Genomic DNA, 57671 nt, shown 5'->3' with positions numbered 1-57671 from the left:
CCGCCCCCGGCACCGTGCAGGTGCCGGGGGCGGTGTGCGTGCGGTGTGCGTACCGCGGGCGGGATCAGCCGCGGCGGGCGGCGGCGACCAGGCCGGCCACATGGCCGACCGCGTCCGCCACCGGCACCTGCACGGTCTCGCCGGAGGCCCGGTCGACGACCTCGACCACGCCCTCCTTCAGACCGCGCGGACCGACGGTGATCCGGTACGGGATGCCGACCAGCTCGCAGTCGGCGAACTTCACGCCCGGGCGCTCGTCCCGGTCGTCGAGGAGGGTGTCCACGCCGGCCTCGCGCAGGTCCCCGTAGAGGCCCTCGACGACCTTGGTGGTGTCCTCGTCCGCCTTGCCGATCGGCACGATCACGACCTCGAACGGGGCGACCGACACCGGCCAGACGATGCCCTTCTCGTCGTGGTGCGCCTCGACCACCGCGGCGATCGCGCGCTCGACGCCGATGCCGTAGCTGCCCATGATCGGCTTGACCCGCTCGCCGTCCGGGCCGAGCACGGTGATGTCCAGCGCGTCGGTGTACTTGTAGCCGAGCTTGAAGATGTGGCCGACCTCGACGGTGCGCACCACCTGCAGCGGCTCGCCGCAGGTCGCGCAGGGCTCGCCGGCCGAGATCTCGCGGAAGTCCGCCCAGCCGGTGGCGGTGATGTCCCGGGCGACGTCGACGCCGCTCAGGTGGACGCCGTCCCGGTTGGCGCCGGTGGTCATCGAGCGGCGGCCGCGCAGCGCCTCGTCCACCCAGACCGCCGGGCCCTCGACGCCGACGGCGCCCAGGCTGCCCGGGGCGGCGCCGAGCGCCTCCTTGATCTCCTCGGGGGTCGCCGGACGCACGGCGCGCGCCGCGGTGGCGTCCAGGAGCTTCTGCTCGACCAGGGCGTGGTCGCCGCGCATCAGCACCAGGGTGAGGGCGCCGTCCAGCACGTAGACCAGGGTCTTGATCTGGCGGTCGGCGGGCACGCCGTGCTTGGAGGCCAGCTCCTCGATGGTGCGGGCCTCCGGGGTGTCGAAGGGCTCGGGGGCGGCGGGGCCCTCCGGGTCCTCGACGGCCGGCAGGGCGGCCGCGGCCTTCTCCATGTTGGCGGCGTAGCGGCAGGCGGTGCAGTGCACGACCAGGTCCTCGCCGGCCTCGGTCGGCGACATGAACTCGACCGAGGCGGAGCCGCCCATGGCACCGCTGGAGGCCTGCACCGGGATCGCGGGCACGCCGAGGCGGGCGAAGATCCGGGTGTACGCCTCGTGGTGCAGGTCGAAGGAGCGGTCCAGCCCGGCCTGGTCGAGGTCGAAGCTGTACGAGTCCTTCATGGTGAACTCGCGCACCCGCAGCAGGCCCGACTTCGGCCGCGGCTCGTCGCGGAACTTGGTCTGGAACTGGTACCACATCTGCGGCAGCTGCCGGTACGAGGCGAGCTCGTCGGCGAGGGTGGTGAAGATCTCCTCGTGCGTCATGCCGAGGGCGATGTCGGCGCCCTTGCGGTCCTTGACGCGGAACATCTCGTCGCCCATGACCTCCCAGCGGCCGGACTTCTGCCAGATCTCCGCCGGGTGCATCGCCGGGAGCAGCCACTCCTGCGAGCCGATGCGGTCCATCTCCTCGCGCACGATCCCGACGACCTTCGACCGCACCCGGACGGCCAGCGGCAGCAGCGAGTAGTGGCCGGCCATCAGCTGGCGGACGAACCCGGCACGGACCAGCAGCCGGTGGCTCGCCGCGTCGGCGTCGGCCGGGTCCTCGCGCAGCGTCGGGGTGTACATCTGGGACCAGCGCATATCTGTCTGTCTTTCCTGTCTGGGTGTCAGAACTGTCCGGTGGAGGGCGCCGTGGCACCCGGGCCGGTCTCCGTCCTCCGCCCCGGCGGTGCGCGGGGCCGGACTCGGACGCCCGCCGGCCGGCTGCCGCGGCACCGGTGCGGCCGAGGTGAACGCTACTGGATCCGGCAGGCGGGGTGGGCGCGGACGGCCGGGAGGCACCCGCCCGGTCAGGCGCCGTGCAGGCCGTCGAGGGCGTGCCGCAGGGTCTCCCGCAGCAGTGCCAGCTCGTTGCCGACCGCGATCAGGTCGAAGCCCTCGGCGGCGTACTGCCGGGCCTGCTCCGGCCCGCCGGCGAAGATCCCGGCGAGCCGGCCGTGCCGGCGGGCCGCGGCGAGGACGGCCGCCCGGGCCCGGTCCATCGCCGGGCCGGTCACCACGCCGGGCTGTCCGAGCGAGCAGGCCAGGTCGCCGGTGCCGACGAAGAGGCCGTCGACGCCCGGCACCGCCGCGATGGCGTCGGCCGCGGCCACCGCCTCGGGCGACTCGACCTGCACCAGGCAGGTGGTGCGCTTCGCCGCGTCCGCCAGGTAGCCGGGCAGGTCGTGGAACCAGCCGGAGGCGCGCGCCGGGTTGACGCCGCGGGTGCCGAACGGCGGGTAGCGGCAGGCGTCGGCCGCGGCCCGCGCCTCCTCGACGGTGTCGACCTTGGGCACCATGACGCCGGCCGCGCCGAGGTCCAGCGCGTGCTCGATGTGGTGCCGGTGCAGGTACGGGACGCGGACGAGCGGGGCGCAGGAGGAGCCGGTCAGCGCCTGCAGCATCGGCAGCAGGTCGCCCTTGGACATCGGCGAGGCCTCCAGGTCGAGCACCGCGAAGTCCAGCGGGAGGGTGCCGCAGAGCTCGGCCACCATGCTGCTGCCGCTGAGCAGGAAGAGGCCGAGCGAGGGCCCGTCCGGGCCGGTGCGGCGGGCGAGCGGCGGCCAGCCGTCGAAGAGCGGATGGCGGCGGGTCTCGGGTGCGGTCACGGCAGGGTCCTTTGGGTCGGCGGGTCGGTCGGTCGGGTCTCCGGGCGCCCCGCCAGGGCGCACAGCTCCGCCCAGAGCGCGGCGGGCACGGTGAGGGCGTCCGGGGTGCCGGCGGGCCCGGCCGGGGCGCGGCCGGGCAGCCGGGCGGCGGGCCGGCCGGGAGCGGTGGGGACGGCCCGCAGGTGCGCCTCCAACCGGGCCGCCTCCCGGCCGACGGCCGCCGCGGAGCGGCCCAGCGCGTCCACCGGGAAGGCCGCGAACAGCCCTCCGTTGCCCGCGCCGCGGGGCCGGGCGGCGTGGCCGGCCCCGGCGACCGCCCCGGCCAGCACCTCGACCAGGGCGGCCAGCGCGTGGCCCTTGTGCTCGGCGGCGCCGCCGAGCGGGCGCAGCGCGGCCAGCGGCGGCTCGGTGTAGAGCAGCGCGGGGTCGGTGACGGGTCGGCCGTCCGGCCCGGTCAGCAGGTCCGGCGGGACGGGCCGGCCGGCCAGCAGGGCCGAGCGGACGGCGCCCTCGGCGGCGGCGCTGGTGCTCATGTCGACCACCAGCGGCGGACCGGGCGGGGCGGGGCAGGCGAGCAGGACGGGGTTGGTCGCCCACACCCCGGCGGTGCCGCCGGCCGGGGCGACCCGGGCGCCGGCGCCGCGGAAGTTGACGAAGCCGAGCAGGACGAGCCCGCGCTCGGCGACCTTCCGGCCGAGCGGGGCGAGCCGGCCGAGGTGCCCGGCGCCGCGCAGCCCGACCACGACCGGGCCGAGGTCGGCGGCGCGGGAGAGCTCGGCCACCAGACGGCGGCGGACCTCGGCGCCGGGGGCGTCGGCGCCGAGCAGCAGCGAGGTGGTCGGGCCGGTGCGGCGGACCCGGGGCCGGGCGGCCGGGGCGAGCCGTCCGGCCGCCGCCTCCGCCAGGTACTCGGGCACCCGCAGCAGGCCGTGCGAGGGCCGCCCGGCGAGTTCGGCGGCGACCAGGTCGTCCGCGGTCGCGGCGGCCGTCCGGGCCGGGAAGCCCGCCCCGGCGAGGGCCGCCCGGCAGACCGCGGCGGCCTCCGCGGCGGTCACCCGGCGGGTGGGTGCGGGGGCCGCGGGCGCGGGGCGGTGCACGGCGGGCACCGATCGAACGGGCACCGCCGGTGCGACCGCCCGGGGGGCCAGGTCGGCGGCCTCCCGAGCGGCGATGGTGTCGACCACGCCGTCGAGCGTCAGGTGGTCGGTGTCGACCAGCCGCACCCCGGGGACGCCCGGCACCTCGGCGTCGAGGTGGCCCCAGGCGAGCCGGCCGTCGGCCTCCTGCATCTTGTGGTCGCCGCGGATGCGGGCGGCGAGCTGCCCGGGGCCGGCCCGCAGGCCGTAGAAGACCCACTCCAGGTCCGGGTCGGCGAGCAGGTCGGCGAAGCGGTCGAGGGTGCGTCCGGGCAGCATGACGCCGCTGACCACGACGACCTCGGCGCCCCACTCCCGGTAGGAGGCGAGCAGGGCGCGCAGGTTGCGGTCGATCAGCGCGTACTGGCGCTCGTCGGCCCGCCAGGGGTAGACGTCGGCGGCGGTGTCGGTGTCGATCAGCGCGGCGGGGCCGCGGTAGCGGCGGACCAGCCGGCGGCCGACCTCGGTCTTGCCGGCGCCGGGGGCTCCGGTGACCACGACGACCCGCAGCGGGGGCGGGCCGCCGGGGCGGGGCGGGGCGGTCACGTCCGCGGCGAGATGTAGGCGACGGAGGTGGTGGGCCGCCCGGTGACGGCGCAGGGCGCGGCCTCCGAGGCCTCGCGGAAGCCGAGCACCTCGCCGAGTCCCCAGCCGGCGACCTCCAGCACGGTCTCCCGGGTGTCGGCGAGCGGGGCGACGGCGACGCCGCGCTCCGCGAGCACCTCGCGGGCGGTGTCGGCCCGGTCGACCGGCCGGCACTGGCGGCGGGCGAAGCCGCGGGCCCGCCGCAGGTAGCCGGCGCCGACCTCGGCGACGGCGGCGGGCAGCAGGGCGGCCAGCGAGCCGAGGTCGTCGGGCAGCAGCACGGCCTCCTCGCGGGTGTCGCAGCGCACCACGACGGCCCGGATCCGGTCGCCGGGGCGCCGCCGCGGCTGCAGGTAGACCCGGAGCGGCACGCCCTGGCGGCGCCAGCGGCGGTGGTGCCGGCCGGCGGCCGTGCGGCCCTCGCCGGCGCGCAGTTCGCAGCGCAGGCCGCGGGCGGTGAGCAGGTCGACCAGCCGGCCGGCCTCGGCCTGCTGCTCGGCGTCGTCGGTGGTGAGGGTGAGCGCCACGTGCACGGGGGCGAGGTCGGGGTGGACGAGCAGGCCGCCCTCGGAGTCCATGCCGAGCATCAGGTGGGTCAGCACCAGGCGGCGGGTGAGCGCGCCGGTGACGTGGTGGGTGTGCCGGCGTTCGGCGCCCTCGCGGAAGCCGACGTCGTACAGCTCGGAGAAGCGGCTGCCCTGGCCGTAGAGGCAGCCGGTCTGCAGGGTGCCGCCGTGCGGCAGCGGCACGTCGCCGCCGATGGTGGTCTCGGAGACGGCGGTGTTGTTCGTCCACGGCGGCCGCCGGGACCACAGCACCGGGACGTGCATCTCGGTGCAGAGCCGGTCCGCCATGGCGACGGCGTCGGCGAGGCCCTCGCGGGCCTGCTCGGCGTCGGCGTAGCAGGCCTGGAACTCGTAGATGTCGGGGGCCTCGATCGCCCGGAAGACGCTGCGTCCGGAGCGGGCCGGGCGGAAGTAGCGGGCCCGGCGGTAGGTGCGCAGCGGCAGGTCGTGGCGGGAGCGGACGATCCGCGCCCAGTGGGTGTAGACGGCGCCCTCGCCGGTCGGGGTGAGCACCATGCGGCGCCGGTCGGCGGCCCAGTCGCCGTCGTCCCCGGCGTACAGCAGGGAGCCCTCCAGCGGCATGATCCGCCGGGTGGGTTCGAGCACCGAGTCGGGGACGAGCATCGGGTAGTCGTACTGCTCGTAGCCATGCCGTTCGTAGGTGCGCATGGCGATCTCGTCGAAGCGGCGGATCAGCCGCATGCCGTGCGGCAGGGTGACGGTGGCGCCGGGCAGTTCGATCGGGTCCTGGTCGAGGACGTCGGCCTCGCGCAGCCAGCGGGCGAACCGGCCGAGGTCGAAGCCGCCGTCCTGGAGCGGGGTGTCGACCAGCGCCTGCACGGCCCTGCCGTCGTGCGGCGGGTGCCAGGGCAGCGCGGGCGCCGGGACGGGCGGTGGTTCGGGCAGCACCTCGCCGTGGTGCGGCAGCAGCGGGGCGGTGTCAGGCCGTGGCGGTCGCACGGGCACCCCCGCCCGTGCTCGCGGCGCCGAGTTCGGAGACGCACAGGCGGAACTTGCCGGTGGAGGACTCCGGCATGCGGGTCAGGCTGTCGAACTCGACGGTGAACGGGTAGCCGGTGTGGTGCCGGATGCGCTCGGTGAGTTCGGTGGCGGTGCCCTTGCGCAGGCCCTCCGGCGTGTAGACCTTGATCTGCAGGCGGTCCGGCTCGCTCTGCACCACCTGGAACCAGTGCACCTCGGGGAAGCGCATGAACAGGTACGAGAACAGGTAGGCGTCGATGTGGTCGCCGGACGGGGTGACGATGAGGTCCTGGAGGCGGCCGGCGACCGGGGTCATGCACGGGTAGGGCAGCGCGGAGGTGTGCGGCAGCGGCGCCGCGAGGTCGCTGGTCTCGTAGCGGATCAGCGGCATGGAGCGGTTGTTGAGGGTGGTGAGGACGAGCCGGCCGGTCTGCCCCTCCTCGCAGGGGTCGCCGTTCTCGTCGAGGAACTCGACGAAGACGTTCTCGGACTGGATCAGCATCGGCCCGCCGCCGGGCTGTTCGTGCGACACGATGTTGGTCTCCCGCATCCCGTACTTGTCGTAGACGTCGCAGTCGAGCACCCGGCCGATGGTCTCCCGCAGGGCGGGCGGCAGCGGTTCGGAGGTGCCCTGGACGGCGCGCAGACCGGGGATCCGGACCTGGCGGCGCTCGGCCTCTTTGGCGATCAGGTGCATGGCGTTGGAGTAGGTGCTGACCAGGGCGGGCCGGAAGCGGACCAGCCGGTCGAGCACGGAGTCGATCAGCTGCGGGGACAGCCGGAAGGTGTTGAACTCCCGCCGGTTGGTGAGCAGGTTCTCGGCCCGGTCGGTGAGCTGCTTGAACGACCAGTAGATCTCCGAGCCCCACAGCAGGACGAACGGGTCGCCCAACTGCCAGCCGCTGCACCACTCGTAGGTGCGCAGCTGGTGGGCGCGCATCCACAGCCGGAAGTCCGCGTCCTGCTGGAACTGGGCGCGGCGGCCGGTGGAGCCGGAGGAGAAGTTGGTCTGCAGGGTGGCCCGGTCGGCCTCCGAGGAGAGCAGGGCGTCCTGCTCGCGGAGCAGCACGTCGCGGCTGAGCACCGGGAGCTTGCGCAGGTCGGCCGGGGACTCCAGGTCCCGCAGTCCGCGCTCGTCCATGATCCGCCGGTAGTACGGGACGGTCCGGTAGGCGTGCCGGACGGTGGCGCGGAGCTTGTCGAACTGCAGCTCGGCGATCTCGGCCGGGGTGCGCTCCTGGTTGGCGCGGAGCCACTCCAGGCGCTCGCGGACGGAGCCGCGGCCGCGCAGGCGCTGCTCCTGCCAGTAGAGCGGGCCGGCTATTCCTCGGGGAAGATGCATGGCTGACGGCCTTTCAGCGGCGGTGGATCCGCCGGTAGCGGGTCAGGGGCAGCGGCGGCGGGCCGCAGGGGGCGGCGCACCCCGGGCGGGCGGCGAGCCAGGCCGCCCGCCGGTCGGCGAGCTCCTCGATCCGCCCGCCGAACCAGGCGGCGAGGATCGCCGAGTGGCTGTACGAGGTGCGCGGGTCCTCGATGTCGTGGTTGTCGTCCCAGTCGTAGAAGACGGCGTCGCGGCCGGCGGCGAGGGCACCGGTGATCTCGGCGACGACGGCGTCGGGCACCAGCCGGTCCAGGACGTGCAGGTAGGCGGGCAGGTAGACCAGGTAGCGGGCGGTCACCAGGTCGGTGGGGCGCCCGGCGAAGCTGACCGTGGAGGCCGCGTAGTCGAAGCCGGGGCCGCGCAGGTGGTCCGGCGGCCGCTTCTCGGCGGGCCGGGCGAGCAGGCTCAGGTCGGTGCGGCCGTCGACGAGTTTGAGCGCCTGCCAGACGTTCTCCAGCGACTGGGAGGTCTGCGCGGTGCCGGGCACCGGGATCCGCCAGCGGCGGTCGCGGTGGAAGGGGTTCATGGTGGCGAACCGGCGCATCGAGGCGGGTGCGGCCTGGCAGGTGTCGATCAGCAGGCCGTCGCCCGCGCCGAGGGCGAGGCCCTCGGCGCGGGAGACCGCCCGGGTCGTCCCGGCACCCGGCCCGGCCGTCGTCCCGGCGGTCATCGCGGTGCGGCGGCGGGTCGGGCGGCGGCCGGCTCGGCGAGCAGGTCGGCGGCGGCCCGCCCCGGGTCGGCGGTGGGGCGCAGCTCGATCCACCGGCCGTGCCGCCGGACCTCGTGGTACCGCTCCGGGGTGCTGCGGCAGCGCAGTTCGGCGGCGTCGAGGGCGACCGCGGAGCCGTCGGCCCGCACCAGCCGGACCCGGTCCTCGCGCACGTAGGCGGCGAGGCCGTCGGACTCCCCGGCCGGCCGCCACTGCGGGCGCGGCCCGGGGTAGGCGTTGCCGCGCTCCCAGTCGACCAGCCGGACCCCGGCGGCGGCCGCCGCCCGGCGCAGCGGCTCGGGCAGTTCGGCGAACGGCACCACCACGACGGCGGCGCCGAGCCCGGCGTAGACGGCGAGCTCGTCGGTGCGCGGCAGGTCGGTGAGGTACACCACCAGCGGCCCAGCGGGCAGTTCGGCGGGCATCGCCGCGGCGAGCGCCTCGGCGAGCCGCCACTCGCCGTCGTCCTCGGCGGCGGCGAGCGGTCCGGCCGCGGTACCGCTGCCGGGGACGACGGCGTACGCGCGGGAGCGCCCGGGGCTGCCGAGGACGGACTCCTGCAGCGGCCGGAGCCAGTCGGCGTGGGTCTCGAAGGACCAGGCGTAGTCGAGGTCCTCCTTCTCCAGCATCAGGGTGCTCATGTTGTGGACGTCCAGCGGGGCCTCCAGCGGGGCCCGCTCGACGGTGAAGCCCGCCTCCTGCAGGAAGGTCTCGCGGCGGCGGTTGTTGCTGAGCAGCCGCACGGAGTCGACGCCGAGGTGGCGCAGGATCGCGGCGACCGGCTCGTAGGAGCGGGCGTCGACGGGGGCGTCGAGGCGGCGGTAGACGGCCTCGGTGTCCAGGCCCTCCTGCTGGCGCATGGCGTAGATGGCGAAGTGCGCGGCGATGCCGAGGCCGCGCGCGTCCTGGTCGATGCCGTAGAGCAGCAGGCCGCGGCCCTGTCGGGCGAAGGTGTGCATGGCCTCGTCCAGCTGGTAGCCGCAGTCGCACTGGGCGGAGCGCAGCACGTGGCCGAAGAGGCAGGCGGACTCGATGCGCAGCGGCACCGGGGTGCCGTCGTGCAGGTCCCCGGTGTGGACGGCGGCCCAGCGCTCCCCGTCGAAGTCGAAGTGCCACAGGACGAAGGGGGTTTCGCCGCCGGCCCAGCGCAGCGGCAGGTGGGCGGGGCCGTCCGGGCGGGGTGCGGTGGCGGTCATCGGGCGGCCGCCTCCTCCAGCGCCCCGCCGGCGAGGAGTTCCTCGTCGCGGACGAGCACCATCCGGGTGTGCGAGTCGATGGGGTGGTGCGGCACGCCGAAGGCGAGGAAGTCCAGCGGGTTGTCGTCGATCGGGCCCTGGACGCCGTGCGGGTACTCGGCGGGGACGTAGATGGAGTCGCCGGTGCGCAGCACGTAGTCCCGGCCGTCGATGTGCAGGGCTCCGCGGCCGTTCAGCACGTACAGCAGGTGGGCGCCCTCGTGGACGTGCAGCGGGAAGGCGGTGCCGGGCTGCATGGTGATCCGGTCGACGCCGATCGGCAGGCCGCCGGGCAGGACCGCGCCGGCGCCGGCCACGCCGGTGATGTCGGCGAGGTGCACCCCGGCGTCGTCGTACATCGTCCGGCGGGCGCCGTCGAGGACGTTGAGGATGTGTTCGTCGGGGCGGAAGACCTGGTTCATGGGGCAACTCCTCGGTGGGACTGGGGTGCGGCCGGGACGGGGATGCGGTCCAGCAGGCCGGACTCCTCGACGTAGCGGGCGCGCCGGTCGTAGAGCGTCCGGAGCATCCCGGCGGAGCCGTCGTAGCCGGACGGCAGCGGCGAGTCCGCGATCGCGGCGAGCATCGGGAGCCCGGTGGCGGCGGTGAGCCGGCGGGCCGTCGGCGCCACCCGGGCGGTGCCGCCGATCTGGTTGAGGACGAACCCGTGCAGCAGGGCGCGGAGTTCGGGGACGAGCAGGCCGGTGAGGCCAGCCAGGGCGGCCAGGTGCCCGGAGCGCCGCGGGTTGGTCACCAGGACCACCGGCAGACCCGCGCGGGCGGGCAGCACCTGGTTGGCGAGGTCGTCGGCGGGCTCCAGCTCGCCCGCGCCCGCGGCGCCCTCGACGAGCAGCCAGCGGCCGCCCGTACGGACCTTGTCGTAGCCCTGCTGCACGGCCTCCTCGCAGTGGCGGCGCAGTGCGGCGGGCAGTGCGGCGGCGTCGAGGCTGTCCTCGCCGGCCACCGGCGCGGTGCCGACCAGCCTGCCGCGCACCCAGAGGTCGCCCTCGGGGGCGCCCGGGTACGGGAGGTCGACCAGCACCGGGTTGTTCCACCACCGCACGGGGAGCCCGGCGGCGGCGCAGTTGTGCAGGACGCCGCGCCGCCAGGGGGCGACCGCGGTGTACGCCGGGTCGTCGGGCGCGACCACGGCGGTGGCCTTGAACGGCTCGCAGGGCACGCCCCTGGTGTGCAGGGTGCGCAGGATGCCGATGCCGATGCCGGTCTTTCCGGTTCCTGCGGCCGCGCCCAGGACGGTCATCCCGTTCGGCGCGGGCGCCTGCTGTACGGGATCCATGCGGTCACCGCTCCTTCGCCGTGGCCGGACCGGCCGGTCCGGGTTCCCGGGAAGTCCGCGCACGGCCCGCGGCGCGGCGCTCCCCCTGTACGCCGAGCACACTCGCAGGTTTGTGACAGTCGAGTCAAGTAGTCAGTCACATTCATGACAGCGCCTCGCCACAGGCATTTGACAGATGAGATGACCGGCGGTGTCATAAATGCGCGACAGCACAGACGGAACAGTTCCAGGCCCGCGGCCCGACCGCGGTCCGACACGGAAGGACGGCCGGCCTTGGCCGAATTCGACTACCGGCGCACCGCACTCCTGGTCATCACGCCCGACGCCGTGCGCCGGCACCTGGCCGGGCAGGTCGTGGCCCGGGTGCGGGCGGCGGGGTTCACCGTCGCCGGCCACCGGCTCTGGCCCGCCGCGCCCCCGGGGCTCGACCCGTTCCACCGGCGCAACGAACCGGTCGCCCGCGACCCGGGGCTGCGCCGCACGGTCGAGGAGCTCTTCGACCTCGGCCCGCTGCTCGCCCTCGCCGTCCAGGAGGGCCCCGGCCGCCCGGCCGACGGCGTCCACCGGCGGCTCGCCGAGCTCAAGGGCCGCGGCGACCCCGCCTGGTCGGCGCCCGGCTCCATCCGCAAGGACCTGGGTTCGATCAACACCGTGCTCAACATCGTCCACTCCTCGGACGACGCCGAGGACACCGCCCGCGAGGCCGCGCTCTTCCTGGAGGCCGGCCCCGGGCTCCCCGAGACCGGCCCGGCGGCCCTGGATTCCGCCGTCCGCGCCGCCGAGCGGGGCCGCCCCCGCGAGGAGCGCGGCCACGACGAGGTGCTCGGCGGCGTGCGCGCCCGGGTGCTGACCGCCGTCCGGCCCGGCCTGCCGCCCCGGCTGCGCGAGCACTCCGACCGGTGGTGCGACCGCCACGGCGGGGCCGGACTCGCCGGCCCCGGCGGCGGCGCCCTGCTCGCCGGGCTGCTGCCGCCCGGCCACGGCATCGACGGCCTCCTCGCGCCGCCCCCGCCGGGCAGCACCCCCGAGCGGCCCGTCCCCGCGGTGGAGACCGCCGCCCTCGCCGCGCTCGGCGTCGCCCTGGACCCGTGGGAGCACCTCGTCCTCGGCACCTCGCGGCACTACCCGCCGCCCGCGGCCGCACCGCCCCGCACCGCCGCCGCACCCGCACCCGCACCCGCACCCGCGCCCGCCCCGACGACCTAGGAGCCGACCCCGTGTCCGACCTCACCCAGCAGCAGCGCGACAGCTACCGCGAACAGGGCTTCCTCGGCCCGCTCACCCTGATGTCCGTGGCGGAGATGGAGGCGCTGCGCCCCGAACTCGCCGCCGTGCTCGACATCCCCGGCCGCGCGCCCGCCCCCGCCGCCGAGCAGGTCGAGGGGCGGCTCGCCAACCTGGTGGCCGGCCGCGGCGGCGCGAGCCCGGTGCCGTACATCGAGAGCCGTCACCTCGACTCCCCGGCCGTGCACCGCCTGATCACCCACCCCGCCCTGCTGGCCGCCGCCCGCGCGCTGTACGGCGAGGACCTGCTGGTGTGGCGGTCGACCTTCATCGCCAAGGCCTCTGGCGGCCCCGAGTTCCAGTGGCACCAGGACTGGGGCGGCGTCTACGCCCCCGGCGAGGAGTACGGGCTGGAGCCGCCGCTGCACTTCACCTTCTGGATCGCCGTCAGCGACGTCACCGAGGACAGCGGCTGCCTGCGCTTCGTCCCCGGCACCCGGGCCGTGCTGCCCGCCCGGCCGTCCGGCCCCGGCCGCCGGGCCACCCTGCTCGTCCCGCCGGAGCACGTGGACGAGAGCCGCGCCGTCTCCCTGCCGCTGCGGCCCGGCCAGTGCGCCGTCTTCACCGACCGGGCGCTGCACGCCTCCGGCGTCAACACCTCGGGCGCCGAACGGCTCGCCCTGGCCGTCCGGATGACCGTGCCCGCGGTCAAGGTCCGCCCGCACTTCCCCGGCCACGCCTGCACCCTCGTCAGCGGCCAGGACCGGGCCGGCCTCAACCGGCTCGCGGAGCCGCCGCGGTGAGCGCACCCGCCGCGCACCCGCCCGGGCCGCTCGACCCGGCCCTGCTCGCCCCGCTCGACCCCGAGCAGGCGCTGCACCTGCTGGACGGGCTCACCTGGCTGCCCGCCGCCGGCCCCGACCGCTGGCGGCGGGTCGCCGACCACCTCGCCGCCCGCCTCCCCGACCGCCCGGCCCCCGCACCGCGGGACTGCCGGGACGCCGCCCGGGCCCTGGCCGCCGCCCTCGGCGGGCCGACCCGCGAGGGCGGGGAGCCGGGCGGCGCCGGGGCGCTGTACCGCGCGAAGTACGACCTCATCGCACTGCTGCACCCCGACCCGTGGTTCACCTTCCTCAACATGGGCCACTGCACCGCCGGCCCCGACGGGCCGGACCCGTGCGCCGACCCGGAGCTGCCCGGCACCGGGCGGCACGGCGGCGCGCTGTACGACCTCACCGCCGCGCCCGCCCCGCTGGAGGGCACGGCGGTGCTGGACGTCGGCTGCGGCCGCGGCGGCGGCACCGCCCGGCTCGCCCGCACCCGCCGCCCCCGCACCGTCACCGGCCTCGACGCCTCGCCCCGGAACGTGGCGCTCTGCCGGCGCGACCACACCGTCCCCGGACTCGACTTCCGGTACGGCGAGGCCGACCGGCTGCCCCACCCCGACGCCTCCTTCGACGCCGTGGTCTCGGTGGAGTCCGTGCACTGCTTCCCCGACGCCGGACGCTTCCTCGCCGAGGCCGCCCGGGTGCTCCGGCCCGGCGGGCACCTGCTGCTCGCCGACGAGTGGCCGGCCGCGGACGCGCGCGGCCCGGCCCGCGCCGCCGCCGCGGCCGGGCTGCGCGTCGAGGCGGTGGAGGACATCACCGCCGGGGTGCTCCGCTCGCTGGACCGCCTGCCCGCGGAGGCCACCCGGCTGCTCGGCACCCTGGACGAGGGACCCCGTGCCGCCTACGCCCGCTTCTTCGCCGACCGGGTCGGCCGCGACTCGGCGGGCCTGTACCGCTCCGGGCGCTGCGTCTACCTGCGGCTGCACGCCCGCCGGGAGGGCTGAGCCGGTGACACCCCACGGCCCGCCCCGGACGGCCGGAATGATCGGAACACACCTTGACAGCACTCCGCGACTGATAGTCTCGCGATCGAGTCAAGAAGGGGTGCGCCGTGGCGGACAACCAAGAGCTCGGCAACCGGATCCGGCAGCTCCGGCGGGCCGCGAAACTCTCCCAGGCCGACCTGGCCGGGGACGACCTGTCGCCCAGCTACGTCTCCCTGCTGGAGGCGGGCAAGCGGGTGCCGACCACCCGCGTGGTCGAGCAGCTCGCCGAGCGGCTCGGCTGCGACCCGAAGGCGCTGCTCGGGCTGATGCCGCGCGCCCGCACCGAGGACATCGAGGTCGAGCTCCGCTACGCGGAGATCATGCTGCGCAACGGCGACAGCGAGGGCGCGCTGCGCGCCTACGAGAAGGTCTCCGCCGAGGCCTCGGACGCCGGCCAGGACGACATCGCCGCCCAGGCCGAACTCGGCACCGCCCAGGCGCTGGAGCTGTGCGGGCGGCTGGAGGAGGCCGTGGTGCGCTACGAACGGCTGCACGCCGGCGGCCGGCCCGCCCGGCAGGGCGCCGGCCGGCTCACCGTGGTGGTCGCGCTCTGCCGCTGCTACCGCGAGCTCGGCGACCTCGCGCACGCCGTCGACCTCGCCGAGACCACCCTCGCCGAGGTGCAGCGGCTCGGCCTGCTGCCCACCGTCACCGGCATGGAACTGCTGTCCACCCTGGTCGGGCTGCACTCCGAACGCGGCGACCTGCACCGCGCCTCCTACCTCGCCTCGCTCGGCCTGGAGCAGGCCCGGCAGGTGGAGGACCCGAAGGCGCTCGGCGCCGTCTACTGGAACGCCAGCCTGGCGGCCCACCGCAGCGGCGACTCGGAGAACGCCCTGATGCTGGTGCAGCGGGCGCTGGCGATCTACGCGGAGGGCGAGAACGAGCGGGCCGTCGCCCGCCTGCGCAACGCCTACGCCACCGTGCTGCTGCAGCGCGACGAACCCGACGTCGAGGCGGCCAGGGACCTGCTGCGCCGCAGCGCCGACACCCTCGTCCGCGAGGGCAGCAGCATCGACCTGGCGTACTGCGAGACCGCGATGGCCCGCGCCGAACTGCTCGCCGCCGACCCGGCGGCCGCGGCCGAGCACGCCCGCAGAGCCCTGGAACTGCTCGGCCCCGGCCACCGCCTGGAGACCGCACGGACGCTGCTCGTCCTCGCCGCGGCCCTCCAGGAGCAGGGCGACGAGGCCGGTGCCCGCGAGTCCTGCGAGCGGGGCGCGCTGATGCTGGAGGCGTCCGGCGCGGACCGGCAGGCCGCCTTCGCCTGGGCCGAGCTCGCCGAGATCCTCGACAGGGCCGGCGAGAGCGAACGGGCCGTGCACGCCTACCAGCAGGGCATGCGCTGCCTGGGGCGGCGGGGCAGCCTGCTGCCCCACCGCCCCGGTCCGGCCCGCCGCCGCTGATCAGCAGCAGGCCGGGAAGTCCCCGGTCGTCGCGTCGGTCGACACCACCGCGCCGTCCGCGGTGACCGCACCGCCGGCGACCGGCGACGCGGCCCACCCGAGGACGGCCAGCAGGGCGAGGACGAGGCCGGCACAGGCCGTTCCAACCGGGATTCGACGCATGACAACTCCTGAGTAACCGAGTGCGGGACGGGGGCCCGGCCGGTACGCCGGACACCCCGGTCGGAGCCTGCCGGGAATCCCCCGGACGGCTCCGGAAAGCACCCGCCGGAATCCTCTCCGGCGGTCTTCCGTGCCGTGGTCGACGGCACACAGGAACGCTATCCCGAGCACATCTACAACCGATGTACAACCCGATAAACGCCGCCCGTCCCGCGTGTGCGCCACCGGAATTCCGACCCCGGTGCGACGCGCGTCCGACCGGGGGCCGACAGAAAGGCGGACCGGAGATGAAGAAGGCGACGGAAATGCGGCGGGTCCTGCGGCGGGCGCTGCTCACCGGCGCGGCGGCGGCCGTGCTGCTGCTCGGCACCGCGGGCACCTCCCCCGCGGGCGCCGCCTCCGCGGACATCCCGATCGAGTCCTGGAACAACACCGGCGCCTCCGCCGGGGACACCTCCGGCGGATCCTCACCGCACACCGCGGACATCCACGTCGGTTCGTGGAACAGCACCGGGGCCGACTACCACCGGCCGCCGACCGTCTCCTGACGCATCGCCCGCCGCCCGGCCCGCTCCGGCCGGGCGGCGCACCCGGGTGCCGGGCACCGGGTACGCCCCCCGACGGGCCCTCAGGCCGTCCGCGCCGCCACCAGGCCGGCCACCAGGTCCGCGTGGTGCGCGTCCACCGGCAGGCCGAGTCCGGTGAACAGCGCCCGGGCCCGCAGCAGGCAGGCCCGGGCCCGGCCCTCCTCGCCGAGCTCCGCCAGCGCGCGGCCCAGCGCCAGCAGCGCGTGCGCCTGGTCGCGTTCGGCGCCCAGGTCCTCGCAGGCGGCGAGGGCGGCCTCGGCGTGTTCCACCGCCTGCCGGAGCCGGCCCGCCGCCCGCAGGCTGTCGGCCAGCCGGTAGCGGGACTGCGCGGCCCGCACCTCCAGACCGAGGCCGGAGGCCAGCGCCATGCTGCGGCCGAACCACTCCACGGCCTCCGGGTGGTCCCCCAGCGTGTGCAGGGCCAGGCCCAGCACGTACATCGCGTAGGCCCGGCCGGGGCCCTCCTCGGCCGGGCCGCCGGGCAGGCCCCGCGCCAGGTCCGCGAGCACCGCGCGGCAGACCGCCGCGCCCTCCTCGGCCCGGCCGCCGTACACCCGGGCCAGCGCGACGTTGACCCGGGTGGCCACCTCGCCGGCCCGGTGCCCCAGTCTGCGGGCCAGCTCGACCGCCTCCCCGTAGAGCGCGTCGGCCTCCTCGTAGTCCGCCAGGTACTGGGCGACCAGGCCGCCGTCGTTGAGCACCTGCCGCAGGATCGCGGTGTCGCCGGCCGCCCGGCTGGCGGCCGCGGCCAGCCGGGTCTGGCGGCGCGCCTCGGAGAGCCGGTGCAGGTCGAGCGCGATGTTGCCGCGCAGGAAGCGCGCCCGGCCCTCGGCACGGGCGTCGCCCCGCCGGACGGCCGCCTCGGCCAGCGCGTCCACCGCCTCGGTCAACGGCCCCCGGTGCGGGCCGAGTTCGAACGGGCTCAGCATGACCAGCAGGTCGACCGCGTCGTTCAGCCGCTCCCGGTGGTCCGGGTCGGCGCCCTCCCCGTCCGGCGGCTCGGTGCCGATCCGGTGCGCCAGCGCGACGGCCGTCCCGGACTCCGCCGACACCCAGGCCTGCGCCGCGACGCGGTCGGCGAAGGACAGCCCCGTGGCCGACGGCCGGGCGAACACCCGGTCGATCTCGTCCCCCGGGCAGCCCTGCCGGAAGGCCTCGTACCCGGTCGCGGTCAGGAACCCGAGCAGCCGCTGCCGGGCGGCCGCGGCCTCGCCGGGGTCGGTGCGCCGCGAGGTCCGCTGCGCGAAGGAGCGCAGCAGGTCGTGGTAGCGGTAGCGGCCGATCCGCAGCGACTCCACCATCCGGACGTCCACCAGGGACTCCAGCAGGTCCTCGGCGTCGTCCCGGCCGACCGCGAGCACCGCCGCCGCGGCGTTCAGCCCGATGTCCGGCCCCGGCACCGCGGCCACCAGCCGGAAGGCCCGGGCCTGGTCCGCCGAGAGCTGCCGGTAGCCGAGGGCGAACGCGGCCTCCACCGCGAGGTCGCCGATCCGCAGCTCGTCGATCCGGCGGACCTCCACCGCCAGCCGGTCGTTCATGCTGGCGACCGTCCACGCCGGGCGGGCCGCCAGCCGGGCCGCCACGATCCGCACCGCCAGCGGCAGGTGGCCGCAGGCCGAGACGAGCCCGAGCGCGGCGGGCCGCTCGGCGGCCAGCCGCTCCGGGCCGATCACCCGGCCGAGCAGGCCGAGCGCCTCCTCCGGGGTGAACAGCTCCAGGTCGGTGTGCAGGGTGGCGAGCGAACTCGCCGCCCCCGTACGGCTGGTGAGCAGGACGGCGGAGCCGGCGGTGCCGGGCAGCAGCGGGCGCACCGAGGCGGCCTCGTCCGCGTTCTCCAGCACCAGGAGCAGCCGGCGGTCCGCGAGCAGCGAGCGGAGCAGTGCGGACCTGTCCTCCGCACCGTCCGGCACCGCCTCCGGCGCGATGCCGAGCGCCGTCAGGAAGTTGGCCAGCACGGCCGCCGGACGGCCGCCGTCCGGGCCCTCCCCGCGCAGGTCCGCGTAGAGCTGGCCGTCCGGGAAGAACCGGCGGACCTGGTGGGCGACGTGGAGCGCCAGGGTGGTCTTGCCGACCCCGCCCATGCCGGCCACCGACACGATCGCGGGCGACCCGTTCACCGGCGAGACCAGCGCCTCGCCCAGCGCCATCACCAGTGTCTCCCGACCCACGAAGTCCGACGTGTCGGGCGGCAGTTGGCCGGGCACCGGCAGCACGGCGGCGGCCGGCCGCCGCGGCACCGGCGCTGGCACCGGCGCTGCCGCGGCCCGCGGCACGGAGGCCCGGACCGCGGGCTGCGACGGCGCGGCGGCCACGCTCCCGCCGGCCAGGATCCGGCGGTGCTCGGACTCCAGCTCGGCACCCGGCCCGATCCCCAACTCGCCCACCAGGGTGCGGCGTACGGCGCGGAAGGCGGCCAGCGCGTCGGCGGTGCGGCCGGCCTGCGCCAGCGCCCGCATCAGCAACAGGTGGACCCGCTCGCGCAACGGGTGCGCCGCGGCGAGCTCGGTCAGCTCGGGGACGCAGCGCCGGTGGTCGCCGAGCGCGAGGTCCAGGGCGATCCGCTCCTCCAGCAGCGCCAGCCGGCGGTCCGCGAGCAGCCGCCGCCACCGGTCGGCGAACGGCCCGGGGATGCCGGCGAGCGGTTCACCCCGCCAGAACGCCAGTGCCGCGTCGAGGAGATCGCGCGCCTGGGCGGTCTCGCCGTCGGTGCTCGCCCGCTCCGCACAGGCCGCCGCCTCCTCCGCGCGGAAGACGTCCACCGCGGAGGTCGGCAGGTCGAGCCGGTAGCCGTCGCCGCCGGTCGCCAGCACCTGCGGGCGCTCGCCGTCCTCCAGGACGCGCCGCCACCGCCAGGCGTACGTCCGGATGATGCCGGTGGCCGTGCCGGGCGGCTCGTCGCCCCAGATGGCCTCCGCCAACTCTCCCGCGCCGACGGCGAGTCCGCGCCGCAGCAGGAGCACCACGAGCATCGCCTGCTGCTGCGGGCCGCCCGTCCTGAGCTGCGCCGCCCCCCGCCGCACCTGCATCGGCCCCAGGACGGAGAGCCTGAGATCGTCCATGGATTCGTGCCCTTTGCCGCTGATCTGCCCCACCCCCGGGGTCAGGCTAGCCCCGGCCCCGGGCGGGCACCCCCGTCGATCGACTGGAATCCCGGGCACCCGGTCGACAGGACGCGGACAACCGGTGCCGCGGTTCGCGCCCCGCTCGTCCGGCCCGCGCCGGGCGCACCGCCGGCCGGACGCCCGGCCGACCCCCGGGACGCGCCCCCTGCCCCGCACCGGCCCTGACGCACCGTCCGGGAACACGCCGGTGAGCTGAGCCGATCGAGTGAAGTCTGCCGCCCCCCGCGCGCCGCGGAGAACCTCGGATACGAAGAATCCCGGAACCCCGCCGAATTCGACCGACTTTTCGATCTTCGGACCGTCCGGCATTGCCGTGCGAATGCAGGCACTATTCCCGCGAAATCGATCACCCGACGTATCCGGTTGCTTGCTCGGCGTCGTGACGCCGCCGTAATGTCCAGGCCGTCGGACACCCGTCCGACCGGGGCGGCCGAGTCGCGGCCGCCCCGAGCACAACCGTACGGAGAAATGGATCCCCATGATCGACATGTCCGTCCTGGAGACCGAGACCGCCGAGCTGCTGCCCAAGCGCGAGGCGCTGAGCCGCTTCAGCTTCAACCTCCACAAGACCACGGTCACCAAGCACGCCGTCGTCTACGCGGAGAACAACTCGGTCTCCTACAACGACCACTCCTGGGACTCCCTGGCGGCCTCGGAGGCGAAGCAGTACATCTCCATCCACCAGTGACGGATGCTCCGCCGCTGACGCCCCGCCGCCCCGCGTGGACGGCCCGGGTGCTGTGAACGGAAGGCGGCCGGCAGGGCAGCCGGCTCGCGGCCGGGCCCCCGACCGGCATTTCTGACCCGTTCACGGAAATCATGCGGAAAGTGTTTCCGGTGGCGCCGGAATCGCCGCCGGAAACACTTTCCGCACTTCCAACGACTGCCAGCCCGGAAGGTGACGTGACCGAGAGCGGACACGGCATCGGCAGCCGGACCCCCATGGCCGCGGAACGCCCGGCGACCGTCGGCGACACCCGACGGCCGGCCGTTCCCGACGCCTGGGCACGGCCCGGCACCGAGCCTCCCACCGACCCACCGACCGACCCCGGCCAGGCCGGCCCCGCACCGCGGACCGCCGACGGCCCGCACCCCGCCGCCGACGCCCCGCACCGCGTGCCGCACGACGTCCCGCACCGCACCGCCGAGGACGTGCCGCGGCCCGCACCCGGGCTCACCCTGCAGGGCGAGTACCGCGACTCCGGCTTCACCACCCCCCGCTACCTCGTCCGGCGGGCCGACGGCCAGATGGTCCAGCTCAGCCGGCTGCTCTACCTGGTGGCCGAGGCCCTGGACGGCACCCGCACCCGGCGCGAGATCGCCGAACTGGTCGGCGCCCGCTCCGGCCTGGAACTCGGCCCCGAGCACATCGCCCACCTCCTCGACCACAAGCTCCGCCCGCTGGGCCTGCTCGCCCCGCCGGCCGGCAGCGCCGCGGCCGCACCCGTCCCGGTCACCGACCTGCTGCTCGCGCTGCGCGCCCACAAGGTGCTGCTGCGGCCGCCGTCGGTCAACACCGTGGCAGCCGCGCTGTCCTGGCTGCACCGGCCGGTCGCGGTGGCGACCGTCCTGCTGCTCACCGCCGCCGCCGACGTCTGGCTGTTCGCGGTGCACGGGGCGATGACCCCCGTGCTGAACACCGTGCAGGAGCCGGCCCTGCTGCTCGCCGTCCTCGCGCTGACCGTGCTGTCCACCGTCTTCCACGAGTTCGGCCACGCCTCCGGCTGCCGCTACGGCGGCGGACGGCCCGGCTGCATCGGCTGCGGCATCTACCTGGTGTGGCCGGCAATGTACACCGACGTCACCGACGTGTACCGGCTGCGCCGGCCCGACCGGCTGCGCACCGACCTCGGCGGCGTCTACTTCAACGCGGTGTTCGTCGGCGTGCTGTTCGCCGCGTACTTCGCGACCGGCCGGGACTTCCTGCTGGCCGCCGTGTACGTGGCCCACTTCGAGATCGTCGAGCAGCTGCTGCCCGTGCTGCGGCTGGACGGCTACTACATCCTCGCCGACCTGGCCGGCGTCCCCGACCTGTTCGGCAAGGTCCGGCCGATCCTGCGCAGCATGCTGCCCCGGCGGCCCGTCCCGCCCGAGATCGCGGGGCTGAAGCGCTCGTCCCGGGTGATCGTGACGGCGTGGGTGCTCGCCATGGTCCCGCTGCTGGTGGCCGAGGTCGCCTACGTGCTCTGGAACGCGCCCCGGCTGCTGCGCACGGCGGTGGACTCCTTCACCGGCCAACTCTCCGACACCGCCGACGCGTTCGCCGCAGGGGCACCCGCGGCCGCGGCGCTCGGCGTGATCGGCCTGGTCATGCTGCTGCTGCCGACCGCCGGACTGGTGTACCTGGTGGTGCGGCTCGCCCGGCGGGCCGGCCGCGCCGCCGCCCGCGCCCGCTTCACCCCGCGGGGCCGGGCGGTGCTGCTGCTGACGGCCGCCGCCTGCACCGGCGCGGCCCTCGCCCTCGCCTGGGGGCACCGGGCCGCACCGGCCCCGCTCGCCCCGCGGCCGCCGCCCGCCCGGGCACCGGCCCCAGGCCCGGCGCTCCGGACCGAACTCCCGGTCACCCCCTCCGCGGCACTCGCCCGCCCGTCCCCCGCCGCCTCCTCGACGACGGACGGCTCCACGGCCGCCGCCCCGAATCGCGGCCGGCCGAGTCCGGCACCCGCCCGGCCTCGGGCCGGCCGGACCACCCCCGCCGCCACCGCGCCGGCCGCCGCACCTCGCAGCACGGCCACCGCGGCGGCCGGCACGGCCCCGGCCCCCTCGCCGACCCCGTCGGCCCCGGCCGGCGGACCGGCATCCGGCGAAGCCTCGGCGACCGCCGACCCGGCCTCCTCGCCCGCCTCGTCGCCCGCTTCCTCCCCCGCCCCCTGAGCCACCCCTCGAACCGCCTGGAGCACCTCGTGAACCGATCGCACCGCAGCACCCCGACCCGCCGGCTCGGCCGCCTCCTCCGCTCGGGCCCGCTCGTGCCCGCGGTGGCCGCCGCCGTCCTGCTGGTCGGACCGGCCGCCGCCACCGCGGACGCCGGCCAGGTCCGCTACGAGCGGACCAACGCCGTCAGCGTGGCGAGCCCGGTGCACACCCGCGACACCGACGTCGCCTTCGAGATCCGCCAGTTCGGCCGGACGGTCGGCGTCGACGTCGACAACCGGGCGATCGCCACCGCCCGGTACTGCAGCGAGGGGCAGCACTGCCGCGCCGTGGCCCTCTCCTTCCAGATCGTCACCACCGGCGGCAGCAACGTGCACGTCGCCGCCGACAACAACAGCAAGGCGACCACCGTGCACTGCGCCGGTTGCCAGGCCGTGGCCGGCGCCTACCAGTTCGTCATCAACACCCCGCAGCCCGTCCGGCTCGGCCAGGACGCGCTGCGCGAACTGGCAGCGGTCGAGAAGGCCGTGCGCTCGGCCGCGCGGACCCAGGACCCGGCGCAGCTGAAGGCCACCGTCGACGCGAAGGTCGCCGAGATCACCGACATCCTGCAGGCCGCCGTCGCCGCGCAGCCCGCCGCCCCGGCCGCCCCGTCGAACCGCAGCCTGGCCGAACGGCCCGGGGTGACGGTGCACCGGATGCTCGACGGCTGGCCGGGCAACGACTAGGAGCCGTCACCCCGGTTCCGCGCCGCTGCCTCGGCCCGCCGTCCGGGCGGCGGGGGCGGCGCGGTCGAGGCCCGGACGACCAGCCGGGTGGGCAGCAGCCGGCGCACCGGCTGCTGCTCGCCGCGGATCGCCGCGAGCAGCGCCCCGGCGGCCGTCCGGCCCTTGGCCTCGGTGTCCTGCCGGACGGTGGTCAGGGCGGGCCTCGTCCGGGCGGCCTCGGCGAGGTCGTCGAAGCCCACCACCGACACCTCGCCGGGCACGTCCACGCCGAGGTCGCGCAGCGCCTCCAGGGCGCCGAAGGCCAGGATGTCGGAGAGCGCCAGGATCGCGGTCGGCGGCTCGGGCCCGGCCATCCACCGCCGGACGGTGCGTTCGCCGTCGGCGCGGCTGATCGGCACCTCGGCCAGCTCGACGTCCGCCATGGTGCGGCCCGCCTCGGCGAGCCCGTCGGCGAGGCCCGCGAGGCGGCGGGCGAGCGGGCCGCGGTAGCCGCGGGCGGCGGCGTCCGGCCCGGGGTCGAGGGAGAGCACGGCGATCCGGCGGTGGCCGAGCCCGACCAGGTGGCGGACGGCCTCCCGGGTGCCGCGCCGGTCGTCGACGTCCACGCCGGGTGCGTCGGACTGCGGGTCGCCGTCGACCAGCACCACCGGGGTCTGGTGGCGGGCGAGTTCGGCGACCTCGCCGCGGTCGGTCTCCAGTCCGCAGACCACGAAGCCGTCCACGGCGGCGTACGGGATCGCTTCGAGCATGGATTCCCGCAGCGGCGGGGTGAGCAGCAGGGTGTACCCCTCGCGGTCGCACACCTCGCCGACGCCGCGCAGGAATTCGGTGTAGTAGGGGTTGCGCAGGATCGCCGCGAGGCCCTGCGGCAGCAGCACGCCGAGGGCGCGGGTCTGCCCGGCGCGCAGCATCCGGGCGAGCGGGCTGGGCCGGTAGCCGAGTTCCTCGGCGACGGCGAGGATGCGCTCGCGGGTCGCCCTGGACAGCTGGTCCGGGCTGTTGAACGCGAAGGAGACCGCGGTGCGGGAGTATCCCGCCGCGGCCGCCACGTCCCCGGCGGTCGGTTTGCCCCGTCCGCCGCCGGTTCTCCCTCCGGGCATGGTGGTGCCCTCTCCCTCTCTCCCCCGTGTCCGCCCGTTCCCCGTGGTCCGGTCCGGTCCTGCGGGTGCCGGCGGGCGGGGAGCCCCGCCCGCCGGCACCCGGCGACCGCTACTTCAGGTACGGGCCGTCGGTGCCGATCTTGCCCGGGGCGGCGTTCTTGCCGCCGAGGTCGAGCACGTAGACCCGCAGGTTGCCCTTGCCGGGCGCGGCGACCGTCAGGGTGCCGTTGGTGACGGTCTTCACGTCACCGGTGACGGCGTCCTTGTAGGTGCCGTTGGGGATCCCGCCGTAGGTGGCGCCGTCGGTGACGGCGACCAGGGCGAAGCTGTCCACGCCGGTGGCGGTGTCGGTGTAGCGGCGCTTGAAGTTCATGCCGCCGCCGCTGATGCCGTCGGTGGAGTACTGGCCCGTCTGCAGGGCGGGGATCGCCCGGCGGATCTGGTTGAGCCGCTGCAGCTGCTTGACCAGCGGCTGCTGCAGGGTGGTGGCGACGGCACCGGTGGCGCCGGAGACCACCGAGTAGTCGCTCGCGGTGACCGTGCCGGCGATCTTGTCGCCGTAGTAGGCGCGGCCGGTGGTGGCGAGCGGGCAGGACGGGCCGCAGTCGATCTGCTTGCCGGCCTGGAACTCGATCTCCGAGCCGTAGTACAGCGTCGGGATGCCGCGGAAGGTCCACATCAGGGCCATGTTCTCGGCCCAGGCGTCGGTGCCGCCCGCGTACCGGGTGCTGGACTTGTTCGGGCCGAAGTCGTGGCTGTCGACGTACACCACGTTGTAGGTGGCGTCGTTGTAGCTGTCGTCGGAGTCCTTGCCGTTGTAGTAGGCGTTGTGGGCGTCCCCGAAGTTCATGTGCATCCGCATGTCGATGACGTTCATGCCGGAGAACTGCGAGTGGTCCGGGGTGTGGTACGCGTTGCCGTTGAGGAAGGCGTTGGTGGAGGTGGGCTGGTTGCCGGTGCCGAGCTGCTCCTCGTAGGTGTACTGGTCGAGGGCGGCCTGCACGTCGTCGGCGGTGTAGTCCTTGCGCTCCTTCCAGGTGAAGAACTGGGCGGAGTGGTTCACCGAGCCGCGGTTCCACTTGTCGTTGACGAACGCGCCGACCTCGCCGAAGACGAAGAAGTTCTGCGCCTTGGCCGGGCCCCAGTCCTGGGTGACCCGCTGCTGGATCGCGGGCAGGAAGCGGCGGTTCCAGGTCATCCGCGGGACGTGTACGGCGGTGTCGACCCGGAAGCCGTCCACGCCCATGTCGATGTACTTGTCGTAGGCGCCGATCAGGTAGTTCTGCACCTCGGGGCTCTCGGTGTTGAAGTCCGCGAGGTCCTCGTGCAGCCAGCAGGAGCGCGAGTCCTCGCCCTCCCAGTTGCCGATCCAGCACTGGTGGTAGTACTTCGACGGGAACATCCCCGAAGTCGGCGAGGGCCACTGGCAGTTGTAGATGGTGTAGCCCTCGGCGCTCTTGTACTGGGTGGGCGTGCCCCAGCCGACGCAGGTGGAGCGGGCGGGCTGCTCGGTCGACCACAGGTCGCCGTTGTACCAGGACTTGCCGGTCTTCGGGTCGATCGTCAGGCCGTCGTACTCGAAGCCGGTCTGCTTCTCGTCGTAGTACCAGGACCACTGGGAGTCCCGGACGCCGTACACGGCCGGCACGAACAGGCCCTTGGCGCCCCACCGGGAGCTGTGGTTGTAGACCACGTCCTGGTAGATCTTGATGCCCTTGGCGTGCGCGGCGTTGATCAGGTCCTGGTACGAGGCGCCGGCGGACTCCAGCCGCGGGTCGACCTTGTAGAAGTCCCAGCCGTGGTAGCCGTGGTAGTCGTAGTCGGAGCGGTTGAGGACGACCGGGGTGATCCAGATCGCCGAGAAGCCGAGGCCCTTGACGTAGTCGAGCTTCTGGACGAGGCCCTTGAAGTCGCCGCGGAACATCGGGTCGTCGTTGGCCGCGTTGCCGGACTTCACGTCCTGGCTGCCGCCGCGGTTGTTGCTGCTGTCGCCGTCGTTGAAGCGCGCGGTGAGGACGAAGTAGATCGGGTCCTTGCGCGGGTCGGTGCCGATCATCTCGCCGTTGGCGGGCTGCGGCGGGGCGGTGCCGGTGGTGGCCACGGCCGCAGCGGAGGCCGCGGAGACGTTCCCGGCCGCGTCCTGCGCCTTGACGGTGTAGGTGTAGACGGTGTTGGCGTCCAGGCCGGTGTCCGAGTACACCGTGGAGCCGGTGTTCACCACGACGGTGCCCTGGGTGCCGCCGGTGCGGGTGACCTGGTAGCCCGTCACCGCCTTGTTGTCGGTGGACGGGTCCCAGGTGAGGACGATCGAGGTGTTGGTGGCGGTGGCCGCGACGTTGGACGGCACGGTCGGCGCGGTGGTGTCCGGCACCACGGCGGCGCACGGGTCGGCGGCGTTCGCCGTCACCTTGCCGTTCTGCACCGTCACCGTGCCGGACGGGACGACGTAGTTGGCGCCGTTGTTGTTGTCCCAGGTGCCGTTGCCGTTGTTGAAGGTCGCGGCCATCGTCGAGGCGGAGCCCAGCGGGACGGTCTTCTTGAACCAGCCGGTGCAGGCGGCGTCCATGCCGATGCCGGGCACGGTCGTCCAGGCGCCGCCGGCCGGTGCGTAGTGCAGGTTGACGGTGCTCCAGCCGACCACCGCGGTGGAGTAGTAGACCGTCGAGGTGGTGCCGGTGGGGGACGGACTGGGCGAGGGGTCGGTGCCGCCGCCCGCGCACGGGTCGCTGTGGGCGATCACGCCGTCCCTGACGGTGATCGAGCCGGTGCCCAGGGCGTAGTTGCGGCCGCCGTTGTTGTCCCACGTGCCGGAGCCGTTGTTGAAGGTGGCCTGCAGGCCGGTGGCCGAGCCCAGGTCGACGGTCTTCTTGACCCAGTCGGTGCAGGCCGCCTCCATGGCGACGCCCGGCACGGTCGTCCAGCTGCCGCCGTCCGGGGCCCAGTGCAGGTTGTACGTCGACCAGTTGCGGGTCTTGGTGTAGTAGAAGACGGTCGCCGTGTTGGAGGCCGTGGCCCCGGTGGTGGCCGCGTTCGCCGCGCCGCCCAGTGGCGCCGTGGACAGCAGTGTGGCCGCGAGACCGGCCGCCGCGGTCAGGGCGACGGCCGTGGGCCGCCGCCGGTGACGTGATCGCGATGTCACAGTGAACCCCTCGGGTAGTGCCGCAGGCAGGGGGGAACCCGGCTCCACCGCACCCGGGGACACGGGAGCAGCGTGGGGGACGGAGACACGGGGCTGCCGGAGCGGCAGGAACAGGTGGGTGGGTGGTGCGGGGTCGTGCGGGACGGTGCGGCGGCGCGGGCAGGGGGGCCGGCGGCCGGGCGTCTGCGTGCGGCTCCCCGAGCCGGCGGATGCGCCGGCCCCCCGGGCGGGAGGCCGCGGTGGGCGGCCGCTCCACCGTGGCCACCGCTCCTTGCGCAATTCACTGCAAGAAGCATCAGGAGATTACCGAGCGGCAACCCCTCTGTAAACCCTCACCGCAGCGGTCCGGACGCACGGCGCAACCGTTCTGACCTGCTGTCGGATTTCTGAATCGAGCCAGAACGGTCTCTGAGCCGATTCAGGAAGAAATGTCTTGCAGAAACTTTCAGATTTCCCCGGCGAACACCTTGACCCGCCCTTTGCCGCCACGGCATTGTCCTCAGCGACCGGCACCACCCCTGCCGGCCGCCCGCCCGCCGGTCTCCCCCACGCCCGGCGGGCCGCGGGCCCCCACCACCCGCACCCGTCACCCGTCACACCCGCACCCCGACCGGGAGGCGCCCGTTCCCCCACCACGCACCATCGGGCGGCCGGCCCGTGCCGTCAGCGGCCGCGGGGCTTTCCGCGCCGCGCACCGCCCGATCCGCCGGAGGCCCCGGCGCCGCCCCGCGCCCGGCCGCCCGCCGACGCGGGCCGCTTCGGCTTCTGCTGCTGCGTCTTCTGCTGCCCTGGCTTCTGCTTCGCACCGGCCTTCTGCTGCGCGGCGGGCTTCTCCTGGGGCTGGGCGCCGCGGCCGCGCGAGCTGTTCACCGTCCGCCCGCGGACGATGCCGATGAACTCCTCGACCAGGTCGGTGGTCCGGTCCTCGCGCCAGGAGAGCACCACCTGCGACTGCGGCACGTCCGCGAGCGTCCGGTAGGTGAGGTCACGGCGGTGGTGGAGCCGCGCCAGCGACTGCGGCACCGCCAGCACGCCGATGCCGGCCGCCACCAGCTCGATCGCGTCGGCGGTGGTCGCCGGCCGCTCGAAGGCGGGCAGGCCCGGCAGGCTCTCCCAGCCGATGGTGTCGTCCAGCGGGTGCAGCACGACCTCCTCGGCCAGGTCCGCCACCGCGACCTCCTCGGCCGCGGCCAGCCAGTGGTCCTTGGGGATCACCACGACCGTGGTCTCGGTGTAGAGCGGGATCGCGCTCAGCACCGTCCGGTCCACCGGCAGCCGCACCAGGCCCGCGTCCGCCCCGCCGGACACCAGCGCCTCGGTGCCGTCCTCCGCGGGAACGGCCACCAGCGCGAGCGGAACGTCGGGCAGCCTCTCCCCCCAGACACGGACCCACTTGGTGGGGGTCACGCCCGGAACGTACGCCAGCCGGAAGGAGGAGGGGGTCGCCTGCATCTCAGTCACGCAGCCCAGGCTACCCACCGTGATCGGGGCGGGCCTCCGCTCGCTTACCCTTGTCCCTATGACATCGCGCAAGCCCCGGACGATCCAGACGATGAAGCCCGCCACGGCGGCCAAGAAGCTGGGCGTCTACCTCGAGGCCACCCCCGACGAGTTCCGGGAGGGCGTGGTCTCCCGTGACGAGCTGAACGCGCTGCAGACCGAGCCCCCCGCGTGGCTGGAGGAGCTGCGCCGCAACGGCCCGCACCCCCGCCAGGTGGTCGCGGCCCGGCTCGGCGTCTCCGTCTCCGGCCTGGCCCGCGGCGGCGTCAGCGAGGCGCTCACCACCGAGCAGATCGAGGCCCTCCGGGACGAGAACCCGGAGTGGCTGCAGAAGGAGCGCACGATCCAGGCCGAGGTCCGCCGCGAGACCGTGCGGATCAAGGAGAAGCAGGCCAAGGAGGCGAAGCAGGCCCAGCAGGCCGCCGCCCGCAAGGACCGCTGAGACCGCACGCCCCGGCACCGCACCGCATTCCACGGGCCCGTCCGGCACCTGCCGGACGGGCCCCGCGCATGCCGGCGGCGGCCGGCACGCCCGCCGCGGGGCCGCCGCCGTCCAGGGGAAGGAGAACGGCGGCGGCCCGGCGGCGACGCACTGCGTCAGCAGGTGCCGCTGTCGCGCCACACGGCCCAGGAGCCGGGGTCGTTCGGCACCGCACCGGTCGAGTAGTAGACGGCGCTGTACTTGTGGCCCGCGTAGCCGACGGCGTCACCGGGCACGTACGACCTCGCCGCGCTCCAGGCGGCCGGGCAGGCCGTGCCGCCGCCCCCGCCGCCGGTGGCGGTGGCGGTGGTGGTCGCGGTGACGGCGGCGGACTGGGCGCCCGCCTTCCCCGCGGAGTCGACGGCGGCGACCGTGTACCGGTAGCCGGTACCGGCACCGAGGCCCGTGTCACTGTACGAGGCGCCGGAGGCCGTGCCGACCTTCGTCCCGCCGCGGTAGACGGCGTACGAGGACACTCCCTGGACGGCCGTCCAGGCGAGCGAGACGCTGCTCGCGGTGGTGGCGGTGGCGTGCAGCCCCGTGGGGGCGGGCAGGGTGGTCGTCCCACCGCCGGTGCCGCCCGTACCACCGGTGCCGCCCGTGCCGCCGCCGGAGCCGACGAACTTCCAGGTGATCCCGGAGACCACGCCGACGTTCAGGTCGGCGAGCTTCTGGAAGGCGGTCTTGCTGAGGTCGATGTGCTCGGCGCTGCAGGACGGGCACTTGTCCCTGACCGGGACGGTGATCGTCCTGCCCTGGTAGCTGACCTGCACGGAGATGCCCTTGCAGAGGTCGTCGTTGTTCGGGTTCGCCGAGGTCCACCACGAGGTGGAGACGGCGACCAGGTCCTCGGCGGCCGCGTTGATCGCCGTCCCGCAGGCGCCGAACCCGGCGTCGTCGTACCAGGTCATCTTGCCGGTCCTGGACTCGCCGACCGGTATCGAGGCCAGCGCCGAGCCGATGCCGAACACCGTGAGCATCAAGGCGCCGACCAGACCGGCGATCCACCGCCGGCGGATCCGTTTCGGAGCGGAGTGCACGCGTCCTCCTGAGGGATGGGGGTGGAGTCTCGTCGTGCCCGGCGGATCCGCACACAGCCCCGACTGACTGGCCACCATCAATAACCAACCCCGGCCCTCCCGGTCAACGCCCGCCTGCCGCAACCAACTTGGGCAACGGGGTCCGACCGCCCCACCCTCGACCCCATCACCGCAGGTCACGGCCACCGCAGCCCGCCCACCGCACCCGGACGGCCTCCCCCGCGGTCGGAACGGCCTTATGCGCCCGTTAAGTTCGCCACAAGGTCGGCGCGGCGCACACATCCCGCCGGGCGCAGGGAGGGACGTGCACACGACGACGCCCGTTCACCCCTCCTGGCTCCCGTGGTGCTCAGCACGGAGCGAACGGCCGGGCAGTCGGCGAAAATTCCGGGGAACCGCTGCGGCGGTGCGGACACCAAGACTGCGTGGAGTCTCTCTTGCCCCGCCAGCAGGACACGGCCGGCGACCGCCGGGCCTTCGCCGCGCTCTTCGACGAGCACGCCCGCACGGTCTACGCGCACGCGGCCAGATCCACCGGTGACCGGCATGTCGCCGACGACGTGGTGTCCCTGACGTTCCTGGAGGCCTGGCGGCTGCGGGACAAGCTGCGCGGTGAGGTCCTCAACCCGCGGGCCTGGCTGCTCGGGATCTCCACCAACGTGCTGCGCAACACCACCCGGGCGGCCCGCCGGCACCGCGCGGCGATGGCCAGGATGCCGACCCGCGAGCCGGTCCCGGACTTCGCCGACGAGGTGGTCGGCAGGATCGCCGATGCCGAGACGGCCGCTGCCGCCCTCCGCGCACTGAGGCAACTGCGGCGCAGCGAGCGCGAGGTGTTCACGCTCGTGGTGTGGTCGGGCCTGGGCTACGCGGAGGCCGCGCAGGCGCTCGGGGTCCCGGTGGGCACGGTGCGCTCCCGGCTGTCCCGGGCGCGGGAGAAGCTCCGCCGGAGCATCGCGGTGCAGGAGACGCCGGATCGAAGAACCGTGGAACCGCGGCGCGGCCGCGGACACCACCTCGATGACAGCCGTCTGCCGGCCGGGAGGAAGCCGTGAACACCGCACGTGGACACCGCGACGAGCGGGAGGAGCACAGCGAGCGCCAGGAGTTGGCGCGCCTGCTGCCGGCCCCGCCACACCCGGAGATGGCGCCGGAGCCGTTGAAGGAGTTCCTGTTGAACGAGATCGGCCTGCAGAACCGGGCCCCCGCTCCCGCGTCCGCCCGCCTCGTGCGGCGTTGGCCGCGCCTGCTCGTGGTGACCGCGGTCGCCACCGCCGCGGCTGTCGCCGTCGTGGTGAGCACCCAGGGCGGCGGCACACCGGCCGACAAGGCCCCACCGGCCACCGCGGCCTCGGTCCACCTGCTGGACCGCGTCGCACAGGCCGCCTACACCCAGCCCCAGTCCCGGGCCCGCGACAGCCAGTACTCCTACGTCAAGACGGTCGGCCACAGCACCTCGCTCAGCGAGGCTCCCGGTGGCGGCATGCAGCGGGCCACCGCCACCGAGAACCTCGAACAGTGGGTCGCCGTCGACGGCACCCGGCCCGGACTCCAGCGCGGCACCGGTGGCGAGAAGCAGATCCCCGCCCCCGGCGGCAGCTCACTCGACTCACCCACCTACAAGCTCCTCGCCGCCCTGCCCACCGACCCCGAGGCCCTGCTCAAGCAGATCTACGCCGACACCGACCTCAACCACGGCACCGGATCCGGATCCACCACCGGACCCGACCAAGAGGCCTTCACCACCATCGGCGACCTGCTGCGCCGCTCGGTCGCACCGCCCGAGGTCAGCGCCGCCCTCTACCGCGCCGCCGGACACATCCCCGGAGTGGTCACCGTCGACGACGCCGTCGACGCCGCCGGCCGGCACGGCGTCGCCGTCGCCCGCACCCACAACGACGAGCGTTCCGAATGGATCTTCGACAAGCAGACGCTGCGCCTGCTCGGGGAGCGCACCGTCCTGCTCAAGGACGGCCCCTGGGGCAAGGCCGGCGACGAGGTGACCTCCGTCGCCGTCGTCGCCCGTGGCCTCGCCGACGCTCCCGGCCTCACCCCGAACGGGAGTTGACGCCGGACACCGAGCGCGGACGCCGGAAGGGCCGGAGGCTGCTGCCTCCGGCCCTTCCGTCCGTACGCGGTGCGCCGGGACCCTGCGGATCAGACCGCCGGGGCCGGGTAGGTCGGGTACTCGACGCCGGAGACGTGCTGGACGACCCGGATGACCTGGCACGAGTAGCCGAACTCGTTGTCGTACCACAGGTAGAGGATCGCGTTGTCGCCCTCGACCTTGGTGGCGCCGGCGTCGACGATCGAGGCGTGGCGCGAGCCGATGAAGTCGTTCGAGACCGCGTCGGGGGCGGTGGTGAAGTCGATCTGGCGCTTCAGCGGCGACGTCAGCGACACCTCGCGGAGGTACTCGAGGACGTCCTCACGGGTGGTCTCGCGGGCGAGCTGCAGGTTGAGGATCGCGATCGAGACGTCCGGCACGGGGACGCGGATCGAGCTGCCGGTGATCTTCGCCTTGAGGTCCGGCAGTGCCTTGGCGACGGCGGAGGCGGCGCCGGTCTCGGTGATGACCATGTTGAGCGGCGCGGAGCGGCCGCGACGGTCGGCCTTGTGGTAGTTGTCCAGCAGGTTCTGGTCGTTGGTGAACGAGTGGACGGTCTCCACGTGGCCGCGGAGCACGCCGTACTCGTCCTCCATCGCCTTCAGCGGCGGGACGATCGCGTTGGTGGTGCAGGAGGCGCAGGACAGGACCCGCTCCTCCGGCTTGATCGTGTCGTGGTTGACGCCGTGCACGATGTTCGGGACGTCGCCCTTGCCCGGGGCGGTCAGCACGACCTTGTCGATGCCGGGACGGAGGTGCTTCGACAGGCCCTCGCGGTCACGCCACTTGCCGGTGTTGTCGATCAGGATGGCGTCGTTGATGCCGTACGCCGTGTAGTCGATCTCCGACGGGTCGTTGGCGTAGATCACCTTGATCTCGTTGCCGTTGGCGACGATGGTGCTGTTCGCCTCGTCAACGGTGATGGTGCCCTGGAACTGGCCGTGGATGGAGTCGCGGCGCAGCAGCGAGGCGCGCTTCACGATGTCCTGGTCGCCGCCCTGGCGCACGACGATGGCGCGCAGCCGCAGGCCGTTGCCGGAGCCGGCCTTCTCGATCAGCAGGCGGGCGACGAGGCGGCCGATGCGGCCGAAGCCGTAGAGGACCACGTCGCGCGAACCGGAGCGCTCGATCTTGTTGCCACCGGTGGCGCCGGCGACCGCCTCGGCGGTGAACTCCGCGATCGACAGGCCGCGGTCGTCGGCCCGGTAGGTGGCCGCGAGCATGCCGATGTCGATCTGCGAGGGACCGAGGTCGAGCGTGGTGAGGGCCTGGAGGAACGGCATCGTCTCGGTGACCGAGAGCTCCTCGCCGGCGATCTGGCGGGCGAACCGGTGGGTCTTGAGGATGCTGACCACCGACTTGTTCACCAGGGAGCGGCTGTGCAGCAGGACGGTGACGTCCCTCTCCCGGTGCAGTCGGCCGATGATCGGGATCATCGACTCCGCGATCTCCTCGCGGTTCATCCAGTCCGTGAACACGTCGTCGTTGACAGTCACAAGTCCATCTTTCGAGCTAGGAGGGTGCCTCCATGCTAGCTTTCGAAAGTTGTTGATCATTTGGGCGGTCCTGTCCACGTTCACCCCTCGACCGTCTCCAGGGGCAGGTCACACGGCCGTTCCGCCGCACCCCCGGCACCGCCCGGTCGGAAGAGCCCAGCCCATCGTCGACCGGGTCCGAGCCGAGCTCACCCGGGGCCGTGCACCGCTTCGACTGTCGACACCAATTGAACAATAAATCGGGCATCGGGTACGCGATTCCTTCAACGCATGATGCGAAGAACGCCCCGCTCCGGCCCCCTTCGGGCTCGACCGACAGGGCCCACCCACCACCCGCGTTCACTTCACGGACGCACCACCGCCGGGCGCGCAGTGATCACCGATCGCTCGCCCCACCTGCTGCGCATGCGGCCGACGCCCTCGCGGCAGACTCGGCCCACCCGGAGCGGACGCGCGTAGATACCGGCGGCCGTCCCGTGGCCGGTCGTCGCCCGGCCGGTCGCCACCGTGGCAAACCTCACAGGCGACCGGCGATGCTCAGCCTGCCGTCACCAGGGCCGCCGCCCGCACCTGCTTCTCGACCGCGGCCTTCGCCTCGGCCATCGCGGCCGCGTTGGCCGCGATCACCTGCTGCTGGTAGCCGGCATCGACGGCGTACCAGACGCCGACCACGTTGTGCGCGTGCCGGCAGCCGGCGTCCGCGGTGGCCACCTTCAGCTCCTGCGGCGTCGGCGTCGGCGACTTCCGCCACTGCGGGTCGCCCAGGGCCGCCAGCGGGTCGGTGTAGTCGAAGCCCGCGTCCTTCATGCACTGCGACCACTGACGGAACACCGCCTGCGTCCGCGGGTCCTTCCGGGACTGGTCCAGCGTCGTGAACTTGGCGTCGTCCGCGAACCGGGTGTCGCCGATCCCGCCCTCCGCGGACCCGGTCAGTTCCTTGACCGCCTCGCCGAGGCAACCGCGCGCGGGCACCGTCCGCCCGTTGACGGTCCGCCCGCCCGACCCGGCCCGTGCCGCCACGTCCGCCGTCCCCCGCAGGACGAGCTCCGTCTCGGGAGAGAACGACGGGCCGGTCGGCATCGCACCCGCCCCCGCCCGCAGTCCGCCCTCGGGGTGGTAGCCCCACTTCGCCATCAGCGCCGCGTTCTGGTGGCCGTAGCGCGAGTCCACCCGGGTGGTGGGGGCGTCGCTGTCGCGCCGGCCCCCGTTGCCGGACGGCGGGGTGTACGTGAGACCGAAGGAGGCCATGCAGCGGACGATGAGCTTCTGCTGCGCCTTCTCGACGGCCAACTGCTGTTCCGGGTTGAGCAGATAGGGGTCGAGCGGCAGCGGCCGGTCGTTCGCCGAGTCCAGCTGCGGGGTCGCGGCGAGCGTCGGCGGGGCCGCGGCGGTCTGCACGCTCGGCCTCGGGCTCGGCGGTACGGCGTCCGTGTCGGCGGAGCCCGCCGCGCTCGCACAGCCCGCCAGGAGCAGCGGCAGCAGGGTGAGCATCACGGCGGAGCGGGCGGGGCGGCTGGACACAGGCGGGTCTCTTTCGGAACGGCGCGGCCGGCGGGGACGGGTGGGTAGCCGTGCACGGTCCCCGGCCGCAGCGGGCGGCCGGGGACCGGTGCGTGTGCTCGGTACTGACGGGTGCCGTCAGATCACGGGCCGACGAACTCGCCCGAGGCATTGTTGTTCTTCAGCTGGGAGTTGAGGTCCCGGCGGGTGTCCATCGGGATCGCCTGGCAGGCGACGCTGCAGTCGAGGCCGCTGTTGTAGTAGACGTTGAACGTGCCGTACCAGTGGTTGTCCACGGCGGCCGCGTTGTTCTTCACCGCGACACCGGCGCCGGAGCTGCCGTTCTTGCCCGCCTTGAACGTCAGGCCCGCGTAGTTGTCCACGGTGGTGTTCTGGACGTACACGGCGCCGTAGCCGTGGGCGCTGGAGTTGTAGTAGAGGCAGACCTGGCCGCCGTGGCAGTCGGCGGTGAAGGCGGAGGCGCTCCCGGCGGACGCGAGTCCGGCCGTCACGACGGTGCCGGCCACGAGCGCGGCCGAGATGAACTTCCTGATCGCCATGGTGATCCTGTGGTCCTTCCGTACGGGGCTCCGGGACGTCCGGCGCCCTCGGCGGGTGACCGTCCGGTCCCCGCCTCGTGATGCCGGCCGCCGTGGTGATCACGGCGGCCGGTGACGCATTCATGCTGGCGAGGGGCGGTAGCGCGGCCGTAGCCGCCCGGTGGCGCGGCCCGATACCGGCGCGCTATCGGCACCTCCTAGCGTCTCGAACGGATCGCGGCCCCGGCACCGGCCCGGCGACGCAACCCCCGTCCACCCGAAGCCCGTTCACTCGCACCGGTCACCAGAACCCGCACCCGTCACCGGCTCGGCCGGCAGCGGCGGGTGTGCCTGCGCCGGGCGCCGCCCTTCTCCGCAGCAACGACGTCAGCGACGGCCGCTGCGACCGGCGGTGCTGCTGAGCGCTGCCCCGGTCGGGAGCCGTCCCGTCAGAGCCCTCACCCCGCCCGGTACCCGACACCGGGGCGGGGCCAGGACAGATCCTCCGCCGAACCGAAAGGAACCACCGCATGGCATCCGCCATCAAGACCCGGACCACCGCCACCCGGCTGCTCGCGGCCGTCGCCGTCCTGAGCGGCCTGGTGATGAGCGTCTCGCAGGCCCACGCGGCAACCCCGCCGTCCCACACCGAGGCATCGGCCGCCACCGCCGCCACGCTGCCCGTGGTGGACATGGAAGCCACCGTCAAGGCCGCCCAGATCGACCCCCGACGGGCCGACAGCACGCTGACCCCGGGAGCCAAGGACTCGGTCCTGGCCGTCGAGCGGGCCCTGCAGGCCCGTGGTCTTCTCGACGCCCGCTGGGTGGACGGGTACTTCGGCACCACCACCATCACCGCCTACTCCGCGTTCCAGCGCTCCCTCGGCTACACCGGCCTGGACGCCAACGGACTGCCCGGCGCCACCTCCCTCGCCACGCTCGGGCAGGGCCGGTTCACCGTCAGCCACAAGATCGGCCCCGGCGCGAAGCTGCAGCGCAACGGATACACCGTCAACACCCGCACCCAGGAGATGCTCACCGAAGCCGAGCGCCTCCTGGGCTTCAAGCTCACCCTGTCCCAGGGCTCCTACAACCCCGGCGGCGACCCCACCTCCGCCGGCACCCACGACGGCGGCGGCGTCGTGGACATCAGCGTCGACGGCATGTCCAGCAGCACCCGCACCTCCGTCGCCAAGGCACTGCGCCAGGTCGGATTCGCCGCCTGGGTCCGCAACCCCAACCAGGGCGACTGGCCGTGGCACATCCACGCCGCGGCGATCAGCGACACCGATCTGTCCACCCAGGCCCAGCACCAGACCGGTGACTACTACCTCGGCCTCAACGGGCTGGCCAACCAGGCCGCCGACGACGGCCCCCGCATCCCCATCCAGACCTGGGAGGAGTACCAGCGCACCCACTGACCGCGCCGGCACCACCCGAGCACGACCTGACGACCCGCCAGAACCCGTAGATCGCACGTCATGAAAGAGCAGGCCTTGAAGAAGAACATACGCACCACGCTGACCATCGCCGGCACCGCCCTGGCCATGGCCGTCCCCCTGATCGGAGCCACCTCCGCCCCCGCCTTCGCCGCCTCCCGCGACGGATCCTGCGACTCCGGAGAGTTCTGCCTCTACTACAACAGCGACCAGGCCGGCTCGGTCTCCGACTTCACCGGCTCCATCAGCGACTACGGGGCCACCCAGCCGTCCTGCTACGAGTTCAAGGGCGCCGGCAACGGCCAGGGCGTCTGCGTCAAGAACAACGCCGCCTCGGTGTGGAACCGCTCCGACAAGACCGTCCGCGTCTACTTCAACAGCGGCTACGGCGGCGCCAGCCAGGACTTCGCCCCCGGCGCCAAGGGCAACCTCAACTCCACGCTGAAGAACAACGAGGCCTCCCACCAGTTCCTCGGCAGCAGCGGCGGCGGCAGCAACGAGAGCCCCACCAACGACTTCGACCACGGCACCCGCGGCTTCGCCGCCAACAACTGCACCGCCTTCGCGGCGTACCGCATCGCCAGCCGTCTCGGCGTCCCGAACTTCAGCAACTCCTACGGCGGCACCACCTGGGGCAACGCCAACACCTGGGACGACGCCGCCCGCCGCATCGGCGTCACCGTCAACACCACCCCCACCGTCGGTGCCATCGCCGTCAACGACACCCACGGGGACTACGGCCACGTCGCCTACGTCAACGCGGTCCACGCCGACGGCTCCTTCGACGTCGAGGAGTACAACTGGAACAACCGCCTCGCCTACGGCACCCGCAAGAACCTCCGGGTCAGCAGCGCGGAGAACTCCTTCCAGCACATGCTCCACTTCTGAGCAACCCCGGCAGGACACCGGCACGCCCGCGCCGAGGACGGCCCCGTAGCCGGGGTGTTCTAGCGAGCGTGCAGGTCACAGCGGTATGACGATGTGCGCCTGAACCGCAGCGGTACACGCGTCGAAGGCCCCGTCGGGCAGATGACCTCTCCAAGTCGCCTTGCCCGACGGGGCTTCGACGTGCCGTCAGTCCGACCGTCCGAGCCGCTGCGGATCACGGGTGTCGACCCGATCCGCGTGCGATCGGCGGGCTACGGGCGCGCTACACCGGATCGATAGAAGGGACGGGCCCGGACAATCCGCGCGCACCGATCCCAGGGAGCTCCCATGCGTACGACACTCTCCGCACTGGCCGCCGCAGGCCTCGTCCTCGTCGGCGGCATCGCCGCCGCACCGCAGGCGAGCGCCGCGAGCACGTACGGGTGCAGCGGCAGCCTGGTCGACACCTACGACCTCAAGACCGACAACGGCACCGGCACCAAGTACGGCGAGCTGTACCTCTACTACAGCAGCGCCAACGGCGGCACGAACTGCGCGGCCGCCGTCGACACCCACTTCGCCTCGGGCGTCACCAAGTACCAGGCCGTGTACATCTGGCGCTGCGTGGCCGGCACCAAGGCCGGCGAGTTCTGCGACTACGACCAGTCCGACCACAACTCCGGCACCTTCGCCTGGTACGCCGGCCCGGCGAGGATCACCGGCACCGCCAACCGCTGCATCATGGTCTACGGCCGGGTCGACGACCCCAACAACAGCAAGGTCGCCGAGAAGTCCACCCTGGCCTCCCACTGCGGCTGACGGCCGGCGGGCGCCGCACTGCCAGAGCTCAACACCTGGCCGTAGGCCGTGTCTTCAAAGGCACACAGATGCCCCGTAGGGGCGCGTGGGGGCACCTCCCGGCCGAAGGCTGGGGGAGAACTGCGCGATTCGGAGGCGGCCACCGTGCAGACCAGGTGAGCCGGATTCGTCAGCGGCACCACCCCGGACTGCGCAGTCCTCCCCCAGCCTTCGGCCGGGAGACGCCCACACGTGCGCCCCTGAATCGACCTCCCGAACGTCTTCGAGGGCAGTTCCCAGGCCCCCACCGGGGCCGGCCGACGATCCCCACCCGGCCGCGACACCGCACGTCCGGCCGGGCCCACGGGCTCCTCGGCGGTGCCATGTCGGTGCTGTCCTACGTGCTGGTGCTGTGGGCCAGGCGCGGGCCGCGCTCGCACCGGTCGCCGTGCTGCGCGAAACCAGCATCATCGTGGGTGCGGCGATCGGCACCGTGTTCTTTCGGGAACGCTTCGGCAGGGCGCGGATCACCGCCGCCGGCGTGATGCTCGCCGACATCGCCCTGATCCTCTGGCAGTAGGAGGCCGCCGATGGCTGTGGAGATCGAGAAGAAGTACCTGCTGTCCGGCGAGGAATGGCGGGCGGAGGTGGTCCGCACCGAGACGCTCACCCAGGGCTACCTCTCCATGGACCGCGACCGTGAGGTCCGGGTGCGCCTCTCCGGCGACACCGCGGCCTTCCTCACCGTCAAGGCCCGCCGGAGCGGCCCCGCCCGCCTCGAATACGACTACCCCGTACCGGTGGCCGACGCCCGCGAACTCCTCGCCCTCTGCCTCGGCACCCCGCTCCAGAAGCACCGCCACCACCTCTCCCGCACCCCCGGCCGCTGGACCGTCGACGAGTACGCCGGCGCCAACACCGGCCTCCTCGTCGCCGAGGTCGAATGGGACGAACACCAACCCGAACCCCCCACCCCCACCTGGGCCGGCCCCGACGTCAGCACCGACCGCCGCTACTCCAACGCCGTCCTCGCCCTCACCCCGTACACCTCCTGGTGAACCGAAGGGGCAGCTCACCAAGGCCGCCTCCGGCGGCCGGGGTGCGTGGGCACGCGGCCGTCGCTCAACAGCGCCCCGCCACCGCGGCCGTCCGGCTCACCGTCATCCGACCCGCAGCTTCAGTTGCCGGTTGTGCTCGGAATGATCGGAGACGACGCCTTCGACGGTTTCGCCCACCGCGGGCCACAACTCCGGGGGCACGGGATCGCGGTCGGGGTAGTAGGAGATGGCATCCACCACTGCCGCGACCCCGGCATGCCCGGGGATTCCGACGAACATCCCGAACGGCCTTACGGCCGCGACTTCTCCGCACAGCACGGCACCGACCGGGTGGTCGAGCTTCGCGGCTTCCCATTCCTCGGAAGTTGTCATCGGTGTCGGGTCCTCGGGTGTGTATTGAGTTCGCGTCATCGGGGATCGGAACCCACGAGGAGACCAGGTTGCCCAATCGTCCAACCCCGTTGGCAACAACTGAGAGTCCGTCCGCCGCACCACCCGTCCCGCGTACAGTGCAGGACTAATCCATCCCGCGTTGACAGGAGTCCTCGTTGCCTGCACGAGTCGATCGCGGCCGGCCTGGCGATCCTCGTCGGATCGGCCCGTACCGGATCATCGGCCGTCTCGGTTCAGGTGGCATGGGCACGGTGTACGCGGCCCTGGATCCCGACAGACGCCGGGTCGCGATCAAACTCGTTCACCCTGCCCAGGCCCACGACGACGAGTTCCGTGCCCGGTTCCGGCGCGAGGTCGAGCTGTCCCGGCGGGTCACAGGCCCCTGTCTGGTCCCGCTGCTCGCAGCGGACACCGATGCCGCCACCCCGTGGCTGGTGACCGAATACGTACCCGGCCCGACTCTCGACCGGCACGTCAGCACCGACGGCCCACTCACCGGGGCCCGGTTGTACGCCCTGGCAGCCGGCACCGCAGCTGCGCTTGCAGCCGTCCACGAGGCGGGGGTGGTCCATCGTGACGTCAAACCCGCAAACGTCATTCTCGCTCCACGCGGCCCTCGTGTTCTCGACTTCGGCATCGCCCATGCCTTTGACGGCACCGCTGTGACCCGCACGGGCACCATGACCGGCACCGCGGGCTGGATCAGCCCCGAGTACTACCGAACCGGCGTCGCCGGCCCGGCCGGAGACGTCTTCGCATGGGGTGCCCTCATCGGCTACGCCGCGACCGGACGCCTTCCGTTCGGCGTCGGTGCTCCCGATGTGGTCGCCTTCCGGGTGATGTCCGGCGAGCCCGACCTCGCGGGTGTGCCCGACGATCTTCTCGCGCTGGTGACGTCCGCCCTGGCCAAGGAACCCGGCGACCGCCCCTCGGCCCCCGCACTCGCCTCGGCGTGCACCAGGCTGCTCGCCTCGCAAACCACCCAGGTGCTCTCCCCTCACGCGGTCGCGCCCACCGTTGTCGGTGACCTGATCGCCGCCCGGTGGGACCCACCCGCCCGGAACGAGGCCATCTGGACAGTTGCCGAGCACGACGCAACCCGCCGTCGCCGCAGGCTCTCCGCCGTCGCCGGGATCACCACGCTCGCCCTGGTCACCGGCGGCGCCTCGGTCCTCCTCGGCCACCCCTGGCGCGACAAGCATCCCGACGCATCACCGCCCGTGTCCGTCTCGTCCGGCGCCGCGCCCAACAGCCCCGGCAACTCAGCGTCTCCACAGACTTCCTCGCCCCAGGGCACTCCGTCTCCCACGGCGACTTACCTCGCCGCCGCGGACAGCTCGTCGGGGTCTCCCACCTCCACCTGTCTGCCTGTCACCTACAAGTCGCCCGAGGGCACCGCAGACTGCCAACCGAAGGCCGCGATATGCGCGGTTGGCGCTCCTTGGTACGTCGCCGACATCGACACCGTCTGTGGCGGGCGCCCTCCCACCTGGGTCGTCCACGTCATCTCCGAGCCGGCCACCGGCGGCGACCCGGGCATGCATTACTGCATCGCATGGACCGGCAGCAGCGACAGTTCGGGGCGTGACGGCGTACTCCTCATGAACGCCCCGGGATATCAGTGCGGTGCGTCCTTGCTGGGCGCCGTCGATGCGCAAGCCGTGCACATGAACGGTGAATCGAGCGTGTTCTACGAAGCCCCGCAGGACTGCACTCCGCTCTATCCGGGCACCCGCCTGACCTACCCGGCCGTACTCGACTACAGCAGCCTCGGGGACTCCCGGCCGCCGGCGTACATCTGTCTCACCGAGCACACCGGCGCCTGACAGTTCCGGGAGCACGGCCCGGGGTCACTCCGGTGCGCCGGCACCGCCGTACCGGACCTACGCGAGCCAGAGGTGCTCTCGACCGGATCTCGCCGAGGTCGCCCTCCCCGCAAATCCCTTGCGTTTTCCTTGATCTGGTAACGAACCAGCGCTCCCGGCCAGTAACAAGTCGGGTACTGACAGCATGTGGCGCAGCAATCCTCCAGTTCGAAGGACCACTGTGCGACCCGCAACCCTCCTCGTGGCAGCCGCCCTCCTCACGGCGACCGCCTGCACGTCCTCATCCTCCGCGACGCCCGCAGGACCCGCCACGACAGCAACGGGCAGCCCCGCTGCTGCCGTGAAGAACGTGCCTGCCAAGGCCGCGCCGCCGAAGGACGCCACGGCCGCGCTGGCCGCGCTCACTGCAGCGGTCGGCTCGGCCAAGCAGGGTCAGGTCGTCACCGAAGTCAATGACCCCAACCACCTGATGGGCAGGCCCGGCCAGTACACGTCCAAGGTGACCTTCACCGACTCCCGGATCCAGACCTCCGACGTCGACGGCCTCGACCCGACGGACGTCGAACGCGGCGGTGCGGTCGAAGTGTTCGCCACCCCCGAGGACGCGAAGAAGCGTGCCGACTACATCCAGGCGATCGTGAAGAGCCTGCCGGCCATGCTCGAGTACGACTACGTCCACGGAAGTGCAGTGGTGCGGGTGTCGAAATTCCTGACCCCGTCGCAGGCCGGGGAGTACGACAAGGCCGCCGCCGTCCTGGGCTGAGCAACAGCTGTGCCCGGATGTGTTGCTCACGCCAGGACAGGGATTACACCAACTTGGTTGGTACCCATGCACCTTATGCTCAAAGCAGGTACCAGAACGAGGAGAGACGTGGGGATCCGAGACCTGACGGATGTAGATGCGGTCCTGAGCGCGCTCAGGGAGTTCGACGACGTGGGACAGAAGAGCTTCCTCGAGACCCACGGCTTCAGGTCCTCCACCCGCTACTACCTCCAACACGCCGACTGCCTCTACGACCCCAAGGCGATCGCGGGGGTGGCCCACGGCTACCAACACGGGGAGTCCCTGGCCTACGACGACTTCCACGGTGGGGAGGCGAGCACCAACGCCGTCCTCCGGCGTCTCGGCTTCACCGTCCTGTCCGGCATACCCTCCACCATCGAGGAGGAACGGGCCTGGCGCTTCACCATCTGGAAGAACCTCTGCGCCCGGCAGAACGCCGACGGGCGACTCTCCCCCGGCGACCTGCGCGCAGTGAACGCCTACGGCGGCCAACAGGGCATCTGGGTCGACAAGGCCCGCACCGAGAAGCTGAGCCCCGTTGGTTTGGCCGTGGGGCTCAAGCACACGGGCGTCGACTACCCCGACGAGGTGGACGACGAAGGGGCGCTCTACCACTACCCCGAGACCAAGCGGGCCGGCCAGGACATCGCCGAGATCGACGCCACCAAGGAGACGGCCGTCCACCAATTGCCCGTCTTCCTCATCTCGGAGCACGGTCCGCTGCGCTCGGTACGGCTCGGTTGGGTCACGGGCTGGGAGGACGAGAGCAAGCTCTTCTTCATCACGTTCGGCGACCGGGCACCGGAGCAGATCCTCGACAAGGACCACTCGGAGGACCACGCCTTCCAGTTGGAGGGCAGCCGGCGCCGCCAACGCACGGGAACCGTCGTGAGCCGACCCGACCAGGCTCGCTTCAAGATCGAGGTCTTCCAGCGGTACGGTCCCCGGTGCCCGCTGTCCGGTGTGGCGGTCCCCCAAATGATCGAAGCCGCGCACCTGAGGCCCGACGCCGAGAACGGCAGCTCCGATCCCCGCAACGGCCTCCCCATGAACGCAGCCCTCCACCGCGCGTTCGACGCCCACCTCTTCGCCGTCCACCCGACCACCCTCCACGTGATGGTCCGCCCTCAGGGCCCGACGCTGAAGGAGCTCGGAATCACCACACCCCAGCTGGCACTGCCCAAGCTCCCGCACGAGAGCGCGTTGGAATGGCGATACACGAAGTGGCTCGAGAAGAACAAGATCGATCCGGCGGACGCCGTACCGCCCGGCGGCCACTGACTCCCGCCTCCACGCCCTGAGGACACCGCTCACGTTCGCCGACGCGCCCAGCCGTGCACCCCTCGATCCCCCTGCGCGCCCTTGTGATACCGAACCGGTCGTCTGATCTTCGAAGCGACAGGTCTTGGCACTGAAGGCGCGGGGGGACCGATGGCGGCAGAGGCTCGGGTGACGCCGTGGGCTGAGGAGGCGTTCGGGGCGCTCGCCCCTCGGCTCGTGGACTTGGTGCCGGAGTGCCTGGCCCGCGCTCACGAGCGAGCACGAGACGCCCACGAGGGGGCTCAAACACAAACCCTCGAAGCGTACGGGCACGGGCTCTACGCAGCACAGTTCGAGCAGCTGGCCATGGGACTTGCCGACCTACCCGGTGCGGATGCCGTCCGACTCCAGGCCCGCACCGTCATGGTGGTAGCCGGGCACGTCCTCTACCCGATCCGGTACGCGAAGAGGGACACACCGGTGAGCACCGCGAAGCTCCGGCGGACATCCGGTCTTCGTGCCGACCTGATCCGCCGCCATGGGCCCGACCCACGACAAGGCGAACTCGACCTCGGACCAGCCTTCGAAGCGCCTGAGGACGAAGTCCACGGCGATCTCGCCAAGCTGTCCCCGGACACGAAGCTCGTCCTGGTCGCCTACGCGTGTGCGCACCACAGCGGCATCGTTCGACTGGAGTGGGGCTCGGCAGAACTGCAACAACAAAACCGATCCTTGGTCTGGCATCACCACGAGCCGCTTCCCATACCCAGAGGCCCTGAACAACTGGCAGGCTGAGTTCACCGCCGCTTGGCACTTCGCCCTTTGAACCCCAGGTCGCATTGCATGGTATTCCTGCAGTTCAGGCCGGTTCCGTATCGCACGGCCCGTTCGACGGATGCAAGCTGAAAGCCAGAGCGGACACCTCTTAAGCCGTACCAGCGGGCACCTGGCACCGCACCCCGGCCAGCGCACAGCCGAAGGGGCCGCCCGGCCCACAGCCGGACAGCCCCTCGACCGGGCCCAGTCCTCCGTCCTGATTGACTCACGCTCTCCTGACGGCTGGTCCCGCGGTCAGGGATTCCCCGGCGCCAGGTCGACGACGAGCCGGTCGAGTACCGACTCCTCGTGCAGGGCACGTCCAGTACCGTCATGGCGGCGGCGAGGTCGGCGTCCCCGCTCGCCTCCACCGGGGCGCCGACGAGCGGGAGGCCGGGACTGCCCTGGTCTCGGGCGTGAACGACGAGCCGTTCGTGTCCACGGCTGCCATCCGCCAAGGCTGGGCCGAGTACCGTCGGATGATGCGGTTGGCGAGCGCGATGCCCGGCCAGTCGAAGTCGTCGCGGTACCGCAGCAGCAGGCCGGCGGCCGCAAGGGTGTCGAGGAGTGGAGGACGCGGGTGGAGGCGCTGCCCGAGGTGCAGACCAGGCCCCCGCGCGCCATCACCCACACCGCCCTCTACACCGGCAACGGCCACATCATCGAAGCCGCCCGCACCGACATCCCCGTCCGCGAAGCCCCCTTACCGACGCCCGGCCTCAAGCTCACCGGCGCCACCCGGCCAACCGTGCGCCGGGTGAAAGAAACCGACTTGCTCACTCCTCGTCGAGCAGGAAGTCGTAGTAGTCGGCGGGGCCAACGAGGACGGCCTGGAAGTACAGCGGCTCACCGTCGACGTCTAGCGGCACTTCGTGACCGGCCGTGCGGGTCAGGCCGAGGGAGAGTCGGGGAACGATCCAGTGGTTCGGCTCATTGTTCAGAACGGTCAGGCCCGTGTTCTCCAGGTGCTCGACGAGGTGCAGGGCCGGGGTACGGAAGACGTCGATGTCGCGGAATGAGACGGTGACGTCCTGCGGACCGGGTCTGGGGATCCACACTTCCGCGGCTCGGAGTGTCTTCGCGTTCTCCATGTGGAAGACGATCTCGAACTGCGGATGCAGCGCCGTCACCCTCATGGGACGGAACCTGGCGGTTGACCCGTCGTTGACGACCTTCACTCGACCGAGCGCCGCGGCGGCCGTCTTGACGTCTTCCGCTGCCATGCCGAGGGGGAAGCCGGTGATGCCGTTCGGCGGGTCCAGTTCGAGATTCATGACGGTCATTTTAGGAGGCAGTAGCGGATCTTCCAGCCATTGTCCGCAAGGTGCTTCTGGAACGGTTTGTTGGTCTTCATGTGTGTCACCATCTCTGCGATGGCCTTGTCGTACTTCGTGCCGTGGATCTTGCGGATCATGCCGATGTCCATCTTCATCGCCACATCGAACTTGCCCTGCCGGATGAGGCTGCGCTGCTTCGCACGCCAGGCTATGGACTCGGCCGAGGAGCCGGTACTGATGAAGTCGCGGTGATCGTCGTAGTCCATCCGGATCGCCGGGCCCGCACCGTAGCCGAGTTTTCCACTACCGACGCCCAGGTACGAGTCACGGGCCGGGATGTGGTTCCGCTCATAGGAGTTCGTGTCACTGCCGTCGGTCCAGTTGCTCGGCCGGAGGCTGTAGTGGGAGCCTCCCCAGCCCTGTGGCTGCCGTTTCGCTGCTGCGAGCCCCAGCGGATCGATCCAGAACAGCGGATTGGGAACGTAAGCATGGGGATTGGGGCCGGCGTCCAGGCCGAACGGGTCGACGCTGAGGTAGCGGCCGGTGGCGGGGTCGTAATACCGGAAGTAGTTGTACTCGAGTCCGGATTCGTCATCGTGGTACTGACCCGGTCGCCCGAGGGGGCAGAAGGGGGCCCCGTCAGCAGGCTTGCGCAGGCGGCGCCCCCAGATGTTGGTGTCCGCGGCCCAGGCGATGTGGCCCTCCTCAGTGACCAGTTCGCTCGGGGCGTCGACAAGGTCCGTGACGACGGCGAAGAAGCGCTGGTCGAGCACGGCACCGTCCGCCCGGATCGAGCGCTCGGTCTGGGCAAGTGGACGCCAGGAGCCGGGTTCCCAGTCCCAGGAAACGGTGCGCTGGCTGCCGTCGGCGAGCGCGGTGCGCTGCTCGGCAAGCTGGACGCCGTCCCACGTGAAGACCGTCTCCTCGGGACCGAGGGCGGCGGTGCCCTCGTCGAGGCGCAGCTTCGAAGTGCGACGCCCGAGGGGGTCGTACGTGTAGGCCCAGGAACCGTTGGGACTGTCCACCCGCACGAGCTGGTCGTCCGTGTTCCACGAGTACCGCCACTCGCGGCGCTGTCCGGACAGGGTGCGCACCACACGGCACAGGAGGCGGCCGTGGTCGTCGTACTCGTACGAGGTCCGGCCGGCGGTGTGCAGGAGCGAGCCGCTGTGGGTGCGTTCGCCTCCACTGGCGTCACTGGGGCGACGGGTGTCGTGGGTGCGGGTGATGTTGCCGAGCGCGTCGTAGGCGTACGACTCGCTCCAGGTCTCGGCGCTGACGCGGGTGACCCGGCCGGCCGGAGTCAGGGTGAACTCCCGGCTCCCGCGCAGCCGATCGGCTACCGCCTGAGGCATGCCGTCGGGACGGTAACTGTAGGCCCGCTCCTGAATGCTGGTGAAGGTGCCCTGCTCACCGCCGCGCGCCCAGATGGACTGGGCGCTGAGCCTGCTGCAGGCGTCCCACGTCTGTGTCACGGCAGCGCCACTGCCGAAGTGGCGGGTCGTCTCGCGCCCGTTGGGGTCGTAACCGAATGACAGCGTGGTGATGAGGCCGGTCAGGGAGGCCGGTTGGCTGTTCGCATCCCACGTCCACGTGGAGACGATCCCGGTGGGGGTGGTGCGGCTGGTGCGTCGTCCCAGCAGGTCGTAGGTGTACGTGGTCACCCGTCCGTCGACACTTTCGCTCAGGACTCGGCCGACCGTGTCGTGCGTGTACTCCACCGTGCTGCCGCGGCTGCTTGTGATCCGGGTCAGGTGTCCGTGCTCGTTGAAGTCGAGCCCGGTCACCGAGCCGTCGTGGTTGCGGCGTTCGACCATCTGTCCGGCACCGTCGTAGGTGAAGGCCGTGACACGTCCGCCAGGATCGACGATCTCCAGGAGCTGGTCGGCCCCGTCGAGGCGGTAGGTCATGCTGCGGCCGTTGAAGTCGCTCTCCTCGACGAGGTGGCCGGCCTCGTCATAGCGGTACCGCCAGGTGGCACCGTTCGAGGTGACCGAGAGCAACTGCAGTTCGGTGTCGTACTCGAACCGCTCCTCCTCCCCGTCGGGAAGGGCACGGTGCGTCGGCCGCCCGAACGGCCCGATCCCCAACCGGGTGACCGCGCCCGCCTGATCGGTCATCTCGACGACGTTGCCCTCGGGATCGTAGCTCCACGTCTCGCGGCTGCCGTCGGGATGGATGCGTTCGAGGACCTCGCCCTCGATGCGCCGAACGACGCTCGTGGTGGCGCCGAGCGGATCGGTGGATGCGACGATGCGGCCGAAGGCGTCGTAGGTCGCGCGGGCGGTGTGTCCGAGGGTGTCGGTCACGGCGGTGATCAGGCCTGCCGGGTTGGTTTCGATCCGCCTGAGCTGGCCGAGGGGGTCGGTGATCGACACCAGCCTGCCCTGGGCGTCGTACTGCTTGACGGTCCGCGCACCGGCCGCATCGGTCGCCGTGGTCAGGTTGCCGGCCGTGTCGTAGGTGAAGGCGGCGATGGTTGCGCCGCCTCGCTCGACCGATGCCAGCTGACGCAGTGGGCTGTACGACAGGGTGACGATGCTGCCGTCCGGTTCGGTGATCCGGATCGGGTCACCGTGCTCGTCGAGGTCGAACCGGGTGGTCCGCCCTATCTCGTCGGTGCGGGCCGTGACACGGCCGGCTTCGTCGTACTCGGTCAGCGTCGTGTAGCCGAGAGGGTCGACGGTCTTGATGACGCGGTGCTGTTCGTCCCAGTGGTACTCGGTGGCATGGCCAAGGCTGTCCGTGGCGGTGGTGACCCGGTGGATCGAGTCGTAATGGAATGAGGCGGACAGGAAGCCGCCCGGGCTCCGCCCCGCGGCCGCGCGGCCCTCGGCGTCGTACTCGTACTCGTAGCTCTGGCCGTTGCGGTCGATCCAGGCGGTCATCCGGCCCTGGTCGTCGTACTCGTAGACGTACGGCATGCCGGAGGAGTTGACGACGCCCGCCAGACGACCGTCGGGGTAGTACTGGTAGCCGATGACAACGGTGCCGCGACCCTCCGATGTGCCGTCCAACAGCCTCAGCCCCTCCGCCCGCGGGCCGTCCTGGGTCTGCGTGGTGTCCACGGCTATTCGGAATCCGGCGCTGTGGCTCATCTCGGTGGGCAGGCCCGAGGCATCGCGGAGGAACGTGATCTGGTAGCCGTTCCGGTCGGCGAGGGAAGTGATCGGACGGATCTCCCCGATCCGGTAGACGCCTGCGCCCGTATTCGAGTCCACTCGGGCGAACCGATACGTCAGGCCCCGGTCGGGGTCCTCGATGCGGAAGACGTCGCTCTGCTGGTCCCAGGTCAGCGGCCACCGCGCTCCACCCGACGGTGTCACCGGGCGGCCCGCCCGCTCGGGGTGCGGGTAATGCAGGATCTGGGCGTCGTCCCCCGCGAAGTGGATGCCGTCCGCATCGATCTCAATACGCTGATCGACCGTGGAGGACCAGCCCTGGCCGAACAGGCGGCCACCGATGTAGCCGGAGGCGTAGGAGCGACGGAATTCCAGTGGCAGCAAGCCCGCGAGTATCAGATCCGTCTCTGCCGTGATCACCTGACCTGACACCACGTCCACCGGGTCGCCCGCGGTCTGACACCCTCGGTTGCCACTGACAGCCTGTCCGCGCCTGCCCCCGCTTCCGAGCGGACGCTCCCCGCTCCCGCGGCCTCCACCGGAACGGGGCGAGTGCGGCATGCCCTTGCCGCCGCCGTCGAGTATCTTGCGCAGGTCGGCGGTGTGCTTCGCGTCGATCTCGCGGACGTTCTTGGCGACCGTGGTCAGGTTGTCGCCGGCCTGCTTGTACAGCTTGTGCACGGCCTTGCCGGCATCGTCCGCGAGCGTCTTGCCGAGCTTCTGCGCGCCGTGTTCGAGCGCCTTGACGATCCGGTTGCTCATTCGAAGCTCACCCCCGCGAGCTTGGACTGGAAGGCCTGCGCATGGCCGGCCACGGTCTCGGCGTGCTGGTGCATGGTGCGGGCGTGCGCCTCCAGCGCGTCCGGGTTGATCCGGAAGCCGGTGCCGCCCCCGCCTCCACCGCCGCCGGAGACACCGAGCGTCGACTCGGCGGTCTGGAACACCAGGCCCGACACCGCGCCCGCGACAACCCCCACCAGCGGGTCGATCGCGGCCTCGATCACCTGGCCGATGATGTAGTCCTCCAACTGCTGCTCGAGGAACTGCACCAGCTTGCGCCCCGCCAGCACCGTCGCCGCCGCAGCCGCCTCCGCCGCACCCAACGTGGCCACCGCCGCCGCCTGCTCCGCGATCAATGTCGCTGCCAGCACGACGAGTTCGGCGATCGCCTCCACCTTCATCGCCACGATCACGTCCGCCGCCACGTCCAGCGCCGTCGCCACCACCCGGCAGGCCTGCACCAACTCGTTCATGTGCGAGTCCGACAGCGACGCCCACTTCGCCAGCAGCGCCTCGTACGATGCACCCTCGTACGCCTCGGACAGCGCATGGATCGTCGCCGTCGACTCCCGGTGCGCCTCGTCCACCTTGTCGGTGAACTCCCGGACGTGGTCGGCGAACTCACGGACCTTGTCCTCGTTCACCGACGGCCAGCGGATCCCGATGAACGCCAGGAACGACTCCACCTCACCGGGCAACTCGATCGCCATGCTGTTCCTCCCCCGTCACGGCATGTGCGCCCACGACCCTAACGCAAGGAAGCAACAACACGAACATGAGTTCCAGTCAGGGCGGCGGGTAGCAAAGCACGCCATATGAGCAGCGGTTAACCAGCGCTGCCCCGACGCCTGGCTTCTGGCTCGATGCCAGCCAGTCATTTCCCGCACCCTGTCGTGGCGATTGCGCGAGCAGAACCATCCGGTCGGAACAGGCTTGACTCCAGGCCCGCGATCAAGCATCCATGGACTCGGCCCGCAGTACGCGGTGCGCACCGCGCGGGCCCGGCGGCATCCGTCGCCCTGGCCGGGGACCCCACTCCGCTCCGGAGTCAAGGAGGCCCCACCCATGACCACCACGACGAACAGCAGTCCGGCACGTGTCACCGCGCTCACCGGCCCGGTCGCCGCCGTCTTCACCGAACTCCACAGCACGGACGGCGGTGTCACCGTCGCGGCCCTCGCCCACGCGGCCGAGATCAGCCGTTCCACCGCCGGGAAGGCCCTCACCGCCCTCGAGAGCGCCGGTCCGGACATTCGCACCCGCGGCGGCAACGACCGGCTGCGGCGTCTCCCCCTACATCTGGCGTCCCAGCAGGACCAGCACCACAGCCGCGGCCGTCACCGACGGCACCGACTCCAGCGAGGCTTCGGCAAGCGGCAGCGCCGGCCGGGGCCACTGGGCGGCCGCCGTCAGGGAGCTCGCCGTCACCGGCTGGCACGAGTGCGGCGTCCCGGCACTGCGCCCGCTCGACTCGGTAGCCGAGCCGGCCGACACAGAAGGCCGCCTGGTGACCTTCTGGCACGAGCTGCCGGCCCCGGCAGGGACATCCGCGGAGCTCGCCCCACTGCTCCGACGGCTGCACCAGCTGCCGCTCCCAGCGTTCAGGCTCGGGACTCTGGATCCTTTTGTCCGTCACGAGACGCTCCCAGATCCCGCCCCCCGAGAACACGAAAAGGCCGCATCCGCCAAAACGGATACGGCCTCTCACCTACGACTCTGGACATCAGTCCGAAGTCGGGACGACAGGATTTGAACCTGCGACCCCTTGACCCCCAGATCGCGAGTTAAGGTATTTACGCAGGTCAGAAGCCTATGGGTGCACGCAGCCACGTCCGCTCGCGCCCATGTCGTACGGTCCCGCGCGGAGCGTGTGGTCCCGCACTGGTCCCGCAGATCCATGGGCGAGCGCCCGCCTCACCACCAAACGGCCCGCACCCATGCACCCGGCGATCCCCCGATGCGCCCTTGATCCGCCCGTACCAGTCAGCGGACCGTCGGATCCTGTGGTCGTTCACAGAACTACCGATTGGGGATTCGCATGCCCGGCGCAAGCTCCGCCAGCCCTTGGGCACAAACCGTCTTCGGCCCCATCGCGGCAGAGGTCGCAGCGATCGTGCCTGCCTGCATCGTCCGAGCGCATGAGCGCGCCCAAGGCGGGCATGAAGGCGTTCGCACCCAGACGCTGGAGGCGTACGGACACGGGCTCTATGCCGCACAGTACGAGGAACTGTCGGCCGGCCTGTCGCGACTGCCCGACACGGACTTGGTCCGCCTCCAGGCAAGAACGCTCGCCGTGATCGCCGGCTACGTCATCTACCCCTACCGCTACGCGAAGAAGGACGTGCCCGTCAGCACAGCCAGGCTCCGCAGCAGGTCGGGGCTGCGGGCCGACCTCATTCGCCAGCACGGCCCCGACCCACGTCAGCCGGGGCTGGACCTCGGCATCGAGCTTCCGGCCGAGGACGAGCCACATGCGGACCTCGCGCGCCTGGCCCCTGACACCAAGGTCGTACTGGTTGCTTACGCGTGCTCGTTGGCGGACGGCATCGTCCACCTGGAGTGGGGGTCCGCGGAGCTCCGCGACGAGGACCGGTCACTCATCTGGCACCACCACGAACCACTGCCAGTACCCCGGCAGCGTTGACACGACCTGCCCACCTCGCGGCGCATGGGCTCCGGGCTGTGAACTCGCCGCCCCTTCGTCCCGAATGAGGTCCGGGTCGGTAGTCGACCTGCGGCTCCAGGAGGAGTCACAGGTCAAACCGTTGGTCTTCGTCGGAGGGACGGGGCTAGAACGAAGGGTGATCGCAAGATCTTCTCCCAGAGTTCTCCCAAGAGGCAGGCACGGCCGGAGCCGTCGGTGCTTGCCCCTATGGTCGACGCATGACGACCGCCTCGAACGACATGAAGCCGGCAAGATCCACACCCGCATTGAGATCAAGCCGATCTTGGGCAGCTCCTTGGCTACAGCCGGTATGTGAAGACAGATGAACACCCGAGATGCCGCGGCGAGTAGTGCTCCTGCCTTCTCTGCCAGACGAAGACATGCAGGATTTGCTGGCTGAGCACGGCATCGGCGTCGCATATCAGGACGGCGAAACCTTCTTGGTGTTCCGCTGTCCATCAGCTAGCGGTAGTCACAACAGCTTTCGAGAGCAACCGCGGTGCTGGGCCGAGGGCAGCCTGGGCATCGGACTGGCGCGAAAGCCAGCATGCTCCAGGCGAGCTTCGCGCCTGCACCACGGTCAGACGTGCTGGTGAAGCCCAGGTAACAGCCCCAGCGTGGCTTGGCGTGAGCCAGCCTGTCGGCACAGGTCAAACACCTCACTGAACCGGCCCGGTCTCGGCAGCTGTGTCCTATGGTCCGACGCGGCTCTGTCTCCGGCGATCCCTCTAGGATGCCGTCATGACTTCGGAGGGAACACAGGCAGCACCCGATGTGGTGGAAGACGTCTTCGAGGGCCAGGCCACTGATGTGGAGGTCGAGCAGGTCAGCTCTGCCGAGGCAACCATCGAGCGGCCATGGAACCCGGAACAGATCCGAGTGTCGACCAGCGCCTTCTCACTGCGGAACATCCTGGACCAGATCGATGAAGGCTCACTCGAATTGGCTCCAGACTTCCAACGAGGCAAGGTCTGGCGGGCCACTCAGAAATCGCTACTGATCGAGTCCCTCCTGCTGCAGATCCCACTACCCGCCTTCTACTTTGCTGAGGACAGCGACGGAGCGTTCCATGTCGTTGATGGACTGCAGCGGCTGTCTACCCTTTATTCCTTCGTGCGCGGCAACAGCTTCCCCCTCAAGGGACTGGAATATCTCTGGGATGCAGAAGGCTCTCACTTCACAGACCTGGCAGTCCAATGGCAGCGACGAATCAACAACACTCAGCTGATCATCAATGTGATTGACCCCACTACGCCCGCTGACGTGATGTACGACATCTTCAAGCGGATCAACACTGGTGGCACTCCTCTGAATGCCCAGGAGATCCGCCATTGCATGAGTAAAACCCGCAGTCGCGAAATCCTCAAGCGCATGACACACACTAATTCGTTCTCCATTGCAACCAACGGATTGACCGATCATATTCGAATGAATGATCGGGAGATGGCACTTCGATTCGCCGCCTTCTATCTACTGGGAATCGATGCATATATGGAGCACCCAATTATGGAGGGCTTCTTGATGCGCGCCACCTACCTTCTTGACGATTCGGATGCGCTGCCAGATGCCGCCGTGGAAAAGCTTGAGATGTCCTTCAAAAGGGCCATGAATAATGCATATCTAATTTTCGGCGATAACGCCTTCAGGAAGTGGCCGACGTACGCTCTCGGTCGCTCGCCGATCAACCGAGCTTTGTTTGAAACATGGTCGATTGCGGTCGAGCCGTTTAGCTCTGAGGATCTCAAGCGGCGTAAGGGTGACATTGTGGCGGCTGCACGCGAACGGATGACCACAGACATCGATTATCTCAACGCCATCACGTCATCCACCTCCGACCGGGGCCGCGTGTCCTACCGATTCAAGGCCGCAGCCGAAGATGTGAGGGCCGGTCAATGATCCACGAGCTGGAGATCAAGCACTTCAAGTGCTTCGACCACGTCAACCTGGCCATGAGGCCACTCACAATCCTCACCGGCCTTAACGGCGGTGGCAAGAGCACCGTCCTGCAGGCACTGCTGTTGGCCAGGATCGCCGCCACATCGCCCCAGCACACTGTCCGGTTGAACGGACCATATGGCCTAGCCTTGGGGACCGCCACCGAGGTGCTAAACCGGGCCGCAGCCGAGCCTGCCATTAGTATCCGCGTTGCTACACACGGGCAGGCGCGCGAATGGGTTTACGAGTTCGCAGTTCCTGACGAGCCGGAGGCCCTGCACCTTACATCGACAGGAATCCCTGACACGTTGGCGCCCGGCATCGGGAACTCCCCTGCAGGCTTCACTTACCTATGTGCCGAACGGCTCGGCCCTAGGGATGCGCTCTCGCTGTCTGCCGAAGAGCCCGATGAAATTGGCGTAGGAACACAGGGCGAGTTCACGGCACAGGTGTTGGCCCTCCGCGACACCCGCATGGTCAGTGTTCGACGAGGTGTGCGGGCCGAACTGCTCCACCCCGAACTCGACAGCCCGCTCCCACGGCTACAGGCCGAGGCATGGACATCCGAGATTGTTAGGCCTGCCGGCATTCTCGCTCAGCATGCACCAGGGATTTTGGCTAGTACGATCCGGTTCCGAGAGAAGGACTCATACGGGGAGACAATTCGCCCTGCCAATACGGGCTTTGGCGTCTCCTATGCGCTCCCGATCATTGTGGCGGGTTTGCTCACTTTGCCGGGAGATCTGCTGCTGGTGGAGAACCCCGAAGCGCACCTTCACCCCGCGGGTCAGTCGCGGCTTGGCAGCTTCCTTGCTCGAGTTGCCAGTAGTGGTGTCCAGGTTGTTCTGGAAACCCATAGCGATCACGTTCTAAACGGCGCTCGTCTTGCCATCGCTCAGGACCGATTCCTTGGCAGCGAGGACATGATCGTTCACTACTTCGACGACGATGGGGCCCAGTCAATCGCAGTCAACGAGTACGGCGAACTCGACTACTGGCCCGGCGGGTTCTTCGATCAGATCGAGACCGACCTGGGGAGGTTGGCCCGTGCACGACGGCGCCGATAGCGACTACCGCTTCGTTGTCGATGAAGATAGCCTCGACTGGCGGGGTCGCACGGACGTCGAGGTGCACGACCTAGTCGATACCCTGGCTGAGCTCTTGGAGCCGCTAGCCGACGGGCGCCAGGTGGTCCTGATGACGCATGCGTACATCATGGAATGCTGGGAGGGTGTAGCCGTAGCGGACATCGCCTACACGGCAGATCGCCGAGTATCCCGCGACAGTCGTGTCCGACTGGCCAAGCTTCTCGACAAGTGCCGGGCGATTGAACCGCAAGATGGCGATATCCCTCAGCAGGTCCGGTTCCACGATGTTTGCAAGGAGCCGTCGTGGGGCGTCTCCCATGCTCTGGCCCAGGCCGCAGCGGGGCGGGCGATGGCGGTCCTTGGTGTCCCCATTGTTGACGGGCCGTCCGGTTGGACCGCTTTTGAGCGCGTTGCGGATCAGCTGCAGGTGGAGCTCCACCTTCTGACGGATCCCTCTCAAGTTCAGGAGTTCTGGCGAGGCGTCTTTAGTCGAGAGCCCGTCTCCCCGGAGGAGTTTTTCGTTCTCGCTAAGAGAGCCTTTACTCGACTGCTCTTCGCTGAAGATCTTAACTTCGCTCGCTTCAGGGGAAATTATGCCGAGGTACTGCCGTGGGTAGTCCAACTCCTTAGCGCGCTTGACGATCGTTTCGGCGCTGCACTTGCCGAGCATCGGGGCGACCACAACAGGGTCATGGCCGAGTTCTCCGCCTTGGGCATCGATATCTCGCCCGAGAGTCCGCAGACTCACAAGAATGAGTCCGCCTGGAATAGGCGCCTTGTCCCCTACGGCGATACTCGATATCGCTGCGACTGGCACGGTAAGCGCCTTTGGAATCTTGATAGGGTCCACTTCTCTCGACCTCTAAGCGAATACCAGGGTCGCGTGTTGATTGGAATCTTTACTGATCACCTGCCCACTTGAGGTGATGAGGAATTCCGATACAGACTGTCCTTCCTGAATTCTGGACAGCATGGCAGGCGCTTGAGGAACATCGATTCATGCCTTAAATTGGGTAGTTGTCCACCACGTCGAGAATCACCGCCTCTGCTGCATCGCGATCAAAGTACTCACGTCCCCGTATCGGCTTAACCCCAGCCAGGGCGAGCGTCGCTATTACGTCACGTTCCATGTGAAGGGCAACGTTCTCCGGGAGACTGGTCAGCAAACGCACCACGACCTCGAAGCCGTCGCGAACGTGGTCACTGAGACGGGGGCGTGGATCTCCCGAGGTGATACCGAACTTGATGCGGTCGCCTACGTCATCGATAACGACATAGAATACGTCCCACGCCCTCCCTGAGCAGGTTCGACAGATCCCCTCCCCTCTCGTTACGCCATTAGGGCGGGGCGCACTCTGGTGTCCCTCTTTACAGCGAATTCGGTGCGGCGTAGATGAGCCAATCCAGGTCGGCTCCATAACCTCACCGCCCAATTCGGCCACACGGGCTCGGAACGCCACCTCAGCTGCGCGAGGATCCCGCCCTGCGCAAGTACGGCAGATTCCCTGCCCCTGGGCTATTGCGTTTGGGTGCGGCGCATTCTGGTGCCCCTCCTTGCAGCGGACACGGTGCGGGCGGTTTCCGCCAAGCCAGGTCGATTCTAGGACCTCTCCGCCCAATTCGGTCACACGGGCTCGGAACGCCGCCTCAGCTACACGCGGATCATTTCCCGCACAGGCGCGGCAAATTCCCTGCCCTTGCGATATATCATTGGGGCGCGGCGCGCACTCGTGCCCCTCCTTGCAGCGGACGCGGTGGGGAGTTTTAGTGCCGAGCCAGGTCGGCTCCAGGACCTCTCCGCCCAATTCGGCCACACGGGCCCGGAACGCCGCCTCAGCTACACGCGGATCATTTCCCGCACACGCCTGGCAAATCCCCTGCCCTCCCAATACGCCGCTGGGGTTTGGGGCACACTCGTGCCCCTCCTTGCAGCGGACGCGGTGGGGAGTTTTAGTGCCGAGCCAGGTCGGCTCCAGGACCTCTCCGCCCAATTCGGCCACACGGGCCC

47 protein-coding genes and 1 pseudogene are annotated in these 57671 nt (G+C 71.7%); 24 read left to right on the top strand and 24 right to left on the bottom strand.

The features are described from left to right. Positions 1-64: 64 nt before the first annotated feature. From AB0O09_RS22350 to AB0O09_RS22310, 9 genes are all read right to left on the bottom strand, one after another. The gene (locus AB0O09_RS22350; RefSeq protein ID WP_363543732.1) at positions 65-1777 is read right to left on the bottom strand and encodes a proline--tRNA ligase; all 1713 of its coding nucleotides are present in this window, start codon (positions 1775-1777) and stop codon (positions 65-67) included. Positions 1778-1986: 209 nt separating this feature from the next. After that, on the bottom strand, positions 1987-2784 hold the full coding sequence (locus tag AB0O09_RS22345; RefSeq protein ID WP_363543730.1) for an aldolase/citrate lyase family protein: 798 nt from the start codon (positions 2782-2784) through the stop codon (positions 1987-1989). Then, positions 2781-4466 (bottom strand): Ldh family oxidoreductase, encoded by a 1686-nt coding sequence (locus AB0O09_RS22340; protein WP_363543728.1) that lies wholly within the window; start codon positions 4464-4466, stop codon positions 2781-2783. Before AB0O09_RS22340 ends, AB0O09_RS22345 begins: the two co-directional genes overlap by 4 nt. Continuing rightward, positions 4463-6031, bottom strand: a complete 1569-nt coding sequence (locus tag AB0O09_RS22335; protein ID WP_363543727.1) for a hypothetical protein — start codon at positions 6029-6031, stop codon at positions 4463-4465. The genes AB0O09_RS22340 and AB0O09_RS22335 overlap by 4 nt, the downstream gene beginning before the upstream one ends. Then, a complete protein-coding gene (locus tag AB0O09_RS22330; RefSeq protein ID WP_363543725.1) occupies positions 6012-7394 on the bottom strand; it encodes an AMP-binding protein in 1383 nt (460 codons plus the stop codon). Before AB0O09_RS22330 ends, AB0O09_RS22335 begins: the two co-directional genes overlap by 20 nt. A 13-nt stretch (positions 7395-7407) precedes the next feature. Continuing rightward, the gene (locus AB0O09_RS22325; protein WP_363543723.1) at positions 7408-8103 is read right to left on the bottom strand and encodes a hypothetical protein; all 696 of its coding nucleotides are present in this window, start codon (positions 8101-8103) and stop codon (positions 7408-7410) included. Beyond that, positions 8100-9338, bottom strand: a complete 1239-nt coding sequence (locus AB0O09_RS22320; RefSeq protein WP_363543721.1) for a hypothetical protein — start codon at positions 9336-9338, stop codon at positions 8100-8102. The genes AB0O09_RS22325 and AB0O09_RS22320 overlap by 4 nt, the downstream gene beginning before the upstream one ends. Continuing rightward, positions 9335-9799: a cupin domain-containing protein gene (locus AB0O09_RS22315; protein ID WP_344627596.1), complete on the bottom strand. Its 465-nt coding sequence runs from the start codon at positions 9797-9799 to the stop codon at positions 9335-9337. Before AB0O09_RS22315 ends, AB0O09_RS22320 begins: the two co-directional genes overlap by 4 nt. Further along, positions 9796-10674 (bottom strand): hypothetical protein, encoded by an 879-nt coding sequence (locus tag AB0O09_RS22310; protein WP_363543719.1) that lies wholly within the window; start codon positions 10672-10674, stop codon positions 9796-9798. Before AB0O09_RS22310 ends, AB0O09_RS22315 begins: the two co-directional genes overlap by 4 nt. A gap of 273 nt (positions 10675-10947) precedes the next feature. On the opposite strand from AB0O09_RS22310, the gene AB0O09_RS22305 reads away from it, so the two are divergent. From AB0O09_RS22305 to AB0O09_RS22290, 4 genes are all read left to right on the top strand, one after another. After that, complete coding sequence (locus AB0O09_RS22305) at positions 10948-11880, top strand: nucleoside-diphosphate kinase (RefSeq protein ID WP_363543717.1); 933 nt, start codon at positions 10948-10950, stop codon at positions 11878-11880. Positions 11881-11891: 11 nt separating this feature from the next. Then, entirely contained in the window at positions 11892-12701 is an 810-nt protein-coding gene (locus AB0O09_RS22300) for a phytanoyl-CoA dioxygenase family protein (protein ID WP_363543715.1), read from the top strand. Then, positions 12698-13732, top strand: coding sequence for a class I SAM-dependent methyltransferase (locus AB0O09_RS22295; protein ID WP_363543714.1), 1035 nt, complete (start codon positions 12698-12700; stop codon positions 13730-13732). The genes AB0O09_RS22300 and AB0O09_RS22295 overlap by 4 nt, the downstream gene beginning before the upstream one ends. Before the next feature lie 107 nt (positions 13733-13839). Next, positions 13840-15180, top strand: a complete 1341-nt coding sequence (locus AB0O09_RS22290; protein ID WP_363543712.1) for a helix-turn-helix transcriptional regulator — start codon at positions 13840-13842, stop codon at positions 15178-15180. On the opposite strand, the gene AB0O09_RS22285 is transcribed toward AB0O09_RS22290, so the two are convergent. Further along, entirely contained in the window at positions 15181-15342 is a 162-nt protein-coding gene (locus AB0O09_RS22285) for a hypothetical protein (protein ID WP_344627602.1), read from the bottom strand. Between the two features lie 287 nt (positions 15343-15629). Here AB0O09_RS22285 and AB0O09_RS22280 point away from each other — a divergent pair, with 287 nt between their 5' ends. Further along, complete coding sequence (locus tag AB0O09_RS22280; RefSeq protein WP_363543711.1) at positions 15630-15890, top strand: hypothetical protein; 261 nt, start codon at positions 15630-15632, stop codon at positions 15888-15890. 80 nt (positions 15891-15970) lie between these two features. Here the strand turns inward: AB0O09_RS22280 and AB0O09_RS22275 are convergent, their stop codons facing one another. Further along, positions 15971-18988 carry a BTAD domain-containing putative transcriptional regulator gene (locus AB0O09_RS22275; protein WP_363543709.1) on the bottom strand — a complete coding sequence of 1006 codons (3018 nt, stop codon included), beginning with the start codon at positions 18986-18988 and terminating at the stop codon, positions 15971-15973. Positions 18989-19529: 541 nt separating this feature from the next. Between AB0O09_RS22275 and AB0O09_RS22270 the strand changes: the two genes are divergently transcribed. From AB0O09_RS22270 to AB0O09_RS22260, 3 genes are all read left to right on the top strand, one after another. Next, positions 19530-19739, top strand: a complete 210-nt coding sequence (locus AB0O09_RS22270) for a hypothetical protein (RefSeq protein ID WP_263103044.1) — start codon at positions 19530-19532, stop codon at positions 19737-19739. A gap of 215 nt (positions 19740-19954) precedes the next feature. Next, positions 19955-21925, top strand: coding sequence for a hypothetical protein (locus AB0O09_RS22265; RefSeq protein ID WP_363543707.1), 1971 nt, complete (start codon positions 19955-19957; stop codon positions 21923-21925). Between the two features lie 29 nt (positions 21926-21954). Further along, a complete protein-coding gene (locus tag AB0O09_RS22260; RefSeq protein WP_363543705.1) occupies positions 21955-22653 on the top strand; it encodes a hypothetical protein in 699 nt (232 codons plus the stop codon). Here the strand turns inward: AB0O09_RS22260 and AB0O09_RS22255 are convergent. The 3 genes from AB0O09_RS22255 to AB0O09_RS22245 all read right to left on the bottom strand — a co-directional run bounded on the left by AB0O09_RS22255 (position 22650) and on the right by AB0O09_RS22245 (position 28344). After that, positions 22650-23753, bottom strand: coding sequence for a LacI family DNA-binding transcriptional regulator (locus tag AB0O09_RS22255; RefSeq protein WP_363543703.1), 1104 nt, complete (start codon positions 23751-23753; stop codon positions 22650-22652). The genes AB0O09_RS22260 and AB0O09_RS22255 overlap by 4 nt on opposite strands. Before the next feature lie 109 nt (positions 23754-23862). Further along, entirely contained in the window at positions 23863-26892 is a 3030-nt protein-coding gene (locus AB0O09_RS22250) for a carbohydrate binding domain-containing protein (protein WP_363543702.1), read from the bottom strand. A 663-nt stretch (positions 26893-27555) separates the two neighbouring features. After that, positions 27556-28344: a LysR substrate-binding domain-containing protein gene (locus AB0O09_RS22245; RefSeq protein ID WP_363543791.1), complete on the bottom strand. Its 789-nt coding sequence runs from the start codon at positions 28342-28344 to the stop codon at positions 27556-27558. A gap of 67 nt (positions 28345-28411) precedes the next feature. Between AB0O09_RS22245 and AB0O09_RS22240 the strand changes: the two genes are divergently transcribed. Beyond that, positions 28412-28834: a DUF5997 family protein gene (locus AB0O09_RS22240; RefSeq protein ID WP_344623896.1), complete on the top strand. Its 423-nt coding sequence runs from the start codon at positions 28412-28414 to the stop codon at positions 28832-28834. 155 nt (positions 28835-28989) lie between these two features. Here the strand turns inward: AB0O09_RS22240 and AB0O09_RS22235 are convergent, their stop codons facing one another. Further along, positions 28990-29913: a cysteine/serine endopeptidase inhibitor gene (locus AB0O09_RS22235; protein ID WP_363543700.1), complete on the bottom strand. Its 924-nt coding sequence runs from the start codon at positions 29911-29913 to the stop codon at positions 28990-28992. 425 nt (positions 29914-30338) lie between these two features. On the opposite strand from AB0O09_RS22235, the gene AB0O09_RS22230 reads away from it, so the two are divergent. Together AB0O09_RS22230 and AB0O09_RS22225 are read left to right on the top strand one after the other, a co-directional pair. Further along, complete coding sequence (locus AB0O09_RS22230; RefSeq protein WP_363543699.1) at positions 30339-30968, top strand: RNA polymerase sigma factor; 630 nt, start codon at positions 30339-30341, stop codon at positions 30966-30968. Beyond that, the gene (locus tag AB0O09_RS22225) at positions 30965-31981 is read left to right on the top strand and encodes a CU044_5270 family protein (RefSeq protein WP_363543698.1); all 1017 of its coding nucleotides are present in this window, start codon (positions 30965-30967) and stop codon (positions 31979-31981) included. Before AB0O09_RS22230 ends, AB0O09_RS22225 begins: the two co-directional genes overlap by 4 nt. Before the next feature lie 89 nt (positions 31982-32070). On the opposite strand, the gene AB0O09_RS22220 is transcribed toward AB0O09_RS22225, so the two are convergent. The 3 genes from AB0O09_RS22220 to AB0O09_RS22210 form a co-directional block, all read right to left on the bottom strand. Next, a complete protein-coding gene (locus AB0O09_RS22220; protein ID WP_344623891.1) occupies positions 32071-33516 on the bottom strand; it encodes a glyceraldehyde-3-phosphate dehydrogenase in 1446 nt (481 codons plus the stop codon). Between the two features lie 537 nt (positions 33517-34053). Then, the gene (locus AB0O09_RS22215) at positions 34054-35037 is read right to left on the bottom strand and encodes a hypothetical protein (RefSeq protein WP_363543696.1); all 984 of its coding nucleotides are present in this window, start codon (positions 35035-35037) and stop codon (positions 34054-34056) included. Positions 35038-35159: 122 nt separating this feature from the next. Further along, the gene (locus AB0O09_RS22210; protein ID WP_363543694.1) at positions 35160-35576 is read right to left on the bottom strand and encodes a hypothetical protein; all 417 of its coding nucleotides are present in this window, start codon (positions 35574-35576) and stop codon (positions 35160-35162) included. 509 nt (positions 35577-36085) lie between these two features. On the opposite strand from AB0O09_RS22210, the gene AB0O09_RS22205 reads away from it, so the two are divergent. The 5 genes and pseudogenes from AB0O09_RS22205 to AB0O09_RS22185 all read left to right on the top strand — a co-directional run bounded on the left by AB0O09_RS22205 (position 36086) and on the right by AB0O09_RS22185 (position 39717). Next, positions 36086-36976 carry a peptidoglycan-binding protein gene (locus AB0O09_RS22205; RefSeq protein WP_363543692.1) on the top strand — a complete coding sequence of 297 codons (891 nt, stop codon included), beginning with the start codon at positions 36086-36088 and terminating at the stop codon, positions 36974-36976. A gap of 60 nt (positions 36977-37036) precedes the next feature. Further along, entirely contained in the window at positions 37037-37882 is an 846-nt protein-coding gene (locus AB0O09_RS22200; protein ID WP_363543691.1) for a CHAP domain-containing protein, read from the top strand. Positions 37883-38209: 327 nt separating this feature from the next. Then, entirely contained in the window at positions 38210-38680 is a 471-nt protein-coding gene (locus tag AB0O09_RS22195; protein ID WP_344623885.1) for a hypothetical protein, read from the top strand. A 338-nt stretch (positions 38681-39018) separates the two neighbouring features. Beyond that, positions 39019-39239 (top strand): annotated as a pseudogene (locus AB0O09_RS22190) (EamA family transporter); the annotation flags it as partial. A gap of 10 nt (positions 39240-39249) precedes the next feature. After that, positions 39250-39717, top strand: coding sequence for a CYTH domain-containing protein (locus AB0O09_RS22185; RefSeq protein ID WP_363543689.1), 468 nt, complete (start codon positions 39250-39252; stop codon positions 39715-39717). A 102-nt stretch (positions 39718-39819) separates the two neighbouring features. On the opposite strand, the gene AB0O09_RS22180 is transcribed toward AB0O09_RS22185, so the two are convergent. After that, positions 39820-40089: a hypothetical protein gene (locus tag AB0O09_RS22180; RefSeq protein ID WP_363543687.1), complete on the bottom strand. Its 270-nt coding sequence runs from the start codon at positions 40087-40089 to the stop codon at positions 39820-39822. 176 nt (positions 40090-40265) lie between these two features. On the opposite strand from AB0O09_RS22180, the gene AB0O09_RS22175 reads away from it, so the two are divergent. The 4 genes from AB0O09_RS22175 to AB0O09_RS22160 all read left to right on the top strand — a co-directional run bounded on the left by AB0O09_RS22175 (position 40266) and on the right by AB0O09_RS22160 (position 44775). Next, positions 40266-41936: a protein kinase gene (locus AB0O09_RS22175; protein ID WP_363543685.1), complete on the top strand. Its 1671-nt coding sequence runs from the start codon at positions 40266-40268 to the stop codon at positions 41934-41936. 340 nt (positions 41937-42276) lie between these two features. Further along, the gene (locus tag AB0O09_RS22170) at positions 42277-42699 is read left to right on the top strand and encodes a hypothetical protein (RefSeq protein WP_363543683.1); all 423 of its coding nucleotides are present in this window, start codon (positions 42277-42279) and stop codon (positions 42697-42699) included. Between the two features lie 108 nt (positions 42700-42807). Next, a complete protein-coding gene (locus AB0O09_RS22165; RefSeq protein WP_363543681.1) occupies positions 42808-44001 on the top strand; it encodes an HNH endonuclease signature motif containing protein in 1194 nt (397 codons plus the stop codon). A 150-nt stretch (positions 44002-44151) separates the two neighbouring features. Continuing rightward, positions 44152-44775, top strand: coding sequence for a hypothetical protein (locus AB0O09_RS22160; RefSeq protein WP_363543680.1), 624 nt, complete (start codon positions 44152-44154; stop codon positions 44773-44775). 352 nt (positions 44776-45127) lie between these two features. Here AB0O09_RS22160 and AB0O09_RS22155 read toward each other — a convergent pair whose 3' ends face one another. The 5 genes from AB0O09_RS22155 to AB0O09_RS22135 all read right to left on the bottom strand — a co-directional run bounded on the left by AB0O09_RS22155 (position 45128) and on the right by AB0O09_RS22135 (position 51403). After that, on the bottom strand, positions 45128-45427 hold the full coding sequence (locus AB0O09_RS22155) for a DUF2399 domain-containing protein (RefSeq protein ID WP_363543678.1): 300 nt from the start codon (positions 45425-45427) through the stop codon (positions 45128-45130). Positions 45428-45572: 145 nt separating this feature from the next. Continuing rightward, complete coding sequence (locus tag AB0O09_RS22150; RefSeq protein WP_363543676.1) at positions 45573-46070, bottom strand: hypothetical protein; 498 nt, start codon at positions 46068-46070, stop codon at positions 45573-45575. A gap of 5 nt (positions 46071-46075) precedes the next feature. After that, complete coding sequence (locus tag AB0O09_RS22145; RefSeq protein ID WP_363543674.1) at positions 46076-49957, bottom strand: DUF6531 domain-containing protein; 3882 nt, start codon at positions 49955-49957, stop codon at positions 46076-46078. Next, entirely contained in the window at positions 49954-50685 is a 732-nt protein-coding gene (locus AB0O09_RS22140; protein WP_363543673.1) for a hypothetical protein, read from the bottom strand. Before AB0O09_RS22140 ends, AB0O09_RS22145 begins: the two co-directional genes overlap by 4 nt. Positions 50686-51268: 583 nt before the next feature. Further along, positions 51269-51403, bottom strand: a complete 135-nt coding sequence (locus AB0O09_RS22135; protein ID WP_363543672.1) for a hypothetical protein — start codon at positions 51401-51403, stop codon at positions 51269-51271. Between the two features lie 610 nt (positions 51404-52013). On the opposite strand from AB0O09_RS22135, the gene AB0O09_RS22130 reads away from it, so the two are divergent. From AB0O09_RS22130 to AB0O09_RS22115, 4 genes are all read left to right on the top strand, one after another. Continuing rightward, positions 52014-52619, top strand: a complete 606-nt coding sequence (locus tag AB0O09_RS22130; RefSeq protein WP_363543670.1) for a hypothetical protein — start codon at positions 52014-52016, stop codon at positions 52617-52619. Between the two features lie 762 nt (positions 52620-53381). Further along, complete coding sequence (locus AB0O09_RS22125) at positions 53382-54536, top strand: DUF262 domain-containing protein (protein WP_363543668.1); 1155 nt, start codon at positions 53382-53384, stop codon at positions 54534-54536. After that, entirely contained in the window at positions 54533-55642 is a 1110-nt protein-coding gene (locus tag AB0O09_RS22120; RefSeq protein ID WP_363543666.1) for a DUF3696 domain-containing protein, read from the top strand. Before AB0O09_RS22125 ends, AB0O09_RS22120 begins: the two co-directional genes overlap by 4 nt. Continuing rightward, complete coding sequence (locus AB0O09_RS22115; protein WP_363543664.1) at positions 55623-56585, top strand: hypothetical protein; 963 nt, start codon at positions 55623-55625, stop codon at positions 56583-56585. The genes AB0O09_RS22120 and AB0O09_RS22115 overlap by 20 nt, the downstream gene beginning before the upstream one ends. Positions 56586-57671: the final 1086 nt, after the last annotated feature.

The organism is Kitasatospora sp. NPDC093679, assembly GCF_040683455.1.
In the GTDB taxonomy this organism is placed as follows: Bacteria; Actinomycetota; Actinomycetes; order Streptomycetales; family Streptomycetaceae; genus Kitasatospora; species Kitasatospora arboriphila.
This window is presented reverse-complemented; position numbering and strand designations above follow the sequence as displayed.

Coding starts and splice junctions, on each gene's coding strand:
- AB0O09_RS22280 (WP_363543711.1), top strand. CDS start 15,630: ATGAAGAAGGCGACGGAAATGCGGCGGGTCCTGCGGCGGGCGCTGCTC.
- AB0O09_RS22270 (WP_263103044.1), top strand. CDS start 19,530: ATGATCGACATGTCCGTCCTGGAGACCGAGACCGCCGAGCTGCTGCCC.
- AB0O09_RS22180 (WP_363543687.1), bottom strand. CDS start 40,089: ATGACAACTTCCGAGGAATGGGAAGCCGCGAAGCTCGACCACCCGGTC.
- AB0O09_RS22205 (WP_363543692.1), top strand. CDS start 36,086: ATGGCATCCGCCATCAAGACCCGGACCACCGCCACCCGGCTGCTCGCG.
- AB0O09_RS22330 (WP_363543725.1), bottom strand. CDS start 7,394: ATGCATCTTCCCCGAGGAATAGCCGGCCCGCTCTACTGGCAGGAGCAG.
- AB0O09_RS22210 (WP_363543694.1), bottom strand. CDS start 35,576: ATGGCGATCAGGAAGTTCATCTCGGCCGCGCTCGTGGCCGGCACCGTC.
- AB0O09_RS22160 (WP_363543680.1), top strand. CDS start 44,152: ATGGCGGCAGAGGCTCGGGTGACGCCGTGGGCTGAGGAGGCGTTCGGG.
- AB0O09_RS22125 (WP_363543668.1), top strand. CDS start 53,382: ATGACTTCGGAGGGAACACAGGCAGCACCCGATGTGGTGGAAGACGTC.
- AB0O09_RS22320 (WP_363543721.1), bottom strand. CDS start 9,338: ATGACCGCCACCGCACCCCGCCCGGACGGCCCCGCCCACCTGCCGCTG.
- AB0O09_RS22195 (WP_344623885.1), top strand. CDS start 38,210: ATGCGTACGACACTCTCCGCACTGGCCGCCGCAGGCCTCGTCCTCGTC.
- AB0O09_RS22310 (WP_363543719.1), bottom strand. CDS start 10,674: ATGGATCCCGTACAGCAGGCGCCCGCGCCGAACGGGATGACCGTCCTG.
- AB0O09_RS22120 (WP_363543666.1), top strand. CDS start 54,533: ATGATCCACGAGCTGGAGATCAAGCACTTCAAGTGCTTCGACCACGTC.
- AB0O09_RS22240 (WP_344623896.1), top strand. CDS start 28,412: ATGACATCGCGCAAGCCCCGGACGATCCAGACGATGAAGCCCGCCACG.
- AB0O09_RS22145 (WP_363543674.1), bottom strand. CDS start 49,957: ATGAGCAACCGGATCGTCAAGGCGCTCGAACACGGCGCGCAGAAGCTC.
- AB0O09_RS22350 (WP_363543732.1), bottom strand. CDS start 1,777: ATGCGCTGGTCCCAGATGTACACCCCGACGCTGCGCGAGGACCCGGCC.
- AB0O09_RS22255 (WP_363543703.1), bottom strand. CDS start 23,753: ATGCCCGGAGGGAGAACCGGCGGCGGACGGGGCAAACCGACCGCCGGG.
- AB0O09_RS22200 (WP_363543691.1), top strand. CDS start 37,037: ATGAAAGAGCAGGCCTTGAAGAAGAACATACGCACCACGCTGACCATC.
- AB0O09_RS22275 (WP_363543709.1), bottom strand. CDS start 18,988: ATGGACGATCTCAGGCTCTCCGTCCTGGGGCCGATGCAGGTGCGGCGG.
- AB0O09_RS22285 (WP_344627602.1), bottom strand. CDS start 15,342: ATGCGTCGAATCCCGGTTGGAACGGCCTGTGCCGGCCTCGTCCTCGCC.
- AB0O09_RS22130 (WP_363543670.1), top strand. CDS start 52,014: ATGCCCGGCGCAAGCTCCGCCAGCCCTTGGGCACAAACCGTCTTCGGC.
- AB0O09_RS22325 (WP_363543723.1), bottom strand. CDS start 8,103: ATGACCGCCGGGACGACGGCCGGGCCGGGTGCCGGGACGACCCGGGCG.
- AB0O09_RS22150 (WP_363543676.1), bottom strand. CDS start 46,070: ATGAATCTCGAACTGGACCCGCCGAACGGCATCACCGGCTTCCCCCTC.
- AB0O09_RS22245 (WP_363543791.1), bottom strand. CDS start 28,344: ATGCAGGCGACCCCCTCCTCCTTCCGGCTGGCGTACGTTCCGGGCGTG.
- AB0O09_RS22185 (WP_363543689.1), top strand. CDS start 39,250: ATGGCTGTGGAGATCGAGAAGAAGTACCTGCTGTCCGGCGAGGAATGG.
- AB0O09_RS22140 (WP_363543673.1), bottom strand. CDS start 50,685: ATGGCGATCGAGTTGCCCGGTGAGGTGGAGTCGTTCCTGGCGTTCATC.
- AB0O09_RS22315 (WP_344627596.1), bottom strand. CDS start 9,799: ATGAACCAGGTCTTCCGCCCCGACGAACACATCCTCAACGTCCTCGAC.